This is a genomic window from Rhizobium sp. 268 (assembly GCF_036571585.1).
GTDB classification, from domain to species: Bacteria; Pseudomonadota; Alphaproteobacteria; order Rhizobiales; family Rhizobiaceae; genus Rhizobium; species Rhizobium redzepovicii.
Genome location: NZ_JAPPSO010000006.1, coordinates 341,930 through 389,762, shown reverse-complemented (window position 1 = coordinate 389,762; position 47,833 = coordinate 341,930). Strand labels below are relative to the sequence as shown.

Annotated in this window: 45 protein-coding genes, 1 pseudogene and 1 riboswitch (1 of these 47 only partly in view); of the genes and pseudogenes, 18 read left to right on the top strand and 28 right to left on the bottom strand. The window is 61.4% G+C overall.

The genetic code is table 11. From position 1 onward, the window contains the following. Nucleotides 1-3,079 (top strand): translocation/assembly module TamB domain-containing protein (locus tag OS035_RS14840; RefSeq protein ID WP_331813835.1); only part of this gene is annotated, 3,079 nt, incomplete at its 5' end. A 203-nt stretch (nt 3,080-3,282) separates the two neighbouring features. Here OS035_RS14840 and OS035_RS14835 read toward each other — a convergent pair. Beyond that, nucleotides 3,283-3,720, bottom strand: coding sequence for an Lrp/AsnC family transcriptional regulator (locus OS035_RS14835; protein ID WP_012559170.1), 438 nt, complete (start codon nt 3,718-3,720; stop codon nt 3,283-3,285). A 121-nt stretch (nt 3,721-3,841) separates the two neighbouring features. Here OS035_RS14835 and rocF point away from each other — a divergent pair, with 121 nt between their 5' ends. From rocF to OS035_RS14815, 4 genes are all read left to right on the top strand, one after another. Then, complete coding sequence (gene rocF / locus OS035_RS14830; protein ID WP_097624866.1) at nt 3,842-4,777, top strand: arginase; 936 nt, start codon at nt 3,842-3,844, stop codon at nt 4,775-4,777. A 58-nt stretch (nt 4,778-4,835) separates the two neighbouring features. Further along, a complete protein-coding gene (gene rocD / locus OS035_RS14825; RefSeq protein WP_097624867.1) occupies nt 4,836-6,035 on the top strand; it encodes an ornithine--oxo-acid transaminase in 1,200 nt (399 codons plus the stop codon). A 197-nt stretch (nt 6,036-6,232) separates the two neighbouring features. Further along, nucleotides 6,233-6,709, top strand: coding sequence for a chemotaxis protein CheW (locus tag OS035_RS14820; RefSeq protein ID WP_003567163.1), 477 nt, complete (start codon nt 6,233-6,235; stop codon nt 6,707-6,709). A 288-nt stretch (nt 6,710-6,997) separates the two neighbouring features. Then, nucleotides 6,998-8,776 carry a methyl-accepting chemotaxis protein gene (locus OS035_RS14815; protein ID WP_331813834.1) on the top strand — a complete coding sequence of 593 codons (1,779 nt, stop codon included), beginning with the start codon at nt 6,998-7,000 and terminating at the stop codon, nt 8,774-8,776. A gap of 84 nt (nt 8,777-8,860) precedes the next feature. Here the strand turns inward: OS035_RS14815 and OS035_RS14810 are convergent, their stop codons facing one another. From OS035_RS14810 to soxR, 10 genes are all read right to left on the bottom strand, one after another. Then, complete coding sequence (locus OS035_RS14810; protein ID WP_183778365.1) at nt 8,861-10,519, bottom strand: OFA family MFS transporter; 1,659 nt, start codon at nt 10,517-10,519, stop codon at nt 8,861-8,863. 181 nt (nt 10,520-10,700) lie between these two features. Beyond that, nucleotides 10,701-10,946: a formate dehydrogenase subunit delta gene (locus tag OS035_RS14805; RefSeq protein ID WP_097624870.1), complete on the bottom strand. Its 246-nt coding sequence runs from the start codon at nt 10,944-10,946 to the stop codon at nt 10,701-10,703. Further along, a complete protein-coding gene (gene fdhD / locus OS035_RS14800) occupies nt 10,936-11,760 on the bottom strand; it encodes a formate dehydrogenase accessory sulfurtransferase FdhD (RefSeq protein WP_097624871.1) in 825 nt (274 codons plus the stop codon). Before fdhD ends, OS035_RS14805 begins: the two co-directional genes overlap by 11 nt. Before the next feature lie 37 nt (nt 11,761-11,797). Continuing rightward, entirely contained in the window at nt 11,798-14,677 is a 2,880-nt protein-coding gene (gene fdhF, locus OS035_RS14795; protein WP_097624872.1) for a formate dehydrogenase subunit alpha, read from the bottom strand. A gap of 60 nt (nt 14,678-14,737) precedes the next feature. Further along, the gene (locus OS035_RS14790; RefSeq protein WP_131711720.1) at nt 14,738-16,294 is read right to left on the bottom strand and encodes a formate dehydrogenase beta subunit; all 1,557 of its coding nucleotides are present in this window, start codon (nt 16,292-16,294) and stop codon (nt 14,738-14,740) included. After that, on the bottom strand, nt 16,291-16,770 hold the full coding sequence (locus OS035_RS14785; protein ID WP_097624874.1) for a formate dehydrogenase subunit gamma: 480 nt from the start codon (nt 16,768-16,770) through the stop codon (nt 16,291-16,293). The genes OS035_RS14790 and OS035_RS14785 overlap by 4 nt, the downstream gene beginning before the upstream one ends. Before the next feature lie 132 nt (nt 16,771-16,902). Continuing rightward, nucleotides 16,903-17,796: a LysR family transcriptional regulator gene (locus tag OS035_RS14780; protein ID WP_003582744.1), complete on the bottom strand. Its 894-nt coding sequence runs from the start codon at nt 17,794-17,796 to the stop codon at nt 16,903-16,905. Nucleotides 17,797-17,886: 90 nt separating this feature from the next. Continuing rightward, nucleotides 17,887-18,228 (bottom strand): ArsR/SmtB family transcription factor, encoded by a 342-nt coding sequence (locus OS035_RS14775; protein ID WP_131711719.1) that lies wholly within the window; start codon nt 18,226-18,228, stop codon nt 17,887-17,889. A 103-nt stretch (nt 18,229-18,331) separates the two neighbouring features. After that, nucleotides 18,332-19,102 carry an SDR family NAD(P)-dependent oxidoreductase gene (locus OS035_RS14770; protein WP_097624876.1) on the bottom strand — a complete coding sequence of 257 codons (771 nt, stop codon included), beginning with the start codon at nt 19,100-19,102 and terminating at the stop codon, nt 18,332-18,334. A 95-nt stretch (nt 19,103-19,197) separates the two neighbouring features. Then, entirely contained in the window at nt 19,198-19,674 is a 477-nt protein-coding gene (gene soxR / locus OS035_RS14765) for a redox-sensitive transcriptional activator SoxR (protein ID WP_097624877.1), read from the bottom strand. 290 nt (nt 19,675-19,964) lie between these two features. After that, nucleotides 19,965-20,078: riboswitch (TPP riboswitch) on the top strand. Between soxR and OS035_RS14760 the strand changes: the two are divergent. The 6 genes and pseudogenes from OS035_RS14760 to OS035_RS14735 all read left to right on the top strand — a co-directional run. After that, a pseudogene (locus tag OS035_RS14760) lies at nt 20,069-20,185 on the top strand (YkoF family thiamine/hydroxymethylpyrimidine-binding protein); the annotation flags it as partial. Its footprint overlaps the riboswitch before it by 10 nt. Before the next feature lie 11 nt (nt 20,186-20,196). Then, complete coding sequence (locus OS035_RS14755; protein WP_131711718.1) at nt 20,197-21,003, top strand: ABC transporter permease; 807 nt, start codon at nt 20,197-20,199, stop codon at nt 21,001-21,003. Then, nucleotides 21,000-21,812 (top strand): ABC transporter ATP-binding protein, encoded by an 813-nt coding sequence (locus OS035_RS14750; protein ID WP_097624879.1) that lies wholly within the window; start codon nt 21,000-21,002, stop codon nt 21,810-21,812. The genes OS035_RS14755 and OS035_RS14750 overlap by 4 nt, the downstream gene beginning before the upstream one ends. A gap of 63 nt (nt 21,813-21,875) precedes the next feature. After that, the gene (locus OS035_RS14745) at nt 21,876-22,886 is read left to right on the top strand and encodes an ABC transporter substrate-binding protein (RefSeq protein WP_097624880.1); all 1,011 of its coding nucleotides are present in this window, start codon (nt 21,876-21,878) and stop codon (nt 22,884-22,886) included. Nucleotides 22,887-22,953: 67 nt separating this feature from the next. Further along, a complete protein-coding gene (locus tag OS035_RS14740; protein WP_097624881.1) occupies nt 22,954-24,174 on the top strand; it encodes an acyltransferase family protein in 1,221 nt (406 codons plus the stop codon). 167 nt (nt 24,175-24,341) lie between these two features. After that, on the top strand, nt 24,342-25,079 hold the full coding sequence (locus OS035_RS14735) for a sugar transferase (RefSeq protein WP_097624882.1): 738 nt from the start codon (nt 24,342-24,344) through the stop codon (nt 25,077-25,079). A gap of 139 nt (nt 25,080-25,218) precedes the next feature. On the opposite strand, the gene OS035_RS14730 is transcribed toward OS035_RS14735, so the two are convergent. From OS035_RS14730 to OS035_RS14695, 8 genes are all read right to left on the bottom strand, one after another. Beyond that, on the bottom strand, nt 25,219-25,626 hold the full coding sequence (locus tag OS035_RS14730) for a F0F1 ATP synthase subunit epsilon (protein WP_097624883.1): 408 nt from the start codon (nt 25,624-25,626) through the stop codon (nt 25,219-25,221). After that, nucleotides 25,626-25,865 carry a hypothetical protein gene (locus tag OS035_RS14725; protein WP_071093262.1) on the bottom strand — a complete coding sequence of 80 codons (240 nt, stop codon included), beginning with the start codon at nt 25,863-25,865 and terminating at the stop codon, nt 25,626-25,628. The genes OS035_RS14730 and OS035_RS14725 overlap by 1 nt, the downstream gene beginning before the upstream one ends. After that, nucleotides 25,865-27,301 (bottom strand): F0F1 ATP synthase subunit beta, encoded by a 1,437-nt coding sequence (gene atpD, locus OS035_RS14720; protein ID WP_097624884.1) that lies wholly within the window; start codon nt 27,299-27,301, stop codon nt 25,865-25,867. The genes OS035_RS14725 and atpD overlap by 1 nt, the downstream gene beginning before the upstream one ends. A gap of 23 nt (nt 27,302-27,324) precedes the next feature. Further along, a complete protein-coding gene (locus OS035_RS14715; protein WP_097624885.1) occupies nt 27,325-28,209 on the bottom strand; it encodes a F0F1 ATP synthase subunit gamma in 885 nt (294 codons plus the stop codon). A 28-nt stretch (nt 28,210-28,237) separates the two neighbouring features. Beyond that, a complete protein-coding gene (gene atpA, locus OS035_RS14710) occupies nt 28,238-29,767 on the bottom strand; it encodes a F0F1 ATP synthase subunit alpha (protein WP_097624886.1) in 1,530 nt (509 codons plus the stop codon). Next, on the bottom strand, nt 29,767-30,333 hold the full coding sequence (locus tag OS035_RS14705; protein WP_017966273.1) for a F0F1 ATP synthase subunit delta: 567 nt from the start codon (nt 30,331-30,333) through the stop codon (nt 29,767-29,769). The genes atpA and OS035_RS14705 overlap by 1 nt, the downstream gene beginning before the upstream one ends. A gap of 255 nt (nt 30,334-30,588) precedes the next feature. Beyond that, entirely contained in the window at nt 30,589-30,978 is a 390-nt protein-coding gene (locus OS035_RS14700) for an AGROH133_08824 family phage infection protein (RefSeq protein WP_097624887.1), read from the bottom strand. 78 nt (nt 30,979-31,056) lie between these two features. Then, nucleotides 31,057-33,273 carry a primosomal protein N' gene (locus tag OS035_RS14695; protein ID WP_331813833.1) on the bottom strand — a complete coding sequence of 739 codons (2,217 nt, stop codon included), beginning with the start codon at nt 33,271-33,273 and terminating at the stop codon, nt 31,057-31,059. 200 nt (nt 33,274-33,473) lie between these two features. Between OS035_RS14695 and OS035_RS14690 the strand changes: the two genes are divergently transcribed. Continuing rightward, nucleotides 33,474-34,406, top strand: coding sequence for a dihydrodipicolinate synthase family protein (locus OS035_RS14690; protein ID WP_331813832.1), 933 nt, complete (start codon nt 33,474-33,476; stop codon nt 34,404-34,406). 3 nt (nt 34,407-34,409) lie between these two features. Here the strand turns inward: OS035_RS14690 and OS035_RS14685 are convergent, their stop codons facing one another. Together OS035_RS14685 and OS035_RS14680 are read right to left on the bottom strand one after the other, a co-directional pair. Then, complete coding sequence (locus tag OS035_RS14685) at nt 34,410-34,892, bottom strand: GNAT family N-acetyltransferase (RefSeq protein WP_097624890.1); 483 nt, start codon at nt 34,890-34,892, stop codon at nt 34,410-34,412. Between the two features lie 11 nt (nt 34,893-34,903). Beyond that, on the bottom strand, nt 34,904-35,854 hold the full coding sequence (locus OS035_RS14680) for a GNAT family N-acetyltransferase (RefSeq protein WP_331813831.1): 951 nt from the start codon (nt 35,852-35,854) through the stop codon (nt 34,904-34,906). 139 nt (nt 35,855-35,993) lie between these two features. Here OS035_RS14680 and OS035_RS14675 point away from each other — a divergent pair, with 139 nt between their 5' ends. The 3 genes from OS035_RS14675 (at nt 35,994) to OS035_RS14665 (ending at nt 38,604) form a co-directional block, all read left to right on the top strand. Then, nucleotides 35,994-36,929, top strand: a complete 936-nt coding sequence (locus OS035_RS14675) for a tyrosine recombinase XerC (protein WP_310805862.1) — start codon at nt 35,994-35,996, stop codon at nt 36,927-36,929. Nucleotides 36,930-37,066: 137 nt separating this feature from the next. Further along, nucleotides 37,067-38,140, top strand: a complete 1,074-nt coding sequence (locus OS035_RS14670; protein ID WP_331813830.1) for a TraB/GumN family protein — start codon at nt 37,067-37,069, stop codon at nt 38,138-38,140. A 272-nt stretch (nt 38,141-38,412) separates the two neighbouring features. Then, nucleotides 38,413-38,604, top strand: coding sequence for a TraB/GumN family protein (locus tag OS035_RS14665; RefSeq protein WP_310808329.1), 192 nt, complete (start codon nt 38,413-38,415; stop codon nt 38,602-38,604). On the opposite strand, the gene OS035_RS14660 is transcribed toward OS035_RS14665, so the two are convergent. The 7 genes from OS035_RS14660 to OS035_RS14630 form a co-directional block, all read right to left on the bottom strand. Further along, nucleotides 38,562-39,062: a cytochrome b gene (locus OS035_RS14660; RefSeq protein WP_310805859.1), complete on the bottom strand. Its 501-nt coding sequence runs from the start codon at nt 39,060-39,062 to the stop codon at nt 38,562-38,564. The genes OS035_RS14665 and OS035_RS14660 overlap by 43 nt on opposite strands. Nucleotides 39,063-39,126: 64 nt before the next feature. After that, entirely contained in the window at nt 39,127-39,873 is a 747-nt protein-coding gene (locus OS035_RS14655; RefSeq protein ID WP_310808328.1) for a ribonuclease activity regulator RraA, read from the bottom strand. Between the two features lie 21 nt (nt 39,874-39,894). Further along, the gene (locus tag OS035_RS14650) at nt 39,895-41,058 is read right to left on the bottom strand and encodes a mandelate racemase/muconate lactonizing enzyme family protein (protein ID WP_331813829.1); all 1,164 of its coding nucleotides are present in this window, start codon (nt 41,056-41,058) and stop codon (nt 39,895-39,897) included. Between the two features lie 35 nt (nt 41,059-41,093). Beyond that, nucleotides 41,094-42,191 carry an ABC transporter ATP-binding protein gene (locus tag OS035_RS14645; protein ID WP_097625139.1) on the bottom strand — a complete coding sequence of 366 codons (1,098 nt, stop codon included), beginning with the start codon at nt 42,189-42,191 and terminating at the stop codon, nt 41,094-41,096. An 11-nt stretch (nt 42,192-42,202) separates the two neighbouring features. Further along, nucleotides 42,203-43,093, bottom strand: a complete 891-nt coding sequence (locus OS035_RS14640) for a carbohydrate ABC transporter permease (RefSeq protein ID WP_331813828.1) — start codon at nt 43,091-43,093, stop codon at nt 42,203-42,205. Next, complete coding sequence (locus OS035_RS14635; protein ID WP_331813827.1) at nt 43,090-44,049, bottom strand: carbohydrate ABC transporter permease; 960 nt, start codon at nt 44,047-44,049, stop codon at nt 43,090-43,092. The genes OS035_RS14640 and OS035_RS14635 overlap by 4 nt, the downstream gene beginning before the upstream one ends. A gap of 69 nt (nt 44,050-44,118) precedes the next feature. Next, nucleotides 44,119-45,597 carry an ABC transporter substrate-binding protein gene (locus OS035_RS14630; protein WP_183778369.1) on the bottom strand — a complete coding sequence of 493 codons (1,479 nt, stop codon included), beginning with the start codon at nt 45,595-45,597 and terminating at the stop codon, nt 44,119-44,121. Nucleotides 45,598-45,805: 208 nt separating this feature from the next. Here OS035_RS14630 and OS035_RS14625 point away from each other — a divergent pair, with 208 nt between their 5' ends. The 3 genes from OS035_RS14625 to OS035_RS14615 all read left to right on the top strand — a co-directional run. Beyond that, entirely contained in the window at nt 45,806-46,516 is a 711-nt protein-coding gene (locus OS035_RS14625) for a GntR family transcriptional regulator (RefSeq protein ID WP_183855579.1), read from the top strand. A gap of 53 nt (nt 46,517-46,569) precedes the next feature. Next, nucleotides 46,570-47,736: a mandelate racemase/muconate lactonizing enzyme family protein gene (locus OS035_RS14620; RefSeq protein WP_331813826.1), complete on the top strand. Its 1,167-nt coding sequence runs from the start codon at nt 46,570-46,572 to the stop codon at nt 47,734-47,736. A 63-nt stretch (nt 47,737-47,799) separates the two neighbouring features. Next, on the top strand, nt 47,800-47,833 hold the 5' end (the start) of the coding sequence (locus OS035_RS14615; protein ID WP_183778373.1) for a mandelate racemase/muconate lactonizing enzyme family protein. The gene runs 1,328 nt beyond the window's last position; only the first 34 of its 1,362 coding nucleotides appear in the window; it begins with the start codon at nt 47,800-47,802; its stop codon lies beyond the right edge, outside the window.

Genomic DNA, 47,833 nt, shown 5'->3' with positions numbered 1-47,833 from the left:
TTTCGACCTTAGCTGGAAAGATGCTGGGACGAGCCACACCAAGCGTGCCGGCCTTGCGGACCTCGCGGTGAAGGCATCCGGTAAATTCGCCGACAACAAGCTTGATTTCGACACAGCGATAGCGGGCGCCGACAGCGTCTCGCTGACGGCGAACGGCAATGTCGCCGTCACAGGCACGATGATCGACAACATCAAGGTCGATGCAACGCTTAAAAATATCCCGGCGGGCATCGCAAACAGCTTCGTCGCCGACCTCGCCGCCGAAGGCGCGATCTCCGGAACGGTTTCGGCCGCAGGCTCGCTTGCCGCTCCCACTGCCAATTTCGACCTTGATTGGAAAGATGCCGCGACCAGCCACACGAAGCGTGCCGGCCTTGCCGCTCTCGGCCTGACCGCAGCGGGAAAATTCGCCGATAACAAGCTTGATTTCAACGCCGCGGCCAGTGGCGCCGAAGGCCTCTCGCTGAAGAGCACCGGTAATGTCGCCCTCGTCGGCACGACGGTCGAAAACATCAAGGTCGATGCCGAGATCGCCAAGATTCCGGCCAGTCTCGCAAATGCCTTCGTTCCGGACCTGGCGGCCGGCGGCACGATATCGGGCACCCTGTCCGCCGCCGGGACCCCCGCCGCACCGAATGCCGACTTCAAGCTCGCCTGGACCGATGCCGCGACCAGCCACACCAGAAGCGCTCATCTATCGGGACTGGCGCTTGCCGCCTCCGGCCATTTCGCCGACAACCGGCTCGATTTCGATGCCGATCTCGGCGGCAAGGACGGCCTCTCGCTAAAAGCCAAGGGCAATGTTGCAACGGCAGGCACCTCGGTCCGCAATCTTGACGTCAAGGCCGATCTCGCCAATCTGCCGGCAGCGCTCGCCAACGGCTTCATCCCCGGTCTTGCCGCCGAGGGCACGGTGTCGGGAACCGCATCCGTCTCCGGCGCTCTGCCCAAACCCGCCGTCGATTTCAAGCTCGACTGGAAGAACGCCGCAACCGCTCAGACCAAAAACAGCGGCCTTTCCGGCCTGAGCGCGGCGGCATCCGGAAAATACGCCGATGACAGGGTCGACTTCGATGCCAACCTTGCCGGCAAGGACGGGGTGCTGGCCAAGGCCACCGGCGGCGTCACCATCGCCGGAACGGCCATCCGCGATCTTTCGATCAATGCCGATATTCCCGCACTTCCGGCCAATATCGCCAATGCCTTCGTTCCCGGCCTCGGTGCCGAAGGCACACTTTCGGCTAACGCCGTCACGTCGGGAACGCCTGAAAATCCGATCGTCGATTTCAAGCTCGACTGGAAGGATGCGGCCACCAGCCACACCAAGGCTGCCGGCCTCTCCCGCCTGGCGCTGGCGGCGACGGGAAAATACGCCGGTGACCGGCTCGATTTCGATGCCAATCTCAGCGGCAGCGGCGGCATTGCGCTGAAAGCCGCCGGTAATCTTTCGCTCGCCGGCACCTCTATCCGCGCGGTCGATGCCACCGTGAATGCCTCCAATGTTCCGGCTGCGATCGCCAACAGCTTTGTTCCGGGCCTTGGAGCCGAAGGCGCGGTCTCGGCAACCGCAAAGGCCACCGGCGCGCTATCGGCGCCCTCGGTCGATTTCAAGGTCGACTGGAAGAACGCCGCAACCAGCCAGACAAAAGGCGCCGGCCTTTCGCCGTTCACCATCGGCGCATCAGGCAAACTTGCCGGAAACAGGCTGACGGTCGACACCAGTCTTGTCGGTGATGCCGGCATGTCGCTGAAGGGCGGCGGCAGCGTCGTGATCACCGGCAATCGCGCCCTCGATATGCGCTTCAACGGCAATCTTCCCTTCGCCGTGCTTGGCGCGCCACTCGCGCAACAGGGCCTCGTCGCCGACGGCGTCGCCACCCTCAACTTGCAGGTTGGCGGAACCGCGGCGGCACCTGTCATCAACGGCACCGTCTCGACCAATGGCGCCAAGCTCGTCGATGTCCGGCGCAATCTCGCCGTCAACAATCTCGCGGCGACGGTCACCTTCAACGGCAGCCAGGCAGTGATATCGCGCCTCAGCGGCAGCCTCGGCGGCGGCGGCACGATTTCGGCAAGCGGCACCATCGGCATCCAGCCGGCCGGCGGCTTTCCCGCCGATATTTCGATCAAACTCGACCAAGCGGTCTATGTCGATGGAACGCTTGTTGTCTCCACGGTCAACGGCACGCTCGGCCTGCGCGGGCCGATCATGAATTCGACGTTGAGCGGCAAGCTTCGGCTGGACAAGACCTCGATCACCGTCCCGGAAAAATTGCCGACCTCGCTCAGGGAAATCGACATCCGCCACAAGAATGCGCCGCGAGCGGTGCTTGCCCAGTTGCGCGACGATGGCGAACGGAAACCCACCGAGAAATCCTCCACGATTACCCTCGATCTCGAAATCGACGCGCCTTCGCATATCTTCGCACGTGGCCGCGGCATCGATGCCGAGCTCGGCGGCAAGGTGACGATCCGCGGAACGGCGGCAGCGCCGATCGTAACCGGCGGATTCACCATGCGCCGCGGCCGCATGACCATTCTCAACCGCCGTCTGGATTTCACCGACAAAAGCAGGATCACATTCGCCGGCGACCTGACGCCGGCGCTCGATATGGAAGCGACCTCGACCTCCGGCTCGACGACGCTGACCGTCGACGTCGCCGGACTTGCCACCGACCCGGCAATTACCTTTTCCTCCTCGCCGCAGCTGCCGCAGGACGAGGTGCTGGCGCAGCTGATCTTCGGCCAGTCGATGTCCAAACTCTCGCCGGTGCAGATCGCCCAGCTCGCCGACGCCGTCAGCCAGCTGGCCGGCAACCGCTCGACCTCGCTTTTTGAAGGCCTGCGCAATCAGCTCGGCGTCGACGATCTCGATATCAGCACCGATTCCAAGGGCCAGACGAGCGTCAGCGTCGGCCGTTATCTCAACGACCGCACCTATTTCGAATTGCAGCAGGGCGGCGCAGCCGGCGCCAAGGCAATCATCAACCTCGACGTCGGCCGCGGCGTCAAGCTGCGGGGTGCCGCCGGCGGTAATGGTGCCGGCGAAGCGGGTGTCGTCTACGAACGGGAATATTGAGCCGGCTTAGCGTCTGCGGCTGCCCCTCACCCTAACCCTCTCCCCGTAAACGGGGCGAGGGGACGTGCCCTGCGAGAGAGGTGGGAGAGGAACGGAGAGGTCGCGGCATATCGCCTTCGCCCCGCGGGCGGGGAGAAGGTGCCGGCAGGCGGATGAGGGGCTGGTTCGCCGATTCCTCAGCCGGCGTCTCGCACGACAATGTCCTAAAACCCCGTCTTGCTCGTCTTCAGTAGAATATTGCTCTCGGTCGAGTTGATGCCGTTGATCAGCCGAATACGGCGTAGCGTCTCATCGAAAGAGGCAAGGTCGCGATCCTCGAGTTCGGCGACGAAATCCCATTTGCCATTGGTGCTGTGCAGGGCGCGGACCTGCGGCAGGCCGCGCAGCTGATCGGCCACCCTGTCGGCGAGTTTGCCGAGCACCTCGATCATGACGATGGCACGCACCCCGGCGGACCGCGTCTCATGACCGGTGCGGATGGTGAAGCCGACGATGGTGCCGCCGGCGACCAACCGGTCGATTCGGGCGGCAACCGTTGCCCGCGAAGCGCCCGTCATCGCCGCAAGCGAGGAGACGGAAATCCGGGCATTGTGGCGAAGCGCACTCAGGAGCTCGGTATCGAGATCGTCCACGCTGATCACTTTGTCAAAATAGGTTTATCATATTGCGCAATCATAATCCATTTCTGACACTTTTCCATCTTTTTGCCGTCAGCCCTTTATCCCACTATCGGCCAAAACGGCCTCACCACGGAGCCCTCGAATGAATGCCCAATCGCAATCTGTCACACTTATCGGCGCGCCGCTGGAAGAAGGTTCCGGCCGCAGGGGCGCCGCCATGGGCCCGGCGGCCCTGCGCATCGCCGGCGTCGATCAGACGCTGATCGAGCTTGGCCACGACGTCGCCGATCTCGGCGATCTCAGGATCGTACCGGCGATGGATCTGCCGAATCATCCGAAGGCCCATAATCTGAGAATCGTCGGCGCCTTCACGCGGGCGCTCGAAAGCAGCGTCCATGATGTCGCCGCCTCGGGTCGCTTTCCGCTGATCCTCGGCGGCGACCACAGCCTCTCCATGGGCAGCGTCTCCGGCATGGCGCGTTACGCCGCCGGCAAAGGCCGCCCGCTTTTCGTGCTCTGGCTCGATGCACATGCCGATTTCAACTCTCCCGCCACCTCGCCATCCGGCAACATTCACGGCATGCCCGTCGCCTTCTTCTGTGGCGAGGCGGAGTTCGCCGAGATCCTGCCGAGGGATCGTGCCTTCGTCGACCCGAAGAATGTCTTCCAGGTCGGCATCCGTTCGGTCGATGCGCGTGAGCGCGAGGAAATCCACGAACACGGCGTTAACGTCTTCGATATGCGCGCGATCGACGAGCAGGGCATCGGCGCCATCATGCGTGAGATCCTCGATGTGGTCGCCAAGGCGAGCGGCCTGCTGCATGTCAGCCTCGACCTCGATTTCCTTGATCCCGAAATTGCCCCCGGCGTCGGCACTACGGTGCCCGGCGGCGCGACCTTCCGCGAGGCGCATCTGGTGATGGAAATGCTGTCCGACAGCGGCCTCGTCTCGTCGCTCGATCTCGTCGAACTCAATCCGTTTCTCGACGATCGCGGCAAGAGCGCCCGCGTCCTAGTGGAGCTGACGGCAAGCCTCTTCGGCCGCCGCATCTTCGATCGCCCAACCCGTGCCGCGTAGAAGGCACGCGCCGCCTGGAACTCACTTATCGGCATCATGATCTAGAGGGGAAAGAACCATGAACACTTCGGAAAAACTGATCGCCACCGAACAACGTCTCGGCGCCCACAACTACAAGCCGCTCGACGTGGTGCTGACGCGCGGCGAAGGTGTTCATGTCTGGGATACCGACGGCAATCGTTATCTCGATTGCCTCTCGGCCTATTCCGCCGTCAACCAGGGCCATTGTCACCCGAAAATCCTTGCCGCCATGGTCGAGCAGGCGGGCAGATTGACGCTCACCTCCCGCGCCTTCCGCAACGATCAGCTCGCTTATCTCTATGAAGAGCTCGCCGCGCTCACCGGATCGCACAAGATCCTGCCGATGAATTCCGGCGCGGAAGCGGTGGAGACCGCCATCAAGGCGGTGCGCAAATGGGGATACGAGGTCAAGGGTGTACCGGAAGGCCAGGCCGAGATCATCGTCTGCGCCGATAATTTCCATGGCCGGACGCTGAGCATCATCAGTTTCTCCACCGATCCCGACGCCCGCACCGGTTTCGGCCCCTACACCTCGGGATTCCGCACCATTCCCTTCGGCGATGCCGAGGCCTTCGAGGCGGCCATCAACAGCAATACGGTCGCCGCCCTGATCGAGCCGATCCAGGGGGAAGCCGGTGTCATCATCCCGCCGGCAGGATATTTCACCCGCATCCGCGAGCTCTGCACGGATAACAACGTCACCCTCATCCTCGACGAAATCCAGACCGGCCTCGGCCGCACCGGCAAGCTGCTGGCGGAGGAACATGAAGGCATCGAGGCCGATGTGACGCTGATCGGCAAGGCGCTGTCCGGCGGCTTCTATCCCGTCTCTGCGGTGCTTTCCAATTCCGCGGTACTGGGGGTGCTGAAGCCCGGCCAGCATGGCTCCACTTTCGGCGGCAACCCGCTCGCCTGCGCGGTGGCGCGCGCGGCGCTGAAGGTGCTGACGGAAGAGGGTATGATCGAGAACGCCGCTGATATGGGCGACTATTTCCTCGAAGGCCTCAGGTCGATCCGCTCGAACATCGTCCGGGAGGTGCGCGGCCGCGGCCTGATGATGGCTGTCGAACTGGAACCCGAAGCCGGCGGCGCGCGGCAATATTGTCATGCGCTGAAGGAACGCGGCCTGCTCGCCAAGGACACGCACGACCATACGATTCGCCTCGCTCCGCCGCTGGTTATCACGAGGGAGCAGGTCGATTGGGCGGTCTCGCAGATCGAAAAGACCATAAGCTGAGGTGAATCGAGCACGAAACCTCCGCAAATCCGGTTCCCGATTTAGATTTGGGCAACACTCTTCCGCTAATGTCGTCGATAACCGTAACGATGCTTGGCCGAGCGCAAAGCCATCGCGTGGTGTGAAGGCAAAGCTCGTCCGCGCCAATGGTGGCGCGCCCGCTTCTGCCCTGGCTTACGACAGTTGGGAAGAATTCTATGACCACGATCAATTCCACTAGCTTCAGCGGCGATACGCTCGAAATCATTGCCTTCCGCCTGCATGATCAGGAATTCTGCGTCAAGACCACGACCATTCGCGAAATTCGCGGCTGGGCGCCGTCGACGCCGATCCCGCATGCGCCGGCCGATGTCATCGGCGTCATGAACCTGCGCGGCTCGGTCATCCCGATTATCGATCTTGCCTATAAGCTCGGCATGAAGAGCACCGTCGCCAACGAACGCAGCGCCATTGTCGTCGCCGAAGTTCACAGCATGGTCATCGGCATGCTCGTCGACCGCGTCTCGGATATTCTCACCATCTCCTCCAGCCAGGTCCAACCGGTGCCCGAAGTGACAGCCTCCTTCGACCGCGCCTATTGCGAAGGCATCATCGCCTCGGAAAATGGCATGATCTGCTTCCTGAACCTTGCCAAGATGTTCAAGGAAAACGAGACGGATGAACTAGCGGCCTGATCGCCATCAAGCAATTCGAAGAGTTGAAAACCGCCCGTCCCGGGCGGTTTTTTGCGCGTCTGAGGTAAATCGCCGCGTTCATCCGTATCACATCATATTATTAGCAATAGCTTTTATACGCTAAATTAACCACGCTCCCTCAGTATGGTCGTGAAGCATACGGATGATAAGTCTCCGGTATAGAGGAGTGATAACCGGAGACCGGTTGTCCCCTGCACCGGCATACCTCGCCAGCCCCTTCGCTTCTCCAGCCGAACAGCGCAAGCTGTGCATCTCAAAGGGACAAGAATGTTTGGTCTAGCCTCCGATTCGAAATACATTCTTGACGCCATCTCCAAGTCGCAGGCGATCATCGAATTCGATCTCAACGGCAATATTCTCACGGCGAACGAGAATTTCTGCAAAGCGCTTGGTTATCGCCTCAACGAGATCGTCGGCAAGCACCACAGCATGTTCTGCGAGCCGGCCTATGCGGCGACGCCCGAATATCGCGCCTTCTGGGCGCGGCTCGGACGCGGCGAATATGACGCCGGCGCCTATAAGCGCTTCGCCAAAGGCAATAGGGAAATATGGATCCAGGCGTCCTATAATCCCGTTTCCAAAGGCGGAAAGCCGTTCAAGGTGGTGAAATTCGCCGCCGATATCACAGCCGCGAAGAAGCAGGCGGTCGAGGATTCCGGTAAGCTTGAGGCGCTCTCGCGCTCGCAGGCGGTAATCGAATTTACCCCAAAGGGCGAGATCCTGACCGCGAACGAGAATTTCTGCCAGGCCATGGGATATTCGCTGGCCGAAATCGCCGGCAAACATCACAGCATGTTCTGCGACCCGGCCCACACCCGCACGGAGGAATACAGCAGCTTCTGGCAGCGTCTTGGCAATGGCGAATTCATTGCCAACGAATTCGTCCGCTTCGGCAAAGGCGGCCGCGAAATCTGGATCCAGGCAGCTTATAACCCGATCGTCGATGCCAACGGCAAAGTCTACAAAGTCGTGAAGTTCGCAACCGACGTCACCCAGCGAATGAGCGCGATCTCCCTGCTCGGCGGCGCGCTGCGCCAGCTTTCCGAAGGTGATCTGACGAAGACGGTGGATACGCCCTTCGTCCCCTCGATGGAGCAGTTGCGGCACGACTTCAACACCGCGGTCAAAGGTCTTGCCGATACGATGAAGACCATCGGCGAGAATGCCATTGCGATCGCCGCCGGGTCGAGCGAGATCGGTACATCGGCGGACTCCTTTTCCAAGCGTACGGAACAGCAAGCCGCGTCGATCGAAGAGACCGCTGCCGCGCTGGAGGAGATCACCACCACCGTTAACGATTCCAGCCGCCGCGCCGATGAGGCGGGCCGCCTTGTCGCTGTGACAAAGCAGGGCGCCGAGCAGTCGGGCGTCGTGGTCCGCAACGCCGTCGCCGCCATGGACCAGATCGAGCAGTCCTCGCGCGAAATCACCAATATCATCGGTGTCATCGACGATATTGCCTTCCAGACCAATCTCCTGGCGCTGAATGCCGGCGTCGAAGCCGCCCGCGCCGGCGAAGCCGGCAAGGGTTTTGCAGTGGTGGCCCAGGAAGTCCGCGAGCTCGCCCAGCGCTCCGCCAAGGCCGCCAAGGAGATCAAGGCGCTGATCAATACGTCGAGCGACCTCGTCAAGAACGGCGTCGGCCTCGTCGGCCAGACAGGTAAGGCGCTCGAGGAGATCGTCACCCAGGTCGGCGATATCAACGGCAATGTCGTCGCCATCGTCGAAGCCTCACGGGAACAGGCAACCGGTCTCAAGGAAATCAACCAGGCGGTCAATTCGCTCGACCAGGCAACCCAGCAGAATGCCGCCATGGTCGAGGAGAGCACCGCCGCCAGCCACAGCCTGGCAACGGAAGCCGAAACGCTGCGGGTCCTGCTGGCACGATTCCGACTGCCCGGTCAGACCCGCACCCAGGCCGGGCCTCAAACCGCCGGCAGGCTGGAAGCGAGACAGGCAGGCTCGCCGGCGCTGCATCTCGTTTCGCGTGTCGGCAAGGCGCACGGCGCTGCCGCTGCAACCGCGCGGAGCTGGGAAGAGTTCTGAGCCACACCCCATAGCTCGCGATTATTTCTGCGTAGCGAGGAAGAAGCGCGCCGCATGAGGCCCATGCGGCGCGCTTTGATATCTTTACCCGAACAGCGCGAAGGTCGCCTTCAGCGTTACCCAGACACCCCAGAGCAGCGGAATGCCGACGACGGCCCAGGCAAGCATCGCCTTGGCGTCCAGCCCACCCGTGCCGATGCCGAAGGAGCCGGTCGGCCCGGCATTGACGGCCGCCGACTTCGCCTGCAGCGCAGCGACCTCACCATCGGACATGAACCATTTGTCCGAAAGCGGCCTGATCAGTGAATTGGCAACAAGGCCGAGGGCCAGCATGCCGGCGAGGATGTACATCGTGCCGGTATAGAGGCTCGGACCGGGAGCAACGCCGGCGGCGATCTGCGCTTCGCGGATATAGTTGACGACGACGGGACCGACGATGCCAGCCGTTGCCCAGGCCGTCAGTAGCCGCCCGTGGATGGCGCCGACGAATTGCGTGCCGAAAATATCGGCGAGATAGGCCGGGATGGTCGAAAAACCACCGCCATACATCGACAGAATGACGCCGAAGGCGAGAACGAACAGCGCCTTGTTGCCCATACCGGCGAGGCTAGGCGCCAGCGCATAAAGCGCGATGCCGATGATGAAGAAGCAGTAATAGGTGTTCTTGCGGCCGATCTTGTCGGAGAGCGACGCCCAGAAGAACCGCCCGCCGATATTGAAGAGCGACAGCAGGCCGGCAAAACCCGCGGCGATCGTGGCGATCGACGCCTTCTGGCCGGCGTCGAGCTGCGCGAAACCGACATCCGGCAGGCCGATCAGCGAGCCGGCGAAGATTTCCTGCAGCATCGGCGACGCCATGCCGAGAACCCCGATGCCGGCCGAAACGTTGAGGCAGAGCACCGCCCAGATCAGCCAGAACTGCTTTGTCTTGTGAGCATCGCGCAGATGCACATGTCTGGTCGTGATCATCGTGCTCTTGGCCGCGGGCGGCGTCCAGCCTTCCGGCCGCCAGCCGGCCGGCGGAATGCGATAGCCGAAGGCGCCGCCCATCATGAAGACGAAATAGATGACCGCCATGACGATGAAGGTCTGCCAGACCCCGACCGAGGTATCGGTCTTGAAGGCATTCATCAGCAAGTTGGCAAGCGGAGCGCCGATCATCGCGCCGCCGCCGAAGCCCATGATCGCCATGCCGGTCGCCATGCCGCGCCGGTCGGGAAACCATTTGATCAGCGTCGAGACCGGCGAGATGTAGCCGAGCCCGAGACCGATGCCGCCGATGACACCGGCGCCGAGCCACATGAGCCAGAGCTGATGGGTGATGACACCGACAGCGGCAAGCACGATGCCGCCGCACCAGCAGCAGGCGGAAACGACGCCCGCCTTGCGCGGACCGGCCCGCTCCAGCCAGCCGCCCCAGATGGCGGCCGACGAGCCCAGCAGAACGAAGAACAGCGTATAGATCCAGCCGAGGTCGGCAACGCGCCAGTCGCAGGTGGTGGTAAACAGCGCCGAGGCGAGTGTCAGATCGGGGCAAGCGGTCGGGGCGGTCATCCCGAGCGACTTCGACAGCGGCAACCAGAAGACGCTGAAACCATAAGCCATGCCGATGCAGAGATGGATGGCGAGCGCGGCCGGCGGCACCAGCCACCTGTTAAAACCGGGTTTCGCGACGATCCTTTCACGATCGAGCAGGCCCGAGCCTGCCACCGCTCCGTCCGTACGTGTTTCCGCTGCAGTCATGAACAACTCCTCCTTGTTTCAGACCTTGCTGTGATTGGAGCGCTGCCGTCTTTTCAGGAGCGCAAAGGACGCTGTACCACTTTAAATTCCATTTTTTCTATTTTAAATCGATTTAAATTCTATCGCTGGCATAGCCGTAGGCAGCAAGCTGCTGCCCTTTCCGGCATGCGCCAACTTCGGATTACCGGATCTGTTGTGCTTCCGGCTCAGGTTTGCGGATCAAGGGAGCGGCCTGCAGCACGAGGGCATCCAGGCCGTTTTCCTCCTTGTTGAGAATTTCGAACAATTGCCGCCGCATACGCGGCTCCCAGAATTTGTTGATATGATTGGCGACCCCTTCCACGGCCTCGCTTGCCGGCTGGCTCTTGAAGAAGGTGGCAATCTGGTTTGCCATATAGACAAGCTTGGTCTTGGTATCATGCGACATCGGCGATGCTTCCAGGCGAGATGCGGTGCGGGTGGGTGAAAATCTCGAAATCCTCGCCGCGCACCAGGGCGACGAGCGTCATGCCGGCCTCTTCGGCCGTTCGGATGGCAAGAGCCGTCGGCGCTGAAATGGCGATGAGCACGGGTGAACCGAGGATCGCCGCCTTCTGCACCATCTCGACCGAGAGCCGGCTGGTCACGGCGACGGCGCCGTTCCGGCCGTTTTCGCCAGCGTCGATGACGGCGCCGCAGAGCTTGTCGAGCGCATTGTGCCGTCCGACATCTTCGCGCACGGCAAGCAATCCCTTGGCCGGAAGATAGAAGCCGGCGCCGTGCACCGCTCGCGTCTCGCGATGCAGCGGCTGCGCTTCGTTCAGCAGCGAAACGGCGCGTACGATATCGGCATGCGACAGCGTCAGCGGCGATGCCGAGACATCCGGCACCGGCCGCACCGCCTGCTCGATCGATTCGATGCCGCAGAGCCCGCAGCCGACCGGCCCCGCCATGCTGCGGCGTCGTGCCCGCAGCCGATCAGCGACGTCGTCGACAAGGCTCACCTGCACATCGATCCCCTGCTCGCCTTCGACGATCTCGATGGCCGCTATCTCGGTGCGTTCGGTGATAATCCCTTCGGTCAGGCTGAAACCGACGGCGAAATCCTCGAGATCATCGGGCGTCGCCATCATCACCGCATGCGAGCTGCCGCCATAGGAAAAGGCGATCGGCACTTCTTCCGGCACGATGCGCGAGCCGGAATGCATGAGGCCGTTGTGGCGGGCGGTTTCGGGAGCACGGGCGGTAGTCTGGAAGGTCATGATGCAAATCCCTTCTTGCCAAACCACCCCCGCATTTTCACTCCGCTGCCTCGAGCTTGCCGGCGATGCGGCGCGATTGCCGTGCCTGCTCGTCATATTCCATCTGCCAGTTGCTCGGCCCGTTGGAGGGCGAAACCTGCACCGCCGTCACCTTATACTCAGGGCAATTCGTCGCCCAGTCGGAAAAGTCGGTGGTGATGACGTTCGCCTGCGTATTAGGATGATGGAAGGTCGTATAGACGACGCCCGGTGCAACACGATCGGTAATCAGCGATCTCAGCGTGGTGTCGCCGGAGCGGCTGACGAGCTTCACCCAGTCGCCATCGCGAATGCCGCGCTGCTCGGCATCATGCGGATGGATTTCCAGCCTGTCTTCCGCATGCCAGACGACATTCTCGGTCCGCCGCGTCTGCGCCCCGACATTGTACTGGCTGAGGATGCGGCCGGTGGTGAGCAGCAGTGGGAAGCGCGGCCCGGTACGCTCGTCGGTCGCCACATATTCGGTGCGGATGAACTTGCCCTTGCCGCGCACGAAGCCGTTGACATGCATGATCGGCGAGCCGAGCGGGTTCTTCTCGTTGCATGGCCACTGCACCGAGCCCATCTTCTCGAGGTAATCGTAGGACACCAGGGCGAAACTCGGCGTCGTTGCGGCAATTTCGTCCATGATTTCAGACGGATGGGCGTAATTCCAGTCGAGCCCCATGGCCTGAGCAAGCTTCTGGGTCACCTCCCAGTCGCCATAGCCGTTGCGCGGCGTCATCACCTTGCGCACCCGGTTGATGCGGCGCTCGGCATTGGTGAAGGTGCCGTCCTTCTCGAGAAAGGTCGAGCCTGGCAGGAAGACATGAGCGTAATTGGCGGTCTCGTTGAGGAACAGATCCTGCACGACGACGCATTCCATCGCCGCAAGGCCGGCCGCGACATGCTTCGTATCGGGATCGGATTGGAGAATATCCTCGCCCTGGACGTAGAGGCCCTTGAAGGAGCCGTCGACCGCCGCGTCCAGCATGTTCGGAATGCGCAGGCCGGGCTCGTTATTGATCTTCACGCCCCAGAGCTTTTCGAAGATATCCCGTGTCGCATCGTCGGAAATGTGCCGGTAGCCCGGCAGTTCGTGCGGGAAGGAACCCATGTCGCAGGAGCCCTGCACGTTGTTCTGGCCGCGCAGCGGATTCACGCCGACGCCGGGACGGCCGATATTGCCGGTCGCCATCGCCAGATTGGCGATGGCGATAACCGTGGTCGAACCCTGGCTGTGTTCGGTGACGCCGAGACCGTAATAGATCGCGCCGTTGCCGCCCTTGGCATAGAGCCTTGCCGCGCCGCGCAGATCCGCTGCCGGCACGCCGGTGAAGATCTCGGTCTGCTCGGGGCTGTGCGCCGGTTCGGCGACGAAGGCGGCCCAGTCCTCGAATTCCGACCAGTCGCAGCGCTCGCGGATGAAGGTCTCGTCATAGAGCCCTTCGGTGACGATCACATGCGCCAGTGCGGTCATGACGGCGACATTGGTGCCGGGCTTCAGCGGCAGATGGTAGGACGCCTCGACATGCGGCGACCGGACGATATCAATGCGGCGCGGATCGATGACGATGAGCTTGGCCCCCTGGCGCAGCCGCTTCTTCAACCGCGAGGCGAATACCGGATGGCCGTCGGTCGGGTTGGCGCCGATGATGACGACGACATCGGACTGTTCGACGCTGTCGAAATTCTGGGTGCCCGCCGAGGTGCCGAAAGCCTGGCCTAGGCCATAGCCGGTCGGCGAGTGGCAGACGCGGGCGCAGGTATCGACATTGTTGTTGCCGAAACCGGCCCGCACCAGCTTCTGCACCAGATAAGTTTCCTCGTTGGTGCAGCGCGAGGAAGTGATGCCGCCGATCGCGTCGCGACCGTATTGATACTGGATGCGGCGGAACTCCGACGCCACATGCGCGAAGGCCTCGTCCCAGCTTACCTCCCGCCAGGGATCGCCGACCTTTTCGCGGATCATCGGGTTGAGGATCCGGTCCTTGTGGGTGGAATAGCCGTAAGCGAAACGGCCCTTGACGCAGGAATGGCCGCGATTGGCCTGGCCGTCCTTCCACGGCACCATGCGCACCAGTTCCTCGCCGCGCATTTCCGCCTTGAAGGAACAGCCGACGCCACAATAGGCGCAGGTGGTGATGGCCGAATGTTCGGGCTGGCCGATCTCGATCACCGACTTTTCCGTCAGCGTCGCCGTCGGGCAGGCCTGTACGCAGGCCCCGCAGGAGACGCATTCGGAATCGATGAAGGCTTCATGCGCACCCGAGGAAACCTTGGAGCCGAAACCACGCCCCTCGATCGTCAGCGCGAAGGTGCCCTGCACCTCTTCGCAGGCGCGCACGCAGCGCGAACAGACGATGCATTTGGAGGGGTCAAAGGTGAAATAGGGATTGGTTTCGTCCTTCGGCGTCCATTTCAGATTGATCTCGCCATGGTTGCGCGCCCTGACGTGGTTGTCGCCGTCATAGCCATAGCGCACGTCGCGCAGCCCGACGGCGCCCGCCATATCCTGCAATTCGCAATCACCGTTGGCTGCACAGGTCAGACAGTCGAGCGGATGGTCGGAGATATAGAGTTCCATCACGCCACGGCGGATATCCTTCAGCCGTCCTGTCTGCGTGTGCACCACCATATTGGCCGCCACCGGCGTCGTGCAGGAGGCCGGCGTACCGTTGCGGCCCTCGATCTCGACGAGACAGAGCCGGCAGGAACCGAAGGCATCGATCATGTCGGTGGCGCAGAGCTTCGGCACCTCGATGCCGGCCTCCATCGAAGCGCGCATGATCGAGGTGCCCTCCGGCACGCTGATCTGCTGCCCATCGATGGTGAGCGTCACCATCACCTCGGATGTAGAAGCGGGAGTGCCGTAGTCGATTTCATGGATGAGAGACATGGTCGGCCTCCTGTACGGAAATGGAATTGAGCAGATCACGGCATGGGGCTTGGAAGATCATCACTCAGCTGCCTCCACCATCGGCGCCGGCGAAAAATCCTCCGGGAAATGCGTCATGGCGCTCATGACGGGATAGGGGGTGAAGCCGCCGAGCGCACAGAGCGAGCCGAATTTCATCGTGTTGCAGAGATCGGCGAGCAGCGCCCGGTTTTTCTCCGGCTCGATACCATGGGCGATCTTGTCGGCCGTCTCGACGCCGCGCGTCGAGCCAATGCGGCAGGGCGTGCACTTGCCGCAGCTTTCGACGGCGCAGAATTCCATGGCGAAGCGCGCCTGCTTCAGCATATCGGCGCTGTCGTCGAAGACGACGAGGCCGGCATGGCCGATCAGCCCGTCCTTGGCGGCGAAAGCTTCGTAGTCGAACGGCGTGTCGAACAATGCCCGAGGGAAATAGGCCCCAAGCGGTCCGCCGACCTGCACGGCCTTGATCGGCCGCCCCGTCGCGGTGCCACCGCCGATTCGGTCGACGATGTCTCCGAGCGAAAGACCGAAGGCCGTTTCGTAAAGACCGGCATATCTGACATTGCCGGCGATCTGCAGCGGAATGGTGCCACGCGAGCGGCCCATGCCGAAATCGCGATAGAAGGCGGCGCCCTTCTCCATGATCACCGGCACGGAGGCGAGCGAGATCACATTGTTGATGACGGTCGGACAGTTGAACAGCCCCTGATGCGCCGGCAGCGGCGGCTTGGCGCGCACGACGCCGCGCTTGCCTTCGAGGCTGTTCAAAAGGGCCGTCTCCTCGCCGCAGACATAGGCACCGGCGCCGGTGCGCACCTCGATATCGAAGGCGCGGCCCGAGCCGAGCACCGACGGGCCGAGTATCCCGGCCTGACGCGCGATGCCGACGGCTTCGGTCATCACTGCGATGGCATGAGGATATTCAGAACGGGTGTAGACGTAGCCTTTGGTCGCTCCGGTGGCGAGGCCGGCTATCGCCATGCCCTCGATCAGCACGAAGGGATCACCCTCCATGATCATCCGGTCGGCAAAGGTGCCGCTGTCACCCTCATCGGCATTGCAGACGATATATTTGCGGTCCCCCGGGGCATCGAGAACAGTCTTCCACTTGATCCCAGTGGGAAAGCCGGCGCCGCCGCGTCCGCGCAGGCCGGAATCGGTGACTTCCTTGACGACTTCGGCGGATGTCATCGAAACGGCCCGGCGAAGGCCGGCCAGGCCGCCATGCGATTCGTAGTCGGCCAACGACAGTGGATCGGTGATGCCGCAGCGGGCGAATGTTAGGCGGGTCTGTTCCTTCAGGAACGGGAGGTCTTCAACCTCCCCGAGACAGAGCGGGTGATCGCCGCCGGTCATCATCCCGGCGTCGAACAATGCAGGCACATCCTTTGCTTTCACCGGTCCGTAACCGATGCGTTTGCCGGCGACCTCGACCTCGACAAGCGGTTCCAGCCAGAACATTCCGCGCGAGCCGTTGCGCACGATCTCGGCACCGAGGCCGCGGGCGGCGATCTCCTGGGCAATCGCCTTTGCCACCTTTTCGGCGCCGAGCGCCAGCGCGGCGGCATCTCGCGGAACATAAATCTTGATGCTCATCGGCGTGCCTCCGCAACGAGTTCCGCCGCCAGCTGATCGTCAACCCGGCCATAGACCTCGCCATCGAGCATCGCCGATGGCGCGCAGGCGCAGAGCCCGAGACAGTAGACCGGCTCCAGCGTCACGCTGCCGTCGAGCATCGTTTGATGAAAATCGATGCCAAGCAGCGTCTTGACGCGCTCGGCCAGCGCATCGCCGCCCATCGACTGACAGGCCTCGGCGCGACAGAGCTTCAGCACATGCCGGCCGGCGGGGTGGTCGCGGTAATCATGATAGAAAGTCACGACGCCATGCACCTCGGAACGGGAGAGGTTCAGTTCCTCCGCGATCACGGGCACGGCTTCCTGCGGGATATAACCGAATTCGTCCTGAACCTCGTGTAGAATGGGAAGCAGCGGCCCTTCGAGGAAGCGAAGATCGGCAATGATCGCACGAGTGCGCGCGGCAATATCGCCTTCGGCGATATAAATGGTCATAAGGTAGCCCTCCCGACGGCTTGCTCGTTGCGGAATGGCGGCCCCTCCAGCCGAGCACCATCCGCCGCAAGCATCTCAGGGAAGCCGCCAGGGATCAATAAAGCTATCCTGTGGAACGATAGTTTTTTTCTATCAGAGTTCTTCATCTCGCACGAGCACCCGCGCTTCATGCAGCAAGGCAGAGACCAGCGGCGTGAAGGGCTCGCGATAGGGCGCGACAAGGCCGACGAGATGATGGGCCTCCGGCTCGACGATCGGAATCATCCGGATTTCCACCGGGAAACCAAAAGACTTGGCGACATTGCGCGGCATGATGCTCGCCCAGCGGCCGGTTCGAACATGCGAGAACAGCACGATCATCGAGTTGGATTCGAGCGTCGGATGCACCGTGGCACCGGCTTCCGTCAGGTGCCGATTGATGATTCGGCGGTTCTGCATGTCGGCGGTCAATAGACAAAGCCGAAGATCGCCGACCTCTTTCCATGTCACATTGTCGCGATCGGAGAGCGGGCTGCCCGCAGCCGTGATCAGATGATAGCGCTCGGCATAGAGCGGAACGCTGGTGACACGGCCGAGCGGCTCGTTTTCGAGATAGGTGATGCCCGCATCGATTTCGAGGTTTTCGAGCATGCTCAGCACCTGCAGCGAATTGCGCGAGACGATCGAGAAGGTGACGCCGGGATGCCGTTCCTGAAAAGGCGTGGTAATGCGCGAAAGCATGGCGAGCGCCGTCGGAATGGCGGCAAGGCGAATGTGGCCGGAAAGGCCGCGGCGGGCGGCGCGCATTTCCTCGCGCATGGTGCGCGCGTCGCCGACGATGCGCCGGGCCCATTCCAGCACGCGCTGCCCCTCCGGCGTCAGCCCTTGAAAACGCGAACCGCGCTGCACCAGCATGACCCCGAGCTGATCCTCGAGCTGCCGGATCGCGGCCGAAAGCGTCGGCTGCGAAATCCCGCACTCCTCCGCAGCGCGGCCGAAATGCTTTTCATTGGCTAGGGCGATGAAGAATTCCAGCTTGTCGATCATCCGGGCTCCCGCGACATTTCGCGTCCGGCCTCATCTTCGACACAGCAACCGTGCTCCGCAAGGGAATGAATCAAGTTAAGGCGACGCGCTTTAACAGTTTTCCGCAGCGGGAAAAAGATCGAACAGAGATTCGAGGAAGGCAAGCACGCTGACATTGCCGATACTGTAATAAACCAGCCTGCCTTGGCGGCGCGTATTGACTAGGCCTTCGAGCCTCAAACGCGCAAGCTGCTGCGAAACCATCGCCTGCTGAATGCCGAGAATATTCTCGATTTCACCGACCGTCCGCTCCTCTTTTGCCAGGATGCAGAGGATCAGCAATCGGGTGTGATGCGCCAAAGCCTTCAGCAGATCGCTCGCTTCATGGGCTTTTCCGGCGAGTATGTGCAAGTCCTGGCCGGTCATCCCCGGCTCCGGTTTAGGCAACGGCATTCGATATCTCGGAAGGGAGGCGATTTGGTAGATCAGAACAATAGCATATTCGCACAAACGAATTGGTCAATAGTGATGAAATGCCAAAAAAGGTCCAAGTAAATCAGCAGATAAGCTGTCCGCCGTTGATCTCGATCACCTGGCCGGTAATGTATCCCGAGAGTAAGGGAGCCGCCAGGAACAGATAGGCGGGAGCGCAATCCTCTGCCGTGCCAAGCCGCTGCAGGGGGATGGATTTCCGGGTCTGCTCCAGCTTTTCTCTGGAGGAATAGCGCTCGTGGAAATCCGTCTCGATCGTTCCCGGCGAGACGCAGTTGACGCGGATGCCATCCGGGGCAAGCTCGCGGGCAAGCGCCTTGGAATAGGTCGCAACGAAGGCTTTCGAGGCCGAATAGATCGACGAGCCGGGGCTGCCACCGGTGAGCGCCGAGATCGAAACGGTGTTGACGACGGCAGCACCCTCGGCCGCCTTCAATGCCGGCAGCAATGCGCGCGTCAGCGCCACTACCGAGGTCTGGTTCAGCCGTATGACCGCTTCATATTCGGCATCGGTCAGCGTCGCAGCGGGAAAACGGCCGAGCATGGTGCCGGCATTGTTGACGAGCACATGCACCCTGTCGAAGAAAGCCAGAACATCGTCGGCAAATTGCACCGCACCGCCGGCGGCAGAGAAATCGGCATGCAGCAGCAGCGCCCGTCTTTCCGATTCAGCCGTCAGCAGGAAATCCGGCAGGTCCCGCCCCGGCTTGCGCCCGGTATGGACGATCACTTTCGCGCCGCAATCCAGAAACTGCCGAGCGACTTCGAGGCCGATGCCGCGGCCGGCGCCGGTGACGACGACATTACGATTTTCAAACAGTCTGGGATGAAACACGAAGCCGTCCTCCTCGGATGCGTCACCTGCCCTTAACATATGAGCACACCGACCGAAAGAAAGGCAGGCATCGATCTTTCCGGGGAGATCCAGGACTAAACAACGAGCTCGTTTTCGGTCTCCAGAAGCCGCGCACCCGGCCCTTCCCTGCCGAGCCGGTCACAGGGATTGCGCAACGGACAGCTTTCGATCGACAGGCAGCCGCAGCCGATGCAGCCGGTCAGGCGGTCGCGCAGCAGACTGAGCCGATTGATTCGTGCGTCGAGATCGTCCTTCCATCGCGCCGACAGCGTCTGCCAATCGGCGACGGTCGGCGTGCGCCCCTGCGGCAGGGACTGGAACGCCGCCTGGATTTCCGAAAGCGGAATGCCGACACGCTGTGCCACCTTGATGATGCCGAGGCGGCGAAGCACATCGCGCCCGTAGCGGCGCTGATTGCCGCGGGAGCGGATGCTCGAGATCAAACCCTTGGTCTCGTAAAAATGCAGCGCCGAGACGGCAAGGCCGCTGCGTTCCGCCACTTCGCCGACAGTCAGGAGCTTTCCGAGCGGCGCTGCCGAAATACCATCCATCGCCTCTTGACCTCAATATTGGTTGAGGTCTTATACCCTTTGCTTCTGCGATCGTAAAGCCCGATCGGGCGCTCCCGCTCTTACTCCGATAAGGGCGCTGGCACCCCTTACGCCGATATTGCCGCCAGAGGCAGCAAGCTGCGGTCCCGTTCCCGGCAGGTACGGGCCCACCGAGGAACACCCGAGCGGGATCCCGCTCGGGTGTTTCCCTCACAACAGAGCTTTTCCGACCGTGCGGACGGGTTCCCAAATTTGCGGTTGCGGGAAGAAAACACGGGTGATAGTTTCCGACGAAATAACAGGGGAGCTCCGTATTGCCGGGGCTGAGATATGAGGCGCTAGCCTCTGGACCCTTTAAAGCTGATCTGGGTAATGCCAGCGGAGCGAGGTTCAGATGTTCTCAGGCGCAGAAGTGTCACTTTATCCGATGTCCGGCAATGTCGTCGGCATCATTCGCGATGCCGTCAAAACGCTCGATCCCTATCGCGGCCGGCTAGGCATCGAGACCGAAATCAAACGCTGATGACATCGCCGCAACCATCGGGTTCGCACCTTTCCGCGCTCCGCGCCGCTCTCTATCGGGGGTTCCCCGCCTTGCTCGCGGGCTGCGCCTTTTTGGCGGCATGGGAACTCTATGTCGATCTTTCCGGCATCAAGCCTTCCATTCTGCCGGCGCCTTCGCGCATCGTTATCCAGGGCTGGCTGAACCGTGAGGCGCTGATATCAAACACCTGGCCGACGCTTGGTGCGACGCTCGGCGGTTTCGCGCTGTCGCTTGCCTTCGCCTTCACCTCTTCGATCCTCATGGATTTCATGCCATTCATGCGCCGGGCATTGCTGCCGATCTTCATCGCCAGCCAGACCCTGCCGCTGGTGGCGATTGCGCCGCTCGTCGTCTTATGGTTCGGTTTCGGCCTTTTGCCGAAGATCCTGCTGGTGGCGCTCGTCACCTTCTTTCCGCTGCTCGTCGCCCTGCTGCAAGGCTATGAATCGACCGACCGCGACATCGCCGAATTGCTGCATTCGATGAAGACGAGCCGCTGGCGCATTTTCCGCCTGGCACGGCTTCCCTCGGCGCTGCCCTATTTCTTCGCCGGCCTGAGGATCTCGATCACCTATGCCGTCGTCGGCGCGATCTTTGCCGAATATGCCGGCGCCGCAAGCGGCCTCGGCATCTATATCCTCAACGCCAAGAACAATTTCCGTCCCGATCTCGTGCTCGCCGCCGTCGTCGTCAGCGCCGTGCTGACCCTTTGCCTGTTCGGCCTAACACTCTTGATAGAGCGCCTCCTTATGCCCTGGCAGCCATCCGGGGAGCGGCGCCGATGAGCGACAAAATGGTCGAACTGCGCAATATCGCGAAATCTTTCGACGGCATGCAGGTACTGGGCGATATTTCGCTCGGCGTCGGGAACGGCGAGTTCGTTTCGATCGTCGGCCCGTCCGGCTCGGGAAAATCGACGGTGCTGCGATTGCTGACGCAGTCGCTTCGACCCGATTCCGGCTCGGTGCTTTTCAATGGCGCGCCGCTTGAGGAAGCGCCGCATTCCTTCGCCTTCATGCCGCAGCGTGATGCGCTGATGCCCTGGCGCCGGATCATCGACAATGCGGCCCTCGGCCTCGAGGTAAAAGGCAAGAGCCGCCGCGCGGCCCGCGCCGCTGTGGCGCCTTTGTTCGAGCGCTTCGGCCTTGCCGGCTTCGAACACCATTATCCGTCCGAACTATCGGGCGGCATGCGCCAGCGCGCCGCTCTGCTGCGCACCGTCGTCCAGACCCAGGACATGCTGCTGCTCGACGAGCCTTTCGGCGCGCTCGACGCGCTGACGCGCACGCAGATCCAGGAGTGGCTGCAGGGCATGTGGACCGAACACCGCTGGACGGCGCTGCTGATCACCCATGATGTCCGCGAGGCGGTGTTCCTCTCCGACCGCATCTATGTGCTTTCGGCCCGCCCGGCGCGCATCATTCGAGAATTCCGCGTTCCCCTGCCCCGCCCCAGAAGCCTTGCCGATCTCGGCTCGCCGGCGGCCCAGGCGATCGAAACCGAAATCCTGCAGACCCTGCTTCATCCGCTGGAACAGGATGATCTTAGGCCGGTCGGCCTAAAATCTGCATCCTGTTCTGAACTAAAGAGTTAGATCATGACGCCGAAAACCGCGCACACTTTCGGCACCATGCTCTAGAGACCTGAGGAGGTCATCATGCTGCTTCTCACCCGTCGCCAGACGATTTTCGCCGCCATCGCGGCAGGCCTTGTCGGCCGCCCGGCCTTCGCCCAGTCGGCGCCCGCAAAGGCTCGCATCGCACTCGACTGGACGCCCAACACCAACCATATCGGCATCTATGTCGCCAAGGCGAAGGGTTTTTATGCCGCCGCGGGCCTCGATGTCGACATTCTACCCTATGCCGATACGAGTGCCGGAACGCTGGTATCGAACGGCGTCGCCGACTTCGGGATCAGCAGCGAGATCGAGGCCATCACGCAGCGCGCCGCCGGCGGTGACGTGAAGATGGTCTACGGCGTCGTCCAGACTGAAACAGCACGCCTGATCTTCAAGGGCGGACGCGACGACATCAAGAGCCCAAGGGATCTCGACGGCAAGACCTATGGCGGATTCGGCGGCACCTGGGAGAGCGCGCTGATCTCCGCGATGATCCGCAACGATGGCGGCAAAGGCGAGGTCAAGACCGTCACGCTCGGCACCTCCGCCTATGAAGCGCTGGACAATGGCTCGATCGATTTCACCCTGGAGATCTATACCTGGGAAGGCGTCGCCGCCGAACTGGAAAACCGGAAGATCGCCCGCTTCCACTATTCCGACTACGGCATTCCCGACGAGCAAACCACGGTCATCGTCTCCAGCGACACCTATCTTTCGGCCAATCGGGAAAATGCCCGCGCTTTCATTCAGGCGACGCGAAAGGGTTATGCCTATTCCGTTGATCATCCCGACGAAGCCTGCGCGCTGCTGATAGCGGAGAGCAACGGCGCGCTGATGAACGCCGAATTGGTGAAAGCTTCGCAAAAGGCATTGATCGAAGGACACTTCCTGAAATCCCAGGCCGGTGTGATCGGCACCCTCGATCCGGCCAAGGCCGATGCTATCGGCGGCTTCCTGGTCGAGAACGGCATTCTGGTCGATGCGAATGGCGCCGCACTCAAGGAGAAGCCGGACTTTTCCACCTATTATACCAACGACCTGCTGGCCTGAGTCCAGCCCTGGCCTTGCCCGCCGCGGCGTTCCGCGGCAAAGTCTTGAGCTATAAGGCGAGGGACAGATGCGACAACAGGAGAGATTGGCCGGAGCGGACTTTCTGCGCGCGACGGCTTGTCTGCTGGTGCTTGCCCACCATCTCGCGCTCCGGCTGGATATGCGCAGAATTCCCGACGAACTGGGAACGACTGCGCAGATCCTCCGCTTCGGCAATTTCGGCGTTGCCATCTTCTTCGTGCTCAGCGGCTTTCTTCTTTCTCATCCCTTCTGGCGCGCGCTCGACGGCGGCGGCGAGATGCCGAGCCTCCGCCATTACACGATCCGCAGGGCGGCGCGTATCGCGCCGGGCTTCTGGGTGGCAGCAACCGTCAGCTTCGTCCTCAGCCTGACACTGCTTGCCCTGCCGCTGACGCCGGAACTCACGCTTCGCTACGTCTCCGGGCTGCTGTTCATGAGCCAGTGGCATTGGCGCACGTTTTTTCCGGTCGAAGCCGACGGCCCGCTCTGGTCCATTCCCTTCGAGGTCACCAGCTATGTGCTCCTGCCGGTCTGCTTTCTCCTGCTGTTTCGTTTGCCTCTCCTCAGGCAGCGTCCGCTGCTTGCCCGCTTGGCCTGGCTTTGCGTCGTCGCAGGCGTCGTCCTCGCCCATCTGCTGATCCTCACCATCTTTCCGCTCGACGACATCGGACGCGGCTGGCAGTACGGCCTGCAGGGTGGGGCGAAAGAGTGGATGCCGAGATATAATCCGATCGGCTTCTTCGCCGTCTTCGCCCTCGGCGCGCTGGCCGCCGGCATCGAGATCATGCTGAGAAGGCGGTCCTCCTTCTGGTTCGATGCCGCAGCGCTGCTCACCCTCGCCGTTGCCGGCTACCGCCTCGTCATATCGCCGGGCGGCACCCCTGAAGCTTACGGCTGGCTCGATATCCCCTATGGCTTCCCGGTCTTTCCGCTGGCAATCGCAACGGCGCTCGTTTCGCTCTGCCATTCGCAACGTCTGGGCAGGCTACTCGACAATGCGCCCGTCCGCTACATCGCAAAGATCTCCTTCGGCATCTATGTCTGGCAGGAGATCATCCTGATATCGATCCAAAGGCTCGACCCTGGTTCGTTCGGCGTCTCCTCGGAAAATGTCGTCACGGGCTGGCTGCAGTCCTGCGGACTGGCGGCAGCGCTCGTCCTTCTCGTCGCCAGCCTCAGCTACCACCTGCTGGAGAAACCGGCGATCGACCTCGGCAACCGACTGACATCATGCCCATCCGATCGGGCTACTCCTTTCAAAGTATAAGCTTTCATTCAACGCAACTACAGGCGTTAAGGTTAACGCGAAATACTCCCATTTTTGGCTTCTTTAGGGTTACGAAATTCTTTTTTATACCGATGACAAACGTTACGTGACGATGTATCTGTCTCCCGGTAGTTCAGTATCGCATCTAAACTTGTGGACCTTGCGTAATGAATGCTTTTACTTCGAAGACGAATTCACGCTTCGATCCGTCTCAGCGTCAGGACAAAACCAAGACCCTGGTTATCGCGAACTCCAACATTCGCCAGCCGGATAGCTTTTCGCCTGTCGAAAGAAAGATGGCTGTACGGCTGGGCGTGAAGCGGCTGTTCGACATTGTCGCCTCAGGCAGCGCCCTCATCGTGCTCGCGCCGTTTTTTCTGGCGATTGCTCTCTTCATCAAACTCGACGATGGCGGCCCGATATTCTTCCGGCAGATCCGCTGGGGACTGAACGGACGGAAGATCACGGTCTTCAAATTCCGCTCGATGCGCACCGACGATTGTGATCCGAGCGGCATTCAGCAGACCGTCAAGGGCGATAGCCGGATGACCGGCATTGGCGCGGTCCTCAGACGGACGAATATCGACGAGCTGCCGCAGCTTTTCAATGTCCTCATGGGCGATATGTCGCTGGTCGGTCCGCGATGCCATGCGATCAACATGCGCGCAGCCGGCAGGCTCTACGAAGAGCTGGTGCCGCACTACCACCAGCGCCACATCATGCGCCCCGGCATCACCGGCCTAGCGCAGACACGCGGCTGGCGGGGCCCGACGGCGCGACCGTTGCAAGCTCGCGCCCGCATTGCCTGCGATATCTATTATGTCAAGAATTTCAGTCTGTTGCTCGACCTGAAGATTCTGCTGAAGACGCTCGTCATCGAGCTGCGTGGCGGCACCGGCTTCTGAGACGATCCGGCGTGGCGGCGAAGGCCGCTTGTTCATTTGAACCCGCCGTCAGACATTGTCCGCCGGATCCCTGGAGACGAGCAGACACAAAAAAGGCGGCTGTTGAGCCGCCTTTTCACTATCGAAAAATCGATTGCGATCAATCCTGCTGGACGACGCCATTCAGATGCGTCAGTTCCATGATGAAGTGCTCGAGTTTCGACTTGCGTTCGTGCAGCTCGGTATCTTCGAGCTCCTTGCGAGCGGCCTCGATGCGGCGGGTCAGTTCGTCTTTGTGGAGTTCCTCGACCGGAACCGCTGATTCGGCAAGCAATGTGCAGCCGGTCGGCAGGATATCGGCAAAACCGCCGAACACGACATAGTCCTGCTTCTTGCCGGAGGCCGAACGCACGCTCACGACACCCGGCTTGATCGTCGTCATCGTCGGCGCATGGTGCGCCATGACGGTCATTTCGCCTTCAGTCGCAGGAATGACGACTTCAGTCACCATCTCCGACAGCAGCAGACGCTCCGGCGAAACGAGCTCAAAGTTGAAATTGTCAGCCATCAGTGACTTACCTTCTCGGCTATGGCTTTCGCATCTTGCAATTGGGTCCCGCAGAACGGGCAGTGCATTATCGCCTGGTCGAGATAGCCGAGGCCTTCCTCGCTCTGAACCAGACCAACCACCATCATCAGCACGCCGTTATCGGCGCGATAGATGGTCGGCGCGGCTGGTTCCGGAAGATCCGCCACGACCCCTTTCAGAGGATCGCAGCAGAATATCTCGTCCAGCGCGTCGCTCATCAAGCAGCTGCGAGCTTCTTGGCCTTTTCGACCGCTTCTTCCATCGAGCCGACCATGTAGAAGGCAGCCTCCGGCAGGTGATCGTATTCGCCGTTGACGAGGCCCTTGAAGCCCTTGATCGTGTCTTCCAGAGCAACCAGCTTGCCCGGCGAGCCGGTGAAGACTTCGGCGACGAAGAACGGCTGCGACAGGAAACGCTCGATCTTGCGGGCGCGGGCAACGGCAATCTTGTCCTCTTCGGACAGTTCGTCCATACCCAGAATGGCGATGATATCCTGCAGGGCCTTGTAGCGCTGCAGCGTCGACTGGACCTTACGGGCGACCTCGTAATGCTCTTCGCCGACGACCATCGGGTCGAGCATGCGCGAGGTGGAGTCGAGCGGATCGACGGCGGGGTAGATGCCCTTTTCGGCGATCGAGCGCGACAGAACCGTCGTCGCGTCAAGATGCGCGAACGAGGTTGCCGGCGCCGGGTCGGTCAAGTCGTCGGCCGGAACGTAAATGGCCTGGACCGAGGTGATCGAGCCGGTCGTCGTCGTGGTGATGCGTTCCTGCATCTGGCCCATGTCGGTTGCGAGCGTGGGCTGATAACCGACGGCCGACGGGATGCGGCCGAGCAGAGCCGACACTTCGGAACCTGCCTGGGTGAAGCGGAAGATGTTGTCGACGAAGAACAGAACGTCCTGACCCTGGTCGCGGAAATGTTCGGCAACCGTCAGGCCGGTCAGAGCGACGCGGGCGCGGGCGCCCGGCGGTTCGTTCATCTGGCCGTAAACCAGCGCGGCCTTCGAGCCTTCGCCGCCGCCATGCTTGTTGACGTTGGATTCGATCATTTCATGGTAGAGGTCGTTGCCTTCACGGGTACGTTCACCGACGCCCGCGAAAACCGAGTAACCACCATGCGCCTTGGCGACGTTGTTGATCAGTTCCATGATCAGGACGGTCTTGCCGACGCCGGCGCCGCCGAACAGACCGATCTTGCCGCCGCGTGCATAGGGCGCCAGAAGGTCGACGACCTTGATGCCGGTGACGAGGATCTGCGCTTCCGTCGACTGCTCGACATAGGACGGCGCATCCTGGTGGATGGCGCGCTTGTGCGCAGTGACGAGCGGGCCAGCTTCGTCGACCGGCTCGCCGATGACGTTCATGATACGGCCGAGCGTCTCGTTGCCGACCGGAACCATGATAGGAGCGCCGGTATCGCTGACTTCCTGGCCGCGCACGAGACCTTCGCTCGAGTCCATCGCAATCGTACGGACTTCATTCTCGCCAAGGTGTTGTGCAACTTCGAGAACCAGACGGACGCCATTGTTGGTGGTTTCCAGCGCGTTCAGGATCTTCGGCAGTTCGCCTTCGAAAGCAACGTCAACGACGGCGCCGATAACCTGTGTGACCCTGCCGACAGAGCCGATCTTGGGGGTAGCTGCCTCAGCCATTTTCTGACCCTCTTTTCCTAGCCTCAGAGCGCTTCCGCGCCCGAAATGATTTCAATGAGTTCCTTGGTGATCTGCGCCTGACGCTGGCGGTTGTAGCTCAGCGTCAGTTTGTTGATCATCTCACCGGCATTACGCGTCGCATTGTCCATGGCGCTCATCTTGGCGCCCATTTCGCCGGCGACGTTCTCGAGGAGCGCGCGGAAGATCTGGACGGAGATGTTGCGCGGGATCAGGTCTTCGAGGATCGAAGCCGGATCCGGCTCATATTCGTAGACCGCGCCGGCATGCGCCGCATCTTCGGCCTGCACTGCGCCCGTCGAAGCCGGGATGAGCTGCTGCGCCGTCGGAATCTGGCTGATCACCGACTTGAACTCGGAATAGAACAGCGTGCAGACGTCAAATTCGCCAGCCTCGTACATCTCGATGATGCGCTTGCCGATCTGGTCCGCATTCTCGAAGCCGATCTTCTTGACGTCGCGCAATTCCTTGCGCTCGATGATCAGCGAAGCATATTCGCGGCGAAGGATGTCGTAACCTTTCTTGCCGACGGTGAAGATCTTCACTGTCTTGCCCTCGGCAACCAGCTTGCGCACATGCTCGCGGGCGAATCGGGCGATCTGCGAGTTGAAGCCGCCGCAAAGACCGCGTTCGGCCGTGCAGACCACCAGCAGATGAACCTGGTCCTTGCCGGTCCCGGTCATCAGTGTCGGCGCGCCGTCCGCATCGGTAACGGCCTTGGCGATGTTCGCCAGCACCGCACCCATGCGCTGCGAATAAGGCCGGGCGGCCTCGGCCGCCTCCTGCGCACGCCGAAGCTTCGCCGCGGCGACCATTTTCATCGCCTTGGTGATCTTCTGCGTCGCCTTGACGGAGGCGATCCGGTTTTTCAGATCCTTAAGTGAAGGCATCCGTGATCCGTCCTAACTTAGGGCCTGATTACGCGAAAGACTTTGCGAAGCTATCGAGAGCAGCAGTGAGCTTGCCCCTGGTATCATCGCTGATTGCCTTTTCCGTGCGGATCGCGTCGAGGATGGCGGAGCCCTCCGAACGCAGATAAGAGAGGAAGCCCTGTTCGAACTTGCCGACCGAAGCAACCGGCAGCTTGTCTAGAAAGCCGTTGACGCCAGCGAAGATCACCGCGACCTGCTCTTCCGTCTTCAGCGGCGAGAACTGCGGCTGCTTGAGAAGTTCGGTCAGGCGTGCACCGCGGTTCAACAGGCGCTGTGTCGCAGCATCGAGGTCCGAACCGAACTGGGCGAAGGCGGCCATTTCGCGATACTGGGCGAGCTCGCCCTTGATCGAACCGGCAACCTGCTTCATCGCCTTGATCTGCGCCGACGAACCGACGCGGGAAACCGACAGACCGACGTTCACGGCCGGGCGGATACCCTGGTAGAACAGGTCGGTTTCAAGGAAGATCTGGCCGTCGGTGATCGAGATGACGTTGGTCGGAATGAAGGCCGACACGTCGTTGCCCTGCGTTTCGATGACCGGAAGAGCGGTCAGCGAACCGGCGCCCTGGTCGTCGTTCATTTTCGCAGCGCGCTCGAGCAGCCGCGAGTGGAGGTAGAAAACGTCGCCCGGATAGGCTTCGCGGCCCGGCGGGCGGCGCAGCAGCAGTGACATCTGGCGGTAGGAAACGGCCTGCTTCGACAGGTCGTCGTAACCGATCAGCGCATGCATGCCGTTGTCGCGGAAATATTCGCCCATCGCGCAGCCGGCAAACGGAGCCAGATACTGCATCGGCGCCGGATCGGAAGCGGTCGCCGCGACAATGATCGAATACTTCAGCGCGCCGCGCTCTTCGAGCACCTTGACGAACTGGGCAACGGTCGAGCGCTTCTGGCCGATGGCGACGTAGACGCAGTAAAGCTTCTCGCCTTCCGGGCCGTTGTCGTGAATGGCCTTCTGGTTGAGGAAGGCATCGAGAAGAATAGCGGTCTTGCCGGTCTGGCGGTCGCCGATGACCAGCTCGCGCTGGCCGCGGCCGACCGGGATCAGCGCGTCAATGGCCTTGAGGCCGGTCGACATCGGCTCATGAACCGACTTGCGCGGAATAATGCCGGGAGCCTTGACGTCGACGCGCGAACGGCGCGTCGCGTTGATCGGGCCCTTGCCGTCGATCGGGTTGCCGAGCGCGTCGACGACGCGGCCGAGCAGTTCCGGACCGACCGGGACGTCGACGATGGCGCCGGTCCGCTTGACGGTGTCGCCTTCCTTGATGTCGCGGTCGGAGCCGAAGATGACGACGCCGACATTATCGGATTCGAGATTCAGCGCCATGCCGCGGATGCCGCCCGGGAACTCGACCATTTCACCGGCCTGGACATTGTCCAGACCGTAGACGCGGGCGATACCGTCACCGACGGAGAGAACCTGGCCGACTTCCGAGACCTCTGCCTCTTTGCCGAAATTTTTGATCTGGTCTTTGAGAATTGCGGAAATTTCCGCGGCGCGGATATCCATCAGCCAACCTCTTTCAATGCGAGCTTAAGAGTGGAGAGTTTGGTACGAAGAGACGTATCAATCTGGCGGGACCCGACCTTGACGATCAGACCACCAAGAATTGACGGATCAACCGTGACGGCAATCGTCACGTCTTTGCCGGTAACGCTCTTGAGTGCCACCTTCAATTCGGTTTCCTGCGCTTGCGAAAGCGCATGCGCCGAGGTGACCTCGGCGGAGATTTCACCGCGATGGTTCGCGGCGATGATGCGGAAGGCCTTGATCATGCCCGGCAGGGCGAACAGGCGGCGGTTGCGCGCCACGACCTTCAGGAAATTGGCGAAGAAGCCGCTGATTCCGGCCTTCTCGCTGATGGCGACGATCGCCTTCAGCTGGTCCTCGGCGGAAAAAACCGGGCTTGCGACGAAGCGCTTCAGGTCAGCGCTCTCATCCAGCATTGCCTGGAAACGGTCAAGATCGGCGGTTACGCTGTCGACGGCGCCCTGCTCGAGCGCCAGTTCGAAAAGCGACGAGGCATAGCGCTCGGCAACACCAGATGTAAGCTGGGACGTGTCTGCCACTGGCACAAATTTCCCTGATTTCAACCCAAAATCCGGCTCTCGGCGGACGCCGAACCTATGATCTTGAATTCGTTTTGATTTCCCCCAGAAACCACAAGAGAAGCCTCTTGCTTCTTCCGAAATTCGGGGTCCGTCTAACATAGGATGTTCGGACTCGCAACACGCGTAATGCCCGAATACGCCTTTCACATGAATTTCTGTTCGCAAAATTGCGCAACGGCCTGGAAGCCGGCCGGGGAAGCCGTTAGCCGGCCGCGAGAGTCATGTCTGGGTGAAGCCGAATACATAAAGCAGCGGCAGCGCCGCCAAGGCAATTTGCACAACCAGGAGTAAATAGTTGACGAGACTACTCCCCTTATCGGACAGGATCGAGATAATACGGGCAAAGGCCGCCATCGCAAAGGAGGCGCCGAGCGCCATGTAAATCCAGTCCTGGGCGAGCATGATCGCCGACAAGCCAAAGCCGAGATAGAAACCGCCCATCGAGCGCCCCTCCCCATACCCCTCCGGCCGCCCCTCCTGCGCCTGCAGACCGAGAAGACGGAAGCTATGGCCCGGTGCAAACATCATGATGAAGCCGGCAAGCGCCGTGAAGGCGGCGGAGCAAAAGGCGAGTTGCTCGCCGAGCTCGGTCGGAAAATAAAACTCCATGCATCAGCCCCAAATCACCCGGAAGAATCAGTGTTTTATGACATGGGCCGGAAAGGGAGGAAATGGCGGCGTGGCGTTTTAGAGAAAACTCTGCGGATCGATATCGAGCTGCACCTGCACAGACCCGCGCTCCTTCGGCGATTGCGACAGCATTGCCCGCAAAAAGCCCTGCATGTCGGAGTTGCGCCGGCCGTGCACCAAAAGGCGGAAGCGGTGGCGCCCGCGCACCAGCGCCAGCGGGGCTTCCGCCGGACCGAGCACCGAGATGCCGGATACCTGCGGCGCTGCATTGCGCATGCCGCGCGCATGGTTTTCCGCGTCATGGCGGGTTTCGGCCGAAACGATGATCGAGGCGAGCCTGCCGAAGGGCGGCAATATAGCGCGTTCGCGTTCGCTGATCTCGCGCTCGTAAAAGGCATCGGAATCGCCTGAGACAATCGCCTGCATGACGGGATGCTGCGGCTGGTAAGTCTGCAGCAGCCCATGGCTCTTGAGGCCGGTGCGCCCGGCCCGGCCCGTCACCTGCGACAGGAGCTGAAAGGTGCGCTCGGCCGCGCGCGGATCGCCATTGGCAAGGCCGAGGTCGGCGTCGACGATGCCGACCAGCGTCATCAGCGGAAAATTATGCCCCTTGGCGACGAGCTGGGTGCCGATGACGATATCGGCCTCACCCTTGGCGATCGCCTCCAGCTCCAGCCGCAGCCGCTTCACCCCGCCCATGATATCCGAGGAGAGAACGATCGTCCGCGCTTCCGGAAAATGCCGCTCCACCTCCTCGGCGATGCGCTCGACTCCAGGTCCGCAGGCAACCAGATGGTCGAGCGTGCCGCACTCGGGGCATGCCTCCGGCGTGCGCTCGGCATGGCCGCATTGATGGCATTGCAGCTGCTTGCGGAAGCGATGCTCGACCAGCCAGCTCGAACATTGCGGGCATTGGAAGCGATGGCCGCAGACCCGGCAGAGCGTCAGCGGCGCATAACCGCGCCGGTTGAGAAAGAGCAGCGCCTGTTCGCGTTTTTCCACCGTCTTGCCGATCGCCCGGATCAGCACCGGCGACAGGAAGCCGCCGCGTTCCGGCGCGTGCCGGCGCATATCGATGAGATGCAGGTCGGGCAGCGCTGCGTCGCCGAAACGCGTCGGCAGGTGGACGGTGCTGTAGCGCCCACTCTGCCCGTTGACCTGGCTTTCGACCGACGGCGTCGCCGACACCAGGATGACGGGAAAATCGCCGATCCGGCCGCGCACCACGGCCATGTCGCGGGCATTGTAGAAGACGCGGTCCTCCTGCTTGTAGGCGGGATCGTGCTCCTCATCGACGATGATCAAGCCGAGATCCTCGAAGGGCAGGAAGAGCGCCGAGCGGGCGCCGGCCACGACGCGCACTTCGCCGGTCACCGCCTGGCGCCAGACCTTTTCGCGCATGCGCGGCGCCAGATCGGAATGCCATTCGGCCGGTTTTGCCCCGAAGCGATCCTGGAAGCGCTCCATGAAACTGGCCGTCAGCGCGATCTCCGGCAGTAGGATCAGCACCTGCTTGCCGCGTTTCAGCGTCTCGGCGATCGCCTCGAAATAGACCTCGGTCTTGCCCGATCCGGTCACCCCGTCGATCAGCGACACCGAAAATTCGCCCTTGCGGACATCGGAAACGATCTCCGCGGCCGCCTCTTTTTGCGACCCTTCGAGGCGGGCGGCGGCAAATTCGGGATCCGGCATCGCCACGACCGGCGGCGGCGGCAGGAATATCGTCTCAAAAATGCCGAGCGCGATCAGCCCGTCGACGACGCTGGTCGAGACCCCAGCCGCATGCGCCAGGCCGCTGCGCGTCCAGGACAAACCGTCGGAGGCGGTGTCGAGCACGCGGGCACGCGCCGGCGTCATCCGCTCCGGTTCGCCGCCGACGAATCTCAGCCCCTCCACCATCGGCTCCGGCTCGAAGGCGTTGGGGGCTCTCAGCGCCATACGGGCGACGAGGCCGGGCGGCGAGAGCGTGTAGGCCGCAACCCAATCGATGAAATCGCGCATCTCCCGGGTAAGCGGCGGGCAGTCGAAGACATGGCTGATCGGCCGGAGCTTCTTCGGGTCCACTCCATCCTCGCCGCCGTCCCAGACGACGCCGATCACCTGCCGCGGCCCGAGCGGCACCTGCACGACCGAGCCGGGCTCGACCGCCATGCCCTCAGGCACCGAATAGGAATAGGGTTTCGGCGCCGGCATCGGCACCAGCACGGGAACCGTTCGGTTCGCGAGCGGTGCGTCGAAAAGCGCGCCAAAGAGATTGGACGAATCTGTGCTCATCGGGCGAGACCATGCCCGCAAATCGATGCAATTGGAACCGCAAAGACACGGCTGAGCGTCGGCAAGGAGTGTGGCGTCGGAGATCGCCGGCACCCTTACGAAAAGCTTGCCGGGCGAGCGATTGGCCGCATAGATTGCCGGAAGGATTGTTCGAAATGCCGGAGCCTTTGTTCTTCGGCCGCTTGAATTGGAGAGCCTCGATGGCCAGACTGACCGAAGATGCCAAGGGCGTCTATGTGATCGCCGTAACCCCGTTCACCGATGACGGCGCGCTCGATCTCGGCAGCATCGACAGCATGGTCGATTTCTACGAGGGCGCCGGCGTCTCTGGCCTGACGGTGCTTGGCCAGCTCGGCGAGGCCCCGAAGCTGACCGCCGAGGAATCGCGGACGGTGGTCGAGCGTGTGCTGAAGCGCCTCGACGGGCGGCTGCCCGTCGTTGTCGGCGTGTCGGCGCCGGGACTTGCGCCGACGCGCGAACTTGCCGAAGCCGTCATGGGCGAAGGTGCGGCCGGCGTCATGGTCGCGCCGCCCTGGACCGTCAAGACCGACGACCAGGCTTTCGCCTTTTACCAGTCGGTCGGCGAGGCCCTCGGCGAGACACCCTTCGTGCTCCAGGATTATCCGCTCACCACCAATGTGACGATTGCGCCCAAGGTGATCGAGCGCATCGTCAACGAGGTGCAAAATTGCGTCATGCTCAAGCACGAGGACTGGCCGGGCCTTTCAAAAATCACCGCGCTCCGCGCCGCCAGCGATAGCGGCGCCATGCGGCGCATCTCCATCCTCTGCGGCAATGGCGGGCTTTTTCTGCCTGAAGAGATGGGCCGGGGCGCCGATGGCGCCATGACCGGCTTCTGTTATCCTGAGATGATGGTCGGCGTCGTCGCGGGCTATGCAGCCGGAAATCCGGATCGCGCCCACGAGATCTTCGACGCCTATCTGCCGCTCGCCCGCTATGAGCAGCAGCAGGGCATCGGGCTTGCCTCCCGCAAATATGTGCTTGCCAAGCGCGGCGTCATCAAATCCGCCACTCTGCGCAAGCCGGGCGCCAAGCTCTCGGCGCTCGATATTGCCGATGTCGAGCGGCTGCTGGCCCGCCAGGCCATTCGTCTCAAAGAGATCGGGGCCTGAAGCTTAAAACGTGAAGAACGAGCCTGAAACATCCCGACCGGAGGGGATGCGGGCAATTTCGACATAAAGCATATCGCCATCAGGCGCGTGAGGTCGGAACCCGAGAGCCTCCCAGAATTTGGCTGCGCCGGGATTGCCCGGATGAACGGTGACGACACTGCAGAAATCCCGCGCATGATTGAGCAGCGCCAAGGCCAGCAGCCGGCCGATGCCGTGGCCGCGCATTTCAGGGCTGACGTAGAAACGCCGCATCCGCAACGCTTGCGATAGGGCGGGTTCGACGGTCACACCCCCGACGCCGGCAAGCGCCTCCCCGGCATAGGCGCCAAGCAGCCTCTCGCCGCCACGCTCGAACCTGATGTCGCCGGCCGACCATTCGTCTATAAGGCGGGCGATATGGAGATGACCCTCCCGCCGGGCCTCGCTTTCGAGGTCGGCGATCTCCCGCGGCAATCGATCGCGGATCACGCGGATGTCGACCGACATGGCAAAACCTATTAGACTGCGGGAACGGCAAGCTCGCGAGGCGTTGCCGCAGCCGGGAGGCTGACAGGCACGAAGGTCGCGTCGCCATCCGCCGCCATATCGTGCACCGTATGTTTCTCCAGCGCCTTGGTCACATCGTTGAGATCACCGTCCAGATGTTCGGCCGGAATAAGGTTGCCGATCACGAAATCGAAACGGTCGCCGCGCTTGTTCAACAGCTCGTGAAAGACCGTCATGTCGCGGAGCTCGGTCGACCACTTCGCCAGCCAGTAGAACAGGCCGGAATTGCGCGCCGTCATGTGGACGGGAAGGATGGGCAGATTGTATTTGCGCGCCAGCCCGACGGCCGAGGTCTTCCACGGGCGTTCGTTCAGCCGGCCGTTGGCCCAATAGGCGATGCGGCCTGACGGGAAGAGCACCGTCGCCTTGCCTTCCCTGACCGCGTGGTTGGTCAATTGCAGCGTCTCGCGCGCCTTGAGCTTGCTCTTGTGTTCCTCCCGCCATTCGACGGGAATGATCATCTCGGCAAACCGCGGATTGACGCGGATCGCATCGCGATTGGCGAAGAACATCATATCCGGCCGGCGCGTCTTCAGGAGATCGAACACGGCGACACCGTCGGCGATGCCGGTGGGGTGGTTACTGACGAGAATGAAGCCGCCGGCATCGGGAATGCGTTCGCCGTTGGTGACGCCGATATCGAGTTTCAGCACGTCGCTCAGATATTCGAACGACTGGAAACCCGGCATCTTGGCGACGGCATTGGCGAATTCGATCGCCTTGTTGTAGCGCAGCAGCATGTAGAGGAACGGCCGCATGACCGGCCAGAGCGGATTTTTTACGATCCTTTGGCCACGTTCGGCAATCAGCGTATCGACGATATGACCGGGCTTTCCCTGTGAAACGAGAGCGATCGCTTCCGCGAGCTGTCCGAAAGCCGTCATGGAGTCGCGCCGTGCCATGAAAGATCCTGTCTATGGGCTATAAGCTATCGCAGTGGAATATGATCTAAGGATGACAAAGGCTTGGCGGGCATTAGCAATTCCATAACCGTTCCTGTTTCAAATTGGCGGACTTGAAGGCAAATTCAAGGCCAGCGACGTGAACGAACTGCTTGTTATCGCCGATCCGCGCCTGATGGCGGAACGGGCCGCATGGCTCGAAAATCTCGCCCGCGAGCGTCGTCTTTCCGAGCATACACTCGATGCCTATGAGCGCGACACCCGCCAGTTCCTGACCTTCCTGACCGGCCATCTCGCCGGCCCGGCGACGCTTGGCGATATCAGGGAGCTGCGTCCCGCCGATTTCCGCGCCTTCCTGGCCGCACGGCGCAAGCAAGGCTCCGGCGCCCGCTCGCTAGGCCGCAATCTCGCCGGCCTTCGTTCGCTGCTGCGCCATTTGGAAAAAAAGGGCCTGGTCAATGCCGCCGGCGCCGGCGCGATCCGTTCGCCGAAACAGCCGAAATCGCTGCCGAAACCGCTGTCGGACACGCAGGCGATCACCGTCGTCAGCAACGAAGCCCAGCTTCATGACGAACCCTGGATCGCCGCCCGCGATGCGGCTGTCATGACGCTGCTCTACGGCTGCGGCCTGCGCATCTCCGAAGCGCTCGATCTCATTCCCTCAGACCTGCAAAAGGGCGCCACAACGCTGCGCATCACCGGCAAGGGCAACAAGACGCGGCTGGTGCCGCTGCTGTCCGTGGTCTTCGACGCGGTCGAGAAATACCGCACGCTCTGCCCCTATCATCTCGAGCCCGGCGAGCCGCTGTTTCGCGGTGCCCGCGGCGGCAAGTTGCAGCCGGCGATCATCCAGCGCGCCATGCAGAAGCTGCGCAGCGCCTTCGGCTTGCCGGAGACGGCGACGCCCCATGCGCTGCGCCATTCCTTCGCCACCCACCTGCTTGCCGGCGGCGGCGATCTGCGCACCATCCAGGAGCTGCTCGGCCATGCCAGCCTGTCGACGACACAGGTCTATACCGGCGTCGATGCATCGCGGCTGCTTGAGGTGTATGATCGCGCTCATCCGCGCGCGTAGAGCCTTTTCTGGTCGGATCGAAACATCCTGCCGGAGCAAGGAAGACTCTAAGCTTTCGTTAACGCATTCTCTTAAAGGATTATGCGCAAGCCGGGCGTAGAGCTTGAAACCACAAGGCATGTGACCGGAACATCATCATGACGACATCCATCGGCCGCCGGACTTTTCTCGCAGCATCCGGCAATCTGCTGCTCTGGCTGATTGCGGCCTTTCATATGCTGCTTCTTGCGGCCCTGTTTTTGGCCCTCCTGGCGGCAAGGCCGGCGGCGGCCAAAGACGCGGCCTGCACCGGCCGCAACCTGATGGTCGAGCTGCAGCAGAACGATCCCGCCCGCTACGCCGAGGCGCTGAAGGAAGCCGACGCGACGCCAAACGGCAAGGGCATCTTCTGGAAGATCGAAAAGGCAGGACTTCAGCCTTCATGGCTGCTTGGCAGCATGCATGTCACCGATCCGCGCGTGCTGGCCCTGCCGCCGCGAGCCCAGGCCGCCCACGACGCGGCGAATACGATCATCATCGAATCCGACGAGATCCTCGATGAGCGGAAGGCGACCGCCGCCCTGCTTGCAAAGCCGGAACTGACGATGTTCACCGACGGCACGACGATCGACAAGCTGCTCTCCCCCGAGGACTACAAGCGCCTCGAAGCCGGCCTGAAGCAGCGCGGCATTCCGCTCGGTGCCGTCTCCCGCATGCGGCCCTGGATGATCTCGAGCGCCGTCGCCCTGCCGGCCTGCGAAATCGCCCGAAAGGCCAAAGGCGTGCAGTTCCTCGACCAGAAAATCGCCGCTGATGCGGCTGCCGAGGGAAAACAGGTCAAGGGGCTGGAGACCCTTGCCGAGCAGATCCAGGCCATGGCCGACCTGCCGATCGAATTCCATCTGAAGTCGCTGATCGAGACGCTGGAGCTCGGCGACAAGATGAGCGACGTCGTCGAGACGATGACCGACCTCTATCTCTCCGGCGATATCGGCCTGACCATGCCGATGCTGAAGACCGTGACGCCGGAGACGGAAGGCGAAGACAGCAACTACGCCGCCTTCGAACAGCGCGTCATCCTCGATCGCAACAAGGTGATGGCCGAGCGCGCCGCCCCCATTCTCGACGGCGGCAACGTCTTCATGGCGGTCGGCGCCCTGCACCTGCCCGGCAAGGCCGGCGTCATCGAACTGCTGCGCCAGCAGGGGTTTACCGTGACTGCGGTGAACTAAAGCGCGCCGCGATCTTTCAGATTCGCTCCTTGCGCTTCGCCTGGAAACGCCGGTCGAACAGCTTGAAGCCATGTCGGATGTCCCAAACAATCTCATGCTTCAAAACCTGAGGGAATTTCTGGCGCTTCCCAATGGCGTGGATCCGAGACGATGATCGACTTATACGATCACGGCGACGTCGGAATGATCTACTCATTGATGGAGTTCGTTTCGACAGATCAGACTGCTGAAAAGCATTCGAAAACCGTGTGATAACGGATCGAAACAAGGTCATGGCTGAACGGGCAAAGCCCTATCTCGACAAAAGGCGCACCATGATCGCCGTCGGAGCGGCGCATCTGCCCGGCGACGACGGTTTGGTTGAACTGCTGCGCCGGCAGGGCTTCACCGTCACCGCCGTGAAACTGAACCGACCAGGCGCTCAGCCGAGCGTCATCCGGCGCAACACATTGGTTTTCCAATAAAACTGATGGACGAGCGCGCCCGCGACATGGGCCGCGATCAGCGCCCAGAGAATGATCTTCAGAACGTCCGCGTGGAACGACCCGGCGGGATTGATGCCGAAATAGTAGGCGGCGATGCCCGTAAGCGGCATGGCGAAGATCAGGATATACAGACCAATATGGGTAAGCTTCGCCGCAAGGCGGAAGATCGCCGGCTCCTCCGCCACCTCGGCCGGCGCGCCTCTGGTAAATCGCAGTCCGAGCCGTATGATCGCAAGCAGCAGGATGGCGATGCCGACATAGGCATGGATATTCGCCGACGCAACCTGCTCGGGTGTCGGCACCTCGCCCCTGCGCATCAGCCGATGCCAGACATTCATGCCGTCGGGAAACAGCAGATTGAAGAAGATCAAAAGCGCGATCGCCCAATGCAGGAAGCGTTGATTGAGACTGTAAGCCATGGTGGACGGCTGCTGCATTTTCTCGACCTTCGTCAAATGTTTACTCTGAGATTCAGAACACCAGACTAAGGGTAATTCATGGCTAAGTTGTTCCCAAGCGGTTTGTTTTGCGCCACTCCTCGTACTCTTCGCGGGCGTCGTCATGCAGCGGATAGTAGCGCTGCAACGACCCGCCTCCCATCAATTTCACTCGCGAGAACTCCTCCCAATCGTGATGCTTTTGCGATTCTTCGATAACCTTCGGCGCCATCGCGACTGGAAGCATCACCACCCCGTCATCGTCGGCGACAATGATGTCCCCGGGGATGACCGTCACACCGCCGCAGGCAATCGGAACGTTGACGGCGTTGGGATAGATGCCGGTCTGCACATGATAGTTGGGCGTCCAGCCGCGCAGCCATAGAGGGAGATCCAGCTTTTCGACATTCGGCCGATCCCGCATGCACCCATCGATCACGATGCCGGCACCGCCTCTGCCTTTGAAATAGGTCGACATCATATCGCCGAAGACGCCCGAGCTCATGTCGCCGCGCGCGTCGACCACGACCACATCGCCCTCCTGCACCTGATAAAGCACATGGCGGTGCAACTGCGTCTCCGGATCTGCATATTCTCCCTCGGTGAAGAGGTCCGGCCGCTGCGGCATGAATTGAAGGGTCAGGGCCGGCCCGACGATCGACTTCCCGCGATTCTGCGGCACGGGACCGACCATGTGCGGATTGCGGAAGCCCATGTGGCCGAGCGTGCCGGAGACCGTCGCGGCGCCGATTTCCTTCAGTGCGTCGATCAGCTCTCTGGGCGGTCGCGGAATGTCGTGCTTATGCGTCATCTTGGGCTCCGGTGGGTGAAACTACCAGTTTGTGACAGAACCATCGCGGCGCTTCAGATGCGGCGCTTCCCAGAACCGAAAGCTCTCCGCCCTGATCGCCTCTTCGTTGACCTCGACGCCGAGCCCCGGCAGATCGCTGACCGGATAGTCGGGACCGTCGAGCCGTGGCTGCACGGGGAAGAAGTCGGAATTATCGAAGCCGAGCTTTGCTTCGGGCGCCCTTGTCTCGAGCCATGCGAAATTCGGCACCGCGGCGGCGAGATGGATGGTTGCGGCCGTGCAGACCGGGCCGAGCGGATTGTGCGGCATCAGGTCCACATAGTGCGCCTCGCTCCAGCCTGCGACCTTCATCGCTTCGGTGAGCCCGCCGACATTGCAGACATCGAGCCGATTGAACTGATGGATGCCACGCTCGATGTAAGGCAGGAATTGCCACTTGCTGGCAAATTCTTCGCCGATGGCGAACGGGATGTCGGTCATCGTGCGCAGGGCTTCGTAGGCCTCGGGTGCCTCGTCTCGTATCGGCTCCTCGAGGAAATCAAGCACGCCACGACCGAGCTTGTTACAGAAGCTCGCCGCCTCTGCCACCGACAGCCGATGATGATAATCGATGCCGAGGACGACGTCGTCGCCCAGCGCCTCCCGCGCCTTGTTCAGCATTGCTGCGGTCGCGCCGATCGACTCCCGCGGCTCGAAAATGTCCTTGCTGTTTTGCCCGATGGGGAAGAAACGGATCGCCTGCCACCCTTGTGCGCGTAGTTCGCGGGCTCGTTCGATGGCAACCTCGCCCTCGGCCTCGTCACCGGTCGAGGCGAAGGTAGGAATGCGGTCGCGCTGCTTGCCGCCCAGCAGTTCGTAGGCCGGCACCCCAAGCGCTTTGCCCTTGATGTCGTGAAGGGCAATGTCGATGGCTGAAATCGCTGCCTGCAGGACACGCCCGCCTTCGAAGTATTGGCTGCGATAAACCTCTTGCCAGATCCGACCGATCTGCATCGGATCGCGGCCGATGAGAAACTCGCGATAATGCTCGACGGCACCGGTCACGGCCTTCTCGCGACCGCTCAAGCCGCTCTCGCCCCAGCCGAAGATGCCGCTGTCGGTCTCGACCTTGACCAGCATCTGGTTGCGCGTTCCGACCCATACCGGATAGGGCTTGATCGCCGTGATCTTAAGCTTCGTCGTCATCTACGCTCTCGTTTTTCACACGCATCCGCTGGGCCTCAGTTGGCCTTGAGGGCCATTTCTGTTTCGCCGTCGAACAGATGCATTCGCTCCTGATCGAACTCGAGCCAAATCTGTTCGTCGGGCGCGACGGCAACGGTTGGCGGCACGCTGACATTGACGATGGCGCCGGATAGGAACGCCTGTACGAAGGTGACGTCTCCGGTCGGCTCCACGGTGTAGGCTTTGGCGGGGATGCTTCCAGGCATCGCACTCTTGTGCAGTTTGATCGTCGAGTGACGTGCGCCGAGCACGACTTTCCTGGTTGTTGCCCTTTCGACCTTCCGGGCATTGGTTGGCGAGAGCTCGAGGCGCCAGCCCTCCGCGCTGGTCAACACGGTGTTGCCGCCTGCAGTCGATGCCTCGAGCGGAACAAGGCTCATCGCCGGGCTGCCGACGAAGCTGGCGACGAACATGTTCACCGGATGGGCAAAGACCTGCGCCGGCGAATCGTACTGCTGCAGGTAGCCGCCGTTCATCACCGCCATCCGGTCGGCCATGGTGACCGCTTCGAGCTGGTCGTGCGTCACGTAGATGATTGTCGCCTGGAGATCCTGGTGGAAACGCTTGATCTCCGACCGCATCTGCACGCGCAGCTTTGCATCGAGGTTGGAGAGTGGTTCATCCATCAGGAATACCGCCGGATCGCGAACGAGGGCCCGGCCGAGCGCCACACGCTGCTGTTGCCCGCCCGAAAGTTCGCGCGGCTTGCGCTCGAGCAGCTGCGTCATGTCGAGCACGCGTGCTGCTTCCTTGACCTTCTTGTCGATCTCGTCCCTTGGCAGTTTGCGCATCTGCAGCGGGAACGCCAGATTTTTGTAGACCGATTTCTGCGGATAGAGCGCGTAGTTCTGGAACACCATTGCGATGTCGCGGTCCTTGGGGTCGAGGTCGTTGACCACGCGGTCGCCGATGACGATGTCGCCGGATGTGATGGGGATCAGCCCGGCCACGAGATTGAGTGTGGTGGTCTTGCCGCAGCCTGAAGGGCCGACGAGCGCGACGAATTCGCCGTCGTTGACCGTCAGCGAAACATTGTTGACAGCTTTGAAGCTGCCATAGGTCTTGACCAGATCTTGAAGGACCACGTGGGCCACCGGCAACTCCCCTAGTGTTTGACTGCGCCTTCCGTAAGCGCCCGTACGAAATATCGTTGCAGGACGAGGAACAGGACCACCACGGGCACGCTCATCAAGAAGCTGGCCGCCATCAGGCCCGGAAAGTCCGTTGTATTTTCCGAGAAGAAGCGCTGGATGCCGACCGGCAGCGTCAACTGCTCGTTCTTGGAGAGGAAGGTGTAGGCGTAGATGTACTCGTTCCACGCGCCAATGAAGGAATAGATCGCCGTGGCGATGATTCCTGGCGCCGAGAGCGGCATGACGATCAGAAAAAACGCCTGGAACCGCGTTGCCCCGTCGATGCGTGCCGCCTGCTCGAGCTGCACCGGGATATTGTCGTAGAAGCCTTTGAGGAGCCAGATTGCCAGCGGCAGGCCGAATGTGAGGTAGGTGAGGACGAGCGACCCATGCGTGTTTACCAGCCCGATTGCGCGCATCAGGATGAAGAGCGGCACGAGAAAGATTACTGCCGGAAACATGTTGCGGAGCAAGACGGCGAAGAACAGAAAGTTCCGGCCAGGGAAGGTGAAACGAGAAAACGCGTAGGCCGCTGGAACCGCCACGATCACCGAAAGGATAGTCGTAGCTGTGGAGACGAAAAGGCTGTTCCAGAAGAAGCGCAGGAAGTCCTGGCCGACGCTGTTCTGCGGATCGAGCAGCTTCTGGTAGCTGGCGAGGGTGGGTTGGTCCGGCCACCACTGCGGCGGGAACTGCATGGCCGCGAAGCCGGATTTGATCGAGGTGATCAGCATCCAGATCATCGGCAATGCAGTGTAAAGCAGCATGAACACAAGGAAGATGCGTCCGCTCCACCGCCATCCATCGATGCGCATACCGCGACGCGTGTGGCCTCGATGAGCAGTCTCGACAATCGTGCTCATTCGCTTCCGCCCTTCTGCTCATTGCCGCTCAGCGCACGAACGTAGAAGTAGCCGAGCGACATCAGGATCAGGAACAGCAGCACCGAATAGGCCGATGCCACCCCCCAGCGCTGGCGGCCGAAGGCTAGTTCATAAATGTGGGTGATCCAGATATGCGATGCGTTCGACGGCCCGCCGCCGGTCATGATCCAGGGAATGATGAAAGAATTGAAGTTGGCCACTGCCAGCAGAAGGATCGTCACCGTCGAGACGTTTCTCAAGTGCGGAAAGGTGACATGCCAGAACCGCTGCCATGCATTGGCTCCGTCGACTTTCGCGGCGCGCAACAACTGGTCGGGAACCGTCTGCAGGCCAGCCATCATCATGATCATGGCAAACGGAAACTCTCGCCAGATATTGACGACGATCAGCGAGGGCAGCACCGTTCTTACGCTGTCGATGAAATTCGGCGGCCGGTCGGCCCATCCAAGACCGACCAGCACCGCGCCAATGATCCCGAAGTCAGAATGGTAGATCCACTTCCAGATATAGGACGCGGCGACCGCGCTGATGACCCAGGGAATGATCAGGACGGCGCGCAGAATGCCACGGCCGACAAAGTCACGATGGAGCGCCAGGGCGCAGCCAAACCCCAGGACAAATGAGATGAACGTCGATCCCACTGTCCAGATAAGCGTGTTCGAGGTGACCTTCCAGAACACCGGACTTGTGAGGATGGAAACGTAGTTGTCGAAGCCGATGAAAATCTTGTCCCGCAGCTGCAGGCCAGGCGGTGTGTTAAAGAACGACAGCTCGATCGTGTAATAGATAGGGTAGGCTATGACGATGAGCATCACCGCGATCGCAGGAAGCACATAGGCGTAGTTGGCCCGATGCTCCCAAATCTTTCGCAGCACGCCGGACCTATCGGGTTGCGGTCTTCGGAGAGCCTCGGCCTTGCCAGTCAAGATCGTCACTATGCCGCGCCCTTGTTCTTTGGAACAGACCGGCTGCGGTCGGCAGCCGGTCAGATCGCCTGGCTTCGACTAGAGTCCGCCGTCCATCAGGTCTTTTACCTTCTTGGCTGCGTCGTCGGCTGCTTGGTCGACGGTCATGGCCCCGGTCAGGGCATTCTGCAGCATATCCGGGACGATGATGTTCATGATCTCGGGGGACTGTGGCAGCGCCGGGAACGGAATGCCGTATGGCAGCATCGAGGTCGTGACATCGAGGAACTTGATATTATCCAGACGTTCCTTCATCCATTTGGTCTTGAAGCCGTTGAGGTTTCCCGGGTTCGAGCCGGCATAGGCCATCTTCAGCGACCATTCCGGGCTCGTCCACATGCAGATGATCGCCTTTGCAGCCGGCTCGTCTACCTTGCCGCCCTCGACATATTCGGGCTTCAGGATGTGAATGTTGGAGCCGCCGAACACGACCGCACGCTTGCCGTCGGGGCCAGTCGGAATCAGGCCGTAGCGCATATTGTCGATTACCGTCTGCGCCTTGTCCTTGTCGGTATCCGTCGCCTTTTTCTGCAGGTCGAGCATGACGTTGTAGTCGGACGGGTGCGAGATCATCATCCCGAGTTGGCCGGCGAGGAAAAGAGGCTGGTTGTCGGCCTGCTGGTTGGTGAGCGCCGAAACCGGAACCGACTTGTCGCGAACATACATATCGTAGGAGGCTTGCAATGCCGCCTTGCTCTGCGGACTGTTGAGCTCGACCTCCTTATAGGTCGGGTTGGCGGTCGCTTCGTCGAAGACGCCACCGCCATAGGCCCACAGCTGCGGCATAAAGCGGTACGGCGTATTGCCGGCATTCTTGCGAGCCACGAGGCCGTAACCGGCAATGCCGAGCTTGTCGTGGATCTGCTTCGAATCCTTGACGACGTCGTCCCAAGTTGCCGGAGCCTTGTCCGGATCGAGGCCTGCACGCTTGAAGATGTCGGCATTCCAAATGAACGCCATCGTCTCGTTATTGGTCGGGATGCCGTAGGTTACCCCATCCCAGGTTACAGCCTTCATTGCGCCGGGCCAGAAATCCTCGGTCGAATAGCCTACGTCCTCGGGTTTGAGCGGCTGCAAATAGCCCTTCGAGGCGAACTCGGTGCCACCCAGGATCTGCAGGCGGACCGCCATGGGCGCTGCATTGCCAAGGAGCGCGGTCCGGAACTTATCCAGCAGGTCGTTATAAGTGAGGGCTTGCTCCTCAAGCTGGATGTTCGGATAGGTTTTGCGGAAGGTCTCGAAGAACTCCTTGTAATACTGGCGCAGGAGATCGGGATCGCCCTCGAACACGCCCTGATACCAGAAAGTCAGTCGCCCCTTATAGTCGAGCGGGGTGACCTTGCCGCAATCGGCCGCCGTGTCAAAATCCTGCGTGCCGGCAATGGAGCGCACATATTCCGGCGACCACTTGCTCAGGTCGACCGGCGCTCCCAGCGCCGACGCGGACAGCAACGATACCATCAAAGCAGTGGAAACAGTGCCGCGCAGGATGGCACCACCGAGTGAAATCCTCGTCATAGGTATCCTCCAGGTTCTCCCCGTGCCGCTCTGCGTCGAGGCGAGCGGTCTTTGCTCATTGGCTGCGGGACGTTTTCGGCCAATGTATCTCTTTGGACAGATCATACGTTTTCAGATGATAGATTGCCTGTCAACTGGAGAAATCGTACATTGTTTGCATAAACCTTGCGTGATATCGAAGGAATACATGTATTGATTGGGGACAGCTTTGGCCGAAACAAGTGAATTTAGAGCGCAGCCACCCGAAGGGATCGACGCGATCGGGGCCTCCAGCGAAGGTGCCTCGCTCTATCAGCTGATCAGGGACGACATCATCGAAGGGCGGCTTGCTGCCAACGAACGGCTTGTGGTTACCGATCTCGCCCGGCGCCACGGCACCTCGACCAACCCCGTGCGCGAGGCGCTGCAACTGTTGCGCGGGGAGGGCTTTGTCACCTTCGTCCCCAACCGCGGAGCCCGCGTCCGGCCCATAGATCAGGATTTTGTTCGGGACATCTACGAGATAGGAGTCTTGATCGAGCCGGCACTGACGCGATGGTTCGTGAATATGGCCACCGTCGAGGACATTGCTGAACTCGAACGCATCCAAGACTTGATTGAAGAGAACGACTTCGCCGACACGTTCAGGCATAGCGAGCTGGACACCGCCTTTCACACCGTCATGTACCAAAGGCACTACAACCGCCATGCCGCCGAGCTCTGGTGGAAGCATCGCGAAGTGCTTCGAGCCGTGAGCCGGCGTTTCAACTTCACGCTCGCCCGCCGTGCCGCGATCCTGAGCGAGCATCGCGAGCTCATCGCGCATGTCAAAGCGGGAAATGCGAACGAGGCAGGCGAACTCATTGCACGCCATGTCGAAGGCTCCGGCCGGCACATCCTCGAACATATGCGTGCGCGGAACGCCGCTCGGGCAGGATAAAAAGATCGCCCGGAATATCGTTATCCCGACCACTTCAGACAAAGGCAGTTGAGATGAAAATCACCAACGTTCGGCCGTGGCTGATCAAGTCCGATGCTTCTTATTGGGGAGAGTTTCTGTTCGTCGAAGTGACGACCGATGAGGGGGTGAGCGGCTGGGGAGAAATCACCACCACGACTAGGCTCGCCAATCGCGCCCTCTGCACGATCCTGCGGCAGATCGGTGCTGCTGTGACAGGCGAGGATCCGGCGCGTATCGAGTATCTGTGGCACAAGATATTCCGCAGTTTCACCTACATGGGCAGTCGCGGCGCCGCGGTCGAATGCGTGAGCGCCATCGACATAGCCCTCTGGGACATCCGGGGCAAAGTCCTGGGTAAACCGATTTACGAGCTGTTGGGCGGGCCGGTACGCGATGAGATTACGCTCTACACCCACCCCAACCAGGCCAAATTTACCAGCAATGAGGCGGTGATCCGCGAAATTCGAGACATCGTCGAATCCGGCCACACGGCGCTCAAGTTCGATCCTTTCCCCCACCAAGGCCGCACTGCCGATGGACAGGCTCGCGAACAGCGGGACGGCTACCTCGATGGCAGCATGACCCGCAAGGATGAGCGCGAAGCCGCCGAACTGACGGCCCTCATCCGCAAAACGGCGGGGCCCGATGTCGACATCCTCATCGATGCGCATGGCCGGTTCGACGTTCCCACCGCCATTCGCCTTTGCCGGAGCCTAGAGGAAGCTGGTCAGATCGACTGGTTCGAAGAGCCTTGTCCACCGGAGAGCCTCAACGCTCTGAGGCAGGTTCGAGAGAAGGTCAGCGCCGCTATCTCGTGGGGCGAGCGCGGCCACACGAAGTGGGATTTCGTGCCGGTGCTCGAAAACAAGCTCGCTGACTACATCATGCCGGATGTCACCTGGACCGGTGGCATTACTGAGTTGAAGAAGATTTCCGCCCTATGCGAAGCCTACTACATCCCGGTCTCGCCGCATGACGCCGCAGGGCCGATCAACGTGGTTGCGGGAGCGCAGGTGATGATGACCGTTCCTAACTTCTACAAACTCGAAACGTCGGATTGGAACTTGGGCAAATACGATCACCTCATCGACAGACCGCTCGATGTTTCGAACGGCAGCCTCAAGCTTACGCCCAAGCCTGGTCTCGGCGTCGAAATGAACCGCGACTACCTTCAAAACCACGAGATAGAGCTGGACTAGCAACGCTATCCGCCGCCCAACTCGCGCGGCAGCGAGCCCGCCCGACCAAAACGAGGATAAATCATGCCAGAGGCAGATGGAGCCGACGAGGCGCTCA

Coding starts and splice junctions, on each gene's coding strand:
- OS035_RS14745 (WP_097624880.1), top strand. CDS start 21,876: ATGCTGCTTCTCACCCGTCGCCAGACGATTTTCGCCGCCATCGCGGCA.
- OS035_RS14735 (WP_097624882.1), top strand. CDS start 24,342: ATGAATGCTTTTACTTCGAAGACGAATTCACGCTTCGATCCGTCTCAG.
- OS035_RS14785 (WP_097624874.1), bottom strand. CDS start 16,770: ATGACCATTTATATCGCCGAAGGCGATATTGCCGCGCGCACTCGTGCG.
- atpD (WP_097624884.1), bottom strand. CDS start 27,301: ATGGCTGAGGCAGCTACCCCCAAGATCGGCTCTGTCGGCAGGGTCACA.
- OS035_RS14775 (WP_131711719.1), bottom strand. CDS start 18,228: ATGCCGTTGCCTAAACCGGAGCCGGGGATGACCGGCCAGGACTTGCAC.
- OS035_RS14630 (WP_183778369.1), bottom strand. CDS start 45,597: ATGACGAGGATTTCACTCGGTGGTGCCATCCTGCGCGGCACTGTTTCC.
- OS035_RS14755 (WP_131711718.1), top strand. CDS start 20,197: ATGACATCGCCGCAACCATCGGGTTCGCACCTTTCCGCGCTCCGCGCC.
- OS035_RS14695 (WP_331813833.1), bottom strand. CDS start 33,273: ATGAGCACAGATTCGTCCAATCTCTTTGGCGCGCTTTTCGACGCACCG.
- OS035_RS14650 (WP_331813829.1), bottom strand. CDS start 41,058: ATGACGACGAAGCTTAAGATCACGGCGATCAAGCCCTATCCGGTATGG.
- OS035_RS14620 (WP_331813826.1), top strand. CDS start 46,570: ATGAAAATCACCAACGTTCGGCCGTGGCTGATCAAGTCCGATGCTTCT.
- OS035_RS14670 (WP_331813830.1), top strand. CDS start 37,067: ATGACGACATCCATCGGCCGCCGGACTTTTCTCGCAGCATCCGGCAAT.
- OS035_RS14685 (WP_097624890.1), bottom strand. CDS start 34,892: ATGTCGGTCGACATCCGCGTGATCCGCGATCGATTGCCGCGGGAGATC.
- OS035_RS14680 (WP_331813831.1), bottom strand. CDS start 35,854: ATGGCACGGCGCGACTCCATGACGGCTTTCGGACAGCTCGCGGAAGCG.
- OS035_RS14690 (WP_331813832.1), top strand. CDS start 33,474: ATGGCCAGACTGACCGAAGATGCCAAGGGCGTCTATGTGATCGCCGTA.
- OS035_RS14810 (WP_183778365.1), bottom strand. CDS start 10,519: ATGACTGCAGCGGAAACACGTACGGACGGAGCGGTGGCAGGCTCGGGC.
- OS035_RS14815 (WP_331813834.1), top strand. CDS start 6,998: ATGTTTGGTCTAGCCTCCGATTCGAAATACATTCTTGACGCCATCTCC.
- OS035_RS14780 (WP_003582744.1), bottom strand. CDS start 17,796: ATGATCGACAAGCTGGAATTCTTCATCGCCCTAGCCAATGAAAAGCAT.
- fdhD (WP_097624871.1), bottom strand. CDS start 11,760: ATGACCTTCCAGACTACCGCCCGTGCTCCCGAAACCGCCCGCCACAAC.
- OS035_RS14740 (WP_097624881.1), top strand. CDS start 22,954: ATGCGACAACAGGAGAGATTGGCCGGAGCGGACTTTCTGCGCGCGACG.
- rocF (WP_097624866.1), top strand. CDS start 3,842: ATGAATGCCCAATCGCAATCTGTCACACTTATCGGCGCGCCGCTGGAA.
- atpA (WP_097624886.1), bottom strand. CDS start 29,767: ATGGATATCCGCGCCGCGGAAATTTCCGCAATTCTCAAAGACCAGATC.
- fdhF (WP_097624872.1), bottom strand. CDS start 14,677: ATGTCTCTCATCCATGAAATCGACTACGGCACTCCCGCTTCTACATCC.
- OS035_RS14655 (WP_310808328.1), bottom strand. CDS start 39,873: ATGACGCATAAGCACGACATTCCGCGACCGCCCAGAGAGCTGATCGAC.
- OS035_RS14725 (WP_071093262.1), bottom strand. CDS start 25,865: ATGAGCGACGCGCTGGACGAGATATTCTGCTGCGATCCTCTGAAAGGG.
- OS035_RS14660 (WP_310805859.1), bottom strand. CDS start 39,062: ATGCAGCAGCCGTCCACCATGGCTTACAGTCTCAATCAACGCTTCCTG.
- OS035_RS14790 (WP_131711720.1), bottom strand. CDS start 16,294: ATGAGCATCAAGATTTATGTTCCGCGAGATGCCGCCGCGCTGGCGCTC.
- OS035_RS14700 (WP_097624887.1), bottom strand. CDS start 30,978: ATGGAGTTTTATTTTCCGACCGAGCTCGGCGAGCAACTCGCCTTTTGC.
- OS035_RS14730 (WP_097624883.1), bottom strand. CDS start 25,626: ATGGCTGACAATTTCAACTTTGAGCTCGTTTCGCCGGAGCGTCTGCTG.
- soxR (WP_097624877.1), bottom strand. CDS start 19,674: ATGGATGGTATTTCGGCAGCGCCGCTCGGAAAGCTCCTGACTGTCGGC.
- rocD (WP_097624867.1), top strand. CDS start 4,836: ATGAACACTTCGGAAAAACTGATCGCCACCGAACAACGTCTCGGCGCC.
- OS035_RS14820 (WP_003567163.1), top strand. CDS start 6,233: ATGACCACGATCAATTCCACTAGCTTCAGCGGCGATACGCTCGAAATC.
- OS035_RS14715 (WP_097624885.1), bottom strand. CDS start 28,209: ATGCCTTCACTTAAGGATCTGAAAAACCGGATCGCCTCCGTCAAGGCG.
- OS035_RS14805 (WP_097624870.1), bottom strand. CDS start 10,946: ATGTCGCATGATACCAAGACCAAGCTTGTCTATATGGCAAACCAGATT.
- OS035_RS14640 (WP_331813828.1), bottom strand. CDS start 43,093: ATGAGCACGATTGTCGAGACTGCTCATCGAGGCCACACGCGTCGCGGT.
- OS035_RS14750 (WP_097624879.1), top strand. CDS start 21,000: ATGAGCGACAAAATGGTCGAACTGCGCAATATCGCGAAATCTTTCGAC.
- OS035_RS14665 (WP_310808329.1), top strand. CDS start 38,413: ATGGCTGAACGGGCAAAGCCCTATCTCGACAAAAGGCGCACCATGATC.